Origin of the sequence: Nocardia sp. NPDC051990 (assembly GCF_040680755.1) — a bacterium.
Lineage (GTDB): Bacteria > Actinomycetota > Actinomycetes > Mycobacteriales > Mycobacteriaceae > Nocardia.
This window is the reverse complement of sequence record NZ_JBFAXH010000008.1, coordinates 57,672-115,342: the sequence shown is the minus strand read 5'-3', so window position 1 is coordinate 115,342 and position 57,671 is coordinate 57,672. Positions and strand designations below refer to the sequence as shown.

At 65.9% G+C, this 57,671-nt stretch carries 46 protein-coding genes, 2 tRNA genes and 1 pseudogene (2 of these 49 cut by a window edge); 16 read left to right on the top strand and 33 right to left on the bottom strand.

The genetic code is table 11. The annotated features are described in order from the left end of the window. The 3 genes in view from AB0L63_RS17420 to AB0L63_RS17410 are tightly spaced (each overlapping or abutting the next) and all read right to left on the bottom strand, a layout consistent with a single transcriptional unit that may run on beyond the window. Positions 1-326 carry the 5' portion of an acyl carrier protein gene (locus tag AB0L63_RS17420; protein WP_364501346.1) on the bottom strand. It extends 13 nt beyond the left edge of the window, so 326 of the gene's 339 nt are visible here — the first part of the coding sequence; its start codon is at positions 324-326; its stop codon lies beyond the left edge, outside the window. After that, positions 323-3,724, bottom strand: a complete 3,402-nt coding sequence (locus AB0L63_RS17415) for an AMP-binding protein (RefSeq protein ID WP_364501343.1) — start codon at positions 3,722-3,724, stop codon at positions 323-325. Before AB0L63_RS17415 ends, AB0L63_RS17420 begins: the two co-directional genes overlap by 4 nt. Continuing rightward, on the bottom strand, positions 3,721-6,444 hold the full coding sequence (locus AB0L63_RS17410; RefSeq protein ID WP_364501340.1) for a phosphoenolpyruvate synthase: 2,724 nt from the start codon (positions 6,442-6,444) through the stop codon (positions 3,721-3,723). Before AB0L63_RS17410 ends, AB0L63_RS17415 begins: the two co-directional genes overlap by 4 nt. A gap of 252 nt (positions 6,445-6,696) precedes the next feature. Here AB0L63_RS17410 and AB0L63_RS17405 point away from each other — a divergent pair, with 252 nt between their 5' ends. The 3 genes from AB0L63_RS17405 to AB0L63_RS17395 all read left to right on the top strand — a co-directional run bounded on the left by AB0L63_RS17405 (position 6,697) and on the right by AB0L63_RS17395 (position 9,000). Then, positions 6,697-7,410, top strand: a complete 714-nt coding sequence (locus AB0L63_RS17405; RefSeq protein WP_364501337.1) for an ESX secretion-associated protein EspG — start codon at positions 6,697-6,699, stop codon at positions 7,408-7,410. 85 nt (positions 7,411-7,495) lie between these two features. Then, positions 7,496-7,870 (top strand): hypothetical protein, encoded by a 375-nt coding sequence (locus tag AB0L63_RS17400; RefSeq protein WP_364501334.1) that lies wholly within the window; start codon positions 7,496-7,498, stop codon positions 7,868-7,870. Continuing rightward, positions 7,867-9,000 (top strand): hypothetical protein, encoded by a 1,134-nt coding sequence (locus AB0L63_RS17395; RefSeq protein ID WP_364501331.1) that lies wholly within the window; start codon positions 7,867-7,869, stop codon positions 8,998-9,000. The genes AB0L63_RS17400 and AB0L63_RS17395 overlap by 4 nt, the downstream gene beginning before the upstream one ends. Here the strand turns inward: AB0L63_RS17395 and AB0L63_RS17390 are convergent. From AB0L63_RS17390 to AB0L63_RS17320, 15 genes are all read right to left on the bottom strand, one after another. Next, entirely contained in the window at positions 8,997-10,232 is a 1,236-nt protein-coding gene (locus tag AB0L63_RS17390) for an MFS transporter (RefSeq protein ID WP_364501328.1), read from the bottom strand. The two genes, AB0L63_RS17395 and AB0L63_RS17390, sit on opposite strands and share 4 nt — an antisense overlap. Next, complete coding sequence (locus tag AB0L63_RS17385; RefSeq protein ID WP_364501325.1) at positions 10,225-12,006, bottom strand: HEXXH motif domain-containing protein; 1,782 nt, start codon at positions 12,004-12,006, stop codon at positions 10,225-10,227. Before AB0L63_RS17385 ends, AB0L63_RS17390 begins: the two co-directional genes overlap by 8 nt. A gap of 4 nt (positions 12,007-12,010) precedes the next feature. After that, positions 12,011-13,198, bottom strand: a complete 1,188-nt coding sequence (locus tag AB0L63_RS17380) for an FxsB family cyclophane-forming radical SAM/SPASM peptide maturase (protein ID WP_364501874.1) — start codon at positions 13,196-13,198, stop codon at positions 12,011-12,013. Between the two features lie 120 nt (positions 13,199-13,318). Then, the gene (locus tag AB0L63_RS17375; RefSeq protein ID WP_364501323.1) at positions 13,319-13,600 is read right to left on the bottom strand and encodes a hypothetical protein; all 282 of its coding nucleotides are present in this window, start codon (positions 13,598-13,600) and stop codon (positions 13,319-13,321) included. Between the two features lie 267 nt (positions 13,601-13,867). Beyond that, on the bottom strand, positions 13,868-14,995 hold the full coding sequence (proB, locus tag AB0L63_RS17370; RefSeq protein ID WP_364501320.1) for a glutamate 5-kinase: 1,128 nt from the start codon (positions 14,993-14,995) through the stop codon (positions 13,868-13,870). 216 nt (positions 14,996-15,211) lie between these two features. After that, positions 15,212-16,666 carry a GTPase ObgE gene (obgE, locus tag AB0L63_RS17365; RefSeq protein ID WP_364501317.1) on the bottom strand — a complete coding sequence of 485 codons (1,455 nt, stop codon included), beginning with the start codon at positions 16,664-16,666 and terminating at the stop codon, positions 15,212-15,214. Positions 16,667-16,819: 153 nt separating this feature from the next. Continuing rightward, positions 16,820-17,086: a 50S ribosomal protein L27 gene (rpmA, locus tag AB0L63_RS17360; protein ID WP_364501315.1), complete on the bottom strand. Its 267-nt coding sequence runs from the start codon at positions 17,084-17,086 to the stop codon at positions 16,820-16,822. Positions 17,087-17,126: 40 nt separating this feature from the next. Then, on the bottom strand, positions 17,127-17,438 hold the full coding sequence (rplU, locus tag AB0L63_RS17355) for a 50S ribosomal protein L21 (RefSeq protein WP_040687720.1): 312 nt from the start codon (positions 17,436-17,438) through the stop codon (positions 17,127-17,129). A gap of 304 nt (positions 17,439-17,742) precedes the next feature. Beyond that, a complete protein-coding gene (locus AB0L63_RS17350) occupies positions 17,743-20,844 on the bottom strand; it encodes a translation initiation factor IF-2 N-terminal domain-containing protein (RefSeq protein WP_364501312.1) in 3,102 nt (1,033 codons plus the stop codon). A gap of 561 nt (positions 20,845-21,405) precedes the next feature. Then, complete coding sequence (ndk, locus tag AB0L63_RS17345) at positions 21,406-21,822, bottom strand: nucleoside-diphosphate kinase (protein ID WP_364501309.1); 417 nt, start codon at positions 21,820-21,822, stop codon at positions 21,406-21,408. 45 nt (positions 21,823-21,867) lie between these two features. Beyond that, entirely contained in the window at positions 21,868-22,209 is a 342-nt protein-coding gene (locus tag AB0L63_RS17340) for a DUF4233 domain-containing protein (protein WP_364501871.1), read from the bottom strand. A 187-nt stretch (positions 22,210-22,396) separates the two neighbouring features. Beyond that, positions 22,397-23,767, bottom strand: a complete 1,371-nt coding sequence (locus AB0L63_RS17335) for a folylpolyglutamate synthase/dihydrofolate synthase family protein (protein ID WP_364501869.1) — start codon at positions 23,765-23,767, stop codon at positions 22,397-22,399. 86 nt (positions 23,768-23,853) lie between these two features. Further along, entirely contained in the window at positions 23,854-26,532 is a 2,679-nt protein-coding gene (locus AB0L63_RS17330; protein ID WP_364501306.1) for a valine--tRNA ligase, read from the bottom strand. 554 nt (positions 26,533-27,086) lie between these two features. Continuing rightward, positions 27,087-28,043, bottom strand: coding sequence for a YegS/Rv2252/BmrU family lipid kinase (locus tag AB0L63_RS17325; RefSeq protein ID WP_364501303.1), 957 nt, complete (start codon positions 28,041-28,043; stop codon positions 27,087-27,089). Beyond that, complete coding sequence (locus tag AB0L63_RS17320) at positions 28,040-29,617, bottom strand: FAD-binding oxidoreductase (protein ID WP_364501866.1); 1,578 nt, start codon at positions 29,615-29,617, stop codon at positions 28,040-28,042. The genes AB0L63_RS17325 and AB0L63_RS17320 overlap by 4 nt, the downstream gene beginning before the upstream one ends. A 185-nt stretch (positions 29,618-29,802) precedes the next feature. On the opposite strand from AB0L63_RS17320, the gene AB0L63_RS17315 reads away from it, so the two are divergent. After that, positions 29,803-30,411, top strand: coding sequence for a helix-turn-helix domain-containing protein (locus AB0L63_RS17315; RefSeq protein ID WP_364501300.1), 609 nt, complete (start codon positions 29,803-29,805; stop codon positions 30,409-30,411). 54 nt (positions 30,412-30,465) lie between these two features. After that, positions 30,466-32,019 carry a glycerol-3-phosphate dehydrogenase/oxidase gene (locus AB0L63_RS17310; protein ID WP_364501297.1) on the top strand — a complete coding sequence of 518 codons (1,554 nt, stop codon included), beginning with the start codon at positions 30,466-30,468 and terminating at the stop codon, positions 32,017-32,019. Here AB0L63_RS17310 and AB0L63_RS17305 read toward each other — a convergent pair. Further along, positions 32,016-32,543: a GNAT family N-acetyltransferase gene (locus tag AB0L63_RS17305; protein WP_364501294.1), complete on the bottom strand. Its 528-nt coding sequence runs from the start codon at positions 32,541-32,543 to the stop codon at positions 32,016-32,018. The genes AB0L63_RS17310 and AB0L63_RS17305 overlap by 4 nt on opposite strands. Positions 32,544-32,563: 20 nt before the next feature. Continuing rightward, positions 32,564-33,235, bottom strand: coding sequence for a TetR/AcrR family transcriptional regulator (locus tag AB0L63_RS17300; RefSeq protein ID WP_364501292.1), 672 nt, complete (start codon positions 33,233-33,235; stop codon positions 32,564-32,566). A 480-nt stretch (positions 33,236-33,715) separates the two neighbouring features. Between AB0L63_RS17300 and AB0L63_RS17295 the strand changes: the two genes are divergently transcribed. From AB0L63_RS17295 to AB0L63_RS17275, 5 genes are all read left to right on the top strand, one after another. After that, entirely contained in the window at positions 33,716-34,546 is an 831-nt protein-coding gene (locus AB0L63_RS17295) for an NAD(P)H-binding protein (protein WP_364501289.1), read from the top strand. A 222-nt stretch (positions 34,547-34,768) separates the two neighbouring features. Then, positions 34,769-36,514 (top strand): FHA domain-containing protein, encoded by a 1,746-nt coding sequence (locus tag AB0L63_RS17290; protein WP_364501286.1) that lies wholly within the window; start codon positions 34,769-34,771, stop codon positions 36,512-36,514. 193 nt (positions 36,515-36,707) lie between these two features. Beyond that, positions 36,708-39,017 (top strand): FdhF/YdeP family oxidoreductase, encoded by a 2,310-nt coding sequence (locus AB0L63_RS17285; protein ID WP_364501864.1) that lies wholly within the window; start codon positions 36,708-36,710, stop codon positions 39,015-39,017. Beyond that, the gene (fdhD, locus tag AB0L63_RS17280) at positions 39,014-39,847 is read left to right on the top strand and encodes a formate dehydrogenase accessory sulfurtransferase FdhD (RefSeq protein ID WP_364501284.1); all 834 of its coding nucleotides are present in this window, start codon (positions 39,014-39,016) and stop codon (positions 39,845-39,847) included. Before AB0L63_RS17285 ends, fdhD begins: the two co-directional genes overlap by 4 nt. Positions 39,848-39,914: 67 nt before the next feature. Further along, positions 39,915-40,448, top strand: coding sequence for a hypothetical protein (locus tag AB0L63_RS17275; RefSeq protein ID WP_364501281.1), 534 nt, complete (start codon positions 39,915-39,917; stop codon positions 40,446-40,448). A gap of 67 nt (positions 40,449-40,515) precedes the next feature. Here the strand turns inward: AB0L63_RS17275 and AB0L63_RS17270 are convergent, their stop codons facing one another. Beyond that, positions 40,516-40,926: an NUDIX domain-containing protein gene (locus tag AB0L63_RS17270; RefSeq protein ID WP_364501278.1), complete on the bottom strand. Its 411-nt coding sequence runs from the start codon at positions 40,924-40,926 to the stop codon at positions 40,516-40,518. 52 nt (positions 40,927-40,978) lie between these two features. Further along, positions 40,979-41,293 carry an integration host factor, actinobacterial type gene (mihF, locus tag AB0L63_RS17265; protein WP_364501275.1) on the bottom strand — a complete coding sequence of 105 codons (315 nt, stop codon included), beginning with the start codon at positions 41,291-41,293 and terminating at the stop codon, positions 40,979-40,981. 521 nt (positions 41,294-41,814) lie between these two features. Here mihF and AB0L63_RS17260 point away from each other — a divergent pair. Beyond that, complete coding sequence (locus AB0L63_RS17260; protein WP_364501272.1) at positions 41,815-42,192, top strand: nuclear transport factor 2 family protein; 378 nt, start codon at positions 41,815-41,817, stop codon at positions 42,190-42,192. A 176-nt stretch (positions 42,193-42,368) separates the two neighbouring features. Here the strand turns inward: AB0L63_RS17260 and AB0L63_RS17255 are convergent, their stop codons facing one another. The 6 genes from AB0L63_RS17255 to AB0L63_RS17230 all read right to left on the bottom strand — a co-directional run bounded on the left by AB0L63_RS17255 (position 42,369) and on the right by AB0L63_RS17230 (position 48,116). After that, complete coding sequence (locus tag AB0L63_RS17255; protein ID WP_364501268.1) at positions 42,369-42,701, bottom strand: hypothetical protein; 333 nt, start codon at positions 42,699-42,701, stop codon at positions 42,369-42,371. A 24-nt stretch (positions 42,702-42,725) separates the two neighbouring features. After that, positions 42,726-44,006 carry an ATP-dependent Clp protease ATP-binding subunit ClpX gene (gene clpX, locus AB0L63_RS17250; RefSeq protein ID WP_364501265.1) on the bottom strand — a complete coding sequence of 427 codons (1,281 nt, stop codon included), beginning with the start codon at positions 44,004-44,006 and terminating at the stop codon, positions 42,726-42,728. A gap of 426 nt (positions 44,007-44,432) precedes the next feature. Then, entirely contained in the window at positions 44,433-45,101 is a 669-nt protein-coding gene (locus tag AB0L63_RS17245; protein ID WP_364501262.1) for an ATP-dependent Clp protease proteolytic subunit, read from the bottom strand. A 45-nt stretch (positions 45,102-45,146) separates the two neighbouring features. Continuing rightward, positions 45,147-45,731, bottom strand: a complete 585-nt coding sequence (locus AB0L63_RS17240) for an ATP-dependent Clp protease proteolytic subunit (protein WP_364501861.1) — start codon at positions 45,729-45,731, stop codon at positions 45,147-45,149. A gap of 277 nt (positions 45,732-46,008) precedes the next feature. After that, positions 46,009-47,382 carry a trigger factor gene (gene tig / locus AB0L63_RS17235; RefSeq protein ID WP_364501259.1) on the bottom strand — a complete coding sequence of 458 codons (1,374 nt, stop codon included), beginning with the start codon at positions 47,380-47,382 and terminating at the stop codon, positions 46,009-46,011. Positions 47,383-47,534: 152 nt separating this feature from the next. Then, a complete protein-coding gene (locus tag AB0L63_RS17230; RefSeq protein WP_364501256.1) occupies positions 47,535-48,116 on the bottom strand; it encodes an FKBP-type peptidyl-prolyl cis-trans isomerase in 582 nt (193 codons plus the stop codon). A gap of 277 nt (positions 48,117-48,393) precedes the next feature. On the opposite strand from AB0L63_RS17230, the gene AB0L63_RS17225 reads away from it, so the two are divergent. Beyond that, complete coding sequence (locus AB0L63_RS17225; RefSeq protein WP_364501253.1) at positions 48,394-50,862, top strand: phosphoketolase family protein; 2,469 nt, start codon at positions 48,394-48,396, stop codon at positions 50,860-50,862. 22 nt (positions 50,863-50,884) lie between these two features. Next, positions 50,885-51,097: pseudogene (locus tag AB0L63_RS17220) on the top strand (hypothetical protein); the annotation flags it as partial. Positions 51,098-51,374: 277 nt separating this feature from the next. Here AB0L63_RS17220 and AB0L63_RS17215 read toward each other — a convergent pair. Then, positions 51,375-51,448, bottom strand: a tRNA-Pro gene (locus AB0L63_RS17215). 44 nt (positions 51,449-51,492) lie between these two features. Beyond that, positions 51,493-51,566, bottom strand: a tRNA-Gly gene (locus tag AB0L63_RS17210). A 525-nt stretch (positions 51,567-52,091) separates the two neighbouring features. Between AB0L63_RS17210 and AB0L63_RS17205 the strand changes: the two genes are divergently transcribed. Then, on the top strand, positions 52,092-53,045 hold the full coding sequence (locus AB0L63_RS17205) for a GGDEF domain-containing protein (RefSeq protein ID WP_364501250.1): 954 nt from the start codon (positions 52,092-52,094) through the stop codon (positions 53,043-53,045). Between the two features lie 106 nt (positions 53,046-53,151). Here AB0L63_RS17205 and AB0L63_RS17200 read toward each other — a convergent pair whose 3' ends face one another. After that, positions 53,152-53,967 carry a DNA-formamidopyrimidine glycosylase family protein gene (locus tag AB0L63_RS17200; protein ID WP_364501247.1) on the bottom strand — a complete coding sequence of 272 codons (816 nt, stop codon included), beginning with the start codon at positions 53,965-53,967 and terminating at the stop codon, positions 53,152-53,154. A 74-nt stretch (positions 53,968-54,041) separates the two neighbouring features. Beyond that, a complete protein-coding gene (locus AB0L63_RS17195; RefSeq protein ID WP_364501244.1) occupies positions 54,042-54,515 on the bottom strand; it encodes a ribose-5-phosphate isomerase in 474 nt (157 codons plus the stop codon). Positions 54,516-54,679: 164 nt separating this feature from the next. Here AB0L63_RS17195 and AB0L63_RS17190 point away from each other — a divergent pair, with 164 nt between their 5' ends. Further along, entirely contained in the window at positions 54,680-55,822 is a 1,143-nt protein-coding gene (locus AB0L63_RS17190; protein WP_364501242.1) for a M48 family metalloprotease, read from the top strand. 8 nt (positions 55,823-55,830) lie between these two features. Here the strand turns inward: AB0L63_RS17190 and AB0L63_RS17185 are convergent, their stop codons facing one another. After that, entirely contained in the window at positions 55,831-56,493 is a 663-nt protein-coding gene (locus AB0L63_RS17185) for a DsbA family protein (RefSeq protein ID WP_364501238.1), read from the bottom strand. Between the two features lie 161 nt (positions 56,494-56,654). Between AB0L63_RS17185 and AB0L63_RS17180 the strand changes: the two genes are divergently transcribed. Then, on the top strand, positions 56,655-57,671 hold the 5' portion of the coding sequence (locus AB0L63_RS17180; protein WP_364501235.1) for an FAD-dependent oxidoreductase. Its footprint extends 207 nt past the window's final position; the window shows 1,017 of its 1,224 coding nt (coding positions 1-1,017); its start codon is at positions 56,655-56,657; its stop codon lies beyond the right edge, outside the window.

Here is a 57,671-nt window from a genome sequence, read left to right as displayed (position 1 = left end):
CCGCCGGACGCTTCGGCCGCCGCTACAGTGCCCGAGATCAGGGCGATCACCGCATCGACCCGGCGCACACCCACCAGTTCCTCGGGCCGGTAGCGCGGCAGCGCGAACGCACGCTCCAGGACGACAGTGAGTTCCATCAAACGCAGCGAATCGAACCCGAGATCCTCCACGAGGCGGTGCTCGTCGGACAATTCGGCCGGCGGTTGCGGGGCCATCGCCAGGACGATCCGGCGCACCTTGTCGGCAGTCGTGATGTCGGCCACCGCGGGCCCACCCGGCACCAGGTCGCCACCATTCATCGAATGGCTGCTCGATGCTGCCCTCATGACTCTCCTTCCCGCAGATGCGGTTGTTGGCCACCGGAGGTCAGCAGATCGCGGGCCTCGTCCAGGGGCAGGTCGGTATTCAGGTACCCGGCGATGCGCAACCAGTCGTAACCGATCGCCAGCGTGCGCCGCCACTGCTCACGCGAATCGAAGGAAGCCGGGAATCCCGTTGTCGTCTCCGCCCCCGCCGCGATCCGCCGGACCAGTGTGACGAAATCGTCCAGCACCGCGAGGCTCGCGAGCGTATCACCGCCCGTATCGATTATCGCCGAGAAGCCGACCTGCCGTGCCGATTCCAGCTGCGTCAACAGATCGTCACGACGCACGGCGTGGTCCGGCAACAGCCGCCGCACAGTCTGCACGGGCGCCACATCGGCGGGCAGCGGGTGAGTCCCGAATGCGGACAACAGGACACGGACCGCCATGGCGATCAGCCGATGTGCGGCGATATCGGCGACCGCACCCTGGGAGTTCTTGACCGCGCCCGCCAGGTCCTCCCTGGCATTCTCCAAGACGACATTGGACCACACCAGATTCAATGCGCATTCGGTGAATCTGGTTGCGGGCAGGGGCGACAACGTCGCGATCACTTCGTCGCGCGTGGCACCGGTCAGGCCGAGGGCGGGCGCGGCCGCATAAGGCACCGGAGTGTACGGCTTGACCGGCTTGCACATGGCCAACGCCGGATCGATGAGGTCGCCACCGCGCCACTGCAATCCGACCAGACCGAGCCCGAGGAACTCGACCAGATTCTCGGCGATGTCATATTCGGCGCGGCCGAGGACATCGCGCAGCGAATGCCGGAACACCACCGAACGCCAAGCACGGGCCGCGCTGTCCGATAGTACGAAGACGTCGCGGTCGTCGCGGATCACATGGATGCGCCCGCCGATCGTCCAGGTGGTGACCCTTGGTCGGCGTGCGAAGAGGATCTGGTGCGGATCATCGGTGATCTCGGACACACCGAGCCTCGCGGCCAGCTCCCAAACCCGTTCCCACGCAACCTGCTCGGTCGGCCTGGTGAGCTCGCGATAGCGATCGATGAGCGCGTCGGTTCCGATGCGGTCGAGTTGGTGCGGTAGCCATTTGGTTTCCAGATAGCTTTCGCCCTTGCGGGCGGCCCAGCCCTTCATTGCCTGGAGCAGGCCGTCTCGGGCCCAGTCGGCGGCCTCGGCCTCGGCGTGCAGGGCCCGCAGCGCGACCGCGTAGCGCAGTGCCTGTGTCGCGCGCCGGACCCACCAGTCGGCCACCAGCGCCGTGAACCGCGAATGTGGCAGCAGTGCACGCAATTCCACGACATCCGGTGCCGCGGACCGGACCACGGTGGCACGCAGGAATCGCTGACACCGGTTGAGCAGATCCTCGTCGATCTCGTCCGAACCACTCGCCGCCAGCTCGAGCTGATTGCGCAGCTGCGCCTCGGACCGCGTCCGCACCTCCACGCGCCGACCATCGATGAACAACACCGTCGGCAGCGTCGGCAACTCCTCGTCACCGGGTGCGACTACCAGGAAATCGACATCGGATCCGGCATTGCCGAAGCCCTCTGCCAGCGAGCCCTCGAATAAAATGGTCGAATCTCGCGGTACCGCAACGCTTTCCAAGGATCGATCGAGCAACTGTCGTACTCGTTCGGCAGGCAGCGCAGGCTCGGGCACGGCATCGTCGGTCACCGGGCGGTCGGTCCGCGGTTCCGCTGCGGTGGCCGCGTCGGCCCCGTGCAACACCGCGCCCGCCAACGCACCGTCCGCGAACAGCTGCCACATATGCCGACGCCGCGGTTTACCGCTGGAGGTGCGGCGGATGGTGCCGCGCGGGCCGGTCACAATGGTCACCGTCTGCGCGGGCCCGAGTTCTCCGCGAATGATCCTGCGCGCCTCGGCAATCCACTCGCCCGGTGCCGATTCGGCGAACAGTGCGATGCCCTGGGCACCGGCCTCGGTGATCGCGACGGCGGCAAGTTTGCCCTTGGTAATTCCGGTTTCCTGGGCCACCCGGGATTCGATGTCCTCCATGAACACCGACCGCCCGCGCACCTTCAGGCTCGAGCCCATCCGGCCGAGTACGAAAACCTCACCGTTGTGCAGGAATCCGGCATCGCCAGTGAACAGCACCTTTTCGACGATCCGGGTGGAGGACCCGGTGGTGGGCTCGCCGGAGTAACCCAGCGCGACCGAATCCCCGACGACGATCATCTCGCCGAGAGTGCCGTCCGGCAGTTCTCGACCGTCTTCGTCGACCACTCGCACCGTCGATTCGGGCGTCGAGTAGCCGAGTCCGGTGATCCACCCGGACCCCTCGACGCGGTGGGTGTCGTCGAGCAATTCCTCGGCCAGAATCGTAATCGGTTGGCCGAAGCGCAGACTGGGATTGTCCAGCCGCAGCGCGGTGATGGGCCGGTTGCGCGCGGAGGAGGTGACCATCAGCGTCGCCTCGGCCAGACCGTAGGCGAGAGTGTACGCAGAGGTCGAAAACCCTTGTCGGCCCGCGAGATCGGCGAAGGACTGCAGATCGGCCAGCTCGACCGGCTCGGAACCGACGGCCAGCGTACGCCAGCCGGACAGATCAAGCTCCGCGATCTCCTCCGGCGCGACCCGATGCGCGACATAACCGAGTGCGAACGACGGCGACGGAGTGTGCTGTGCGTGCGACATGGCGCGCAGCCAGCGCGCCGGATCGCGGACGAACTGGTCCGGGCGCATCAGATACAGCTCGCCCTGATTGGTCACGGTGGTGAGGAATGCGCCGACCAGGCCCATGTCGTGATAGAGCGGCAGCCAGGAAACCATGGTTTCGCCCGGCCGCCAGTCGATCAGCGTCGAAATCATCGCGATGTTGTTGGCCAGGTTGTGCCAGCTGACCCGCACCCCACGCGGCGTCCCGGTCGACCCGGAGGTGAATTGCAGCAGCGCACATTCGTCGGGCACGCCGAATTCGCGCTCCACCGGCGCGGGACCGAGATTCGCGGCATCGATCACCAGTGGCTCATCGGTACGGCCGGCCGCCTCCGCCGCTTGGCGCACCAACTGCTCGAACTCGATCGAGGTGACCATCAGTCGCGGCCGGGCTTGCTCCAGAATTGCCGCGATATGCGCGATGATCTGGTCGAGGTCGCCGAACATCGGCGGCGCGACCGGGGTGAAGACCCCACCGCAGGCCCACACCGCGTAAAAGGCTGCCGCACAAGGAAATCCGGTCGGCATGATGACACATACGCCATCGCCGCTGCCCATACCGTTTTCGCGCATGCGCGCCGCGATCGCCCAGGTCAGCTCCGCGAGCTCGGAATAGCTGCGGTACTCCCAGCCGTCGGCCTCGTCGGCAAAGTGGATTCCGGCGTCGGGCGCCGGATCGGCAAGCCAATTTCGTACTGCAGCAACGTCTTCACCAGGCTTCATTCCGCCGGATCTCCTCCCGAAAGCACAGTAACGGTACCGTTCGTGCCATCGACCCGTATACCCATACCGGAACGTATTCTTTTGGTCAGGTCCTTGACTTGAACCACCGTCGGTACTCCCAGCTCCCGTGCCACGATCGCGACATGGGTGAGGGGGCTGCCGCGCTCGATGACCAGCGCCGATGCCGAGGGCAGTGCGGCGACCCAACCGGGATCGGTGCGGTATGCCACCAGAATGCCGCCAGCCACATCGCGTGGCTCGTCGACGACCACCGCGGCGCCTTCGACGATTCCGGATGCCGACGGCGTGCCGGGTAGCACGGTGCCGACGGTCGCGGCCGGGGTGTCGGTGACCGGCACCCAGCCCTGACGCGCGAGTTCGGCGCGCCCGAATGTCGGCCCAGAGGTGATGAAGCGGGCCGGGGCGACCAACTCGGCGTCCCTGGCGCGCTGCGCTTTCCGTGCGGCGACCAGACCGCCGAGACCGCCCGTATCGGCGCCCTCGTAGCAGCCGCGCAACTCCTGGACGGTCAGTGCGAAGACGTCGTCGAATTCGTCGATGACACCACGCGCGACCAGATCCCGGCCCATGACCCGGATCATCCGCTTGACCATGCCGAAGGCCCTGGTGCGGCAGAACCGCAGCCGCTCTCGATGCGCCGCGCACCGATTCACCTTGCCGCGCAGGCGTTCATAGATCCGCCGCCGGAAGCCGTGCAACTCTGCGTCGAGGTACTCATCGGCCTCCGCACCGCGGCTGTGCTGCGCCGCCTCGCCGACCCGGCCGATCGCGCTGCGCAGCATGATGAACAGGCTCGCGGGATCCTCACGCAGATCCGGGGTTTCCAGTTTCAGCTCGTCCAGGCTGCGGTAGCCGTAGCGATCGATGTAATCGTCGATCCGGCCGAGAAAATCGGTGCGGTCGCGCAGCGCATCGTAAATCTGTTCCGGCGCGGTCGAATTGATCAACGACACCAGTTCGGGATCGCGGCGAGCGAACTGCGCCAGCTCGGTCATCGCGCGCGCCGGTTCGGCGGATTCGACATCGGCACCGGGACCGACGACGGCATACAGGAACCACTCCGGCGCCTTCGGCAACAGCAGTTTGGTCAGCAGATACATCAGACCGGTGCAGGTCAACAGGATCGCATCCAGGACCATCAGCGGACCCCAGCGCTCGACCAGATCGCGATCGACCTTGCGATAGGCCGCATAGGCCTGTTCGCCGGTCAGCGTCGCGTAATCGAGCGCATCATATTCGTCGTAGACGCGATAGAAGTCGGTCATGAAGCGCTCGACCATATCGTCGATACCGAACAGCCGCCGCACATAGGTCACCGTGGTAATCGCCCGCGACCGCAGCCGGGCCAGCGGCGTACGGAAGATGAATGGGCGCAGGGTTTTCGCAACCTCATCGGGCAGCGGTTCATCGACACCGAGCGCCGCCTCCAACACTTTCCGGTTCAACGGATACCCGGGTGCGATGCCCACCATCCGGTACCAGTGCAGCAGGTTGTAGTAGACCCGGCCGTGAAAGTAGCCGAGTAGCACCGGAGTCCAGCGATCGGTCTGGCGCAGTTGCTCGGCGGGCACCCGCAGCGACTTCGCGTAACCGTGATATACGCGGCCGTAGATGTCAGCGGCGGTCGTGTAGGTCAGCGGGGAGGTGATACCGCTGAAACTCTCGATGATGTTGGAGTTGTCCCAGATTCGCTCGTCGCCGTCGGCGAGCACCTCACCGGCGCCTCGCAGTACCGCGGCGCGTACCGCGCTGTCGGTGACCGCCGTGGTGATCGGCCGCGACTGCAGGAACCAGAGGCCGTCGGCATCTATGGCCCACTCGATGTCCTGTGGCGCACCGAAATCGGCCTCCAGCTTGCGTCCCCACTCCACTAACTCGGCCAGTTCGGCATCGGCGAGCACGGCACGCTCGCGGCGCTGCTGCTCGACCTCGAGCACCGCACAGCCCTGCTCCCCCGCGGGTGCATAGCTGCGATCCTTGTCCCCCACAGTCGTTTCCAGCACCGTGCCGGAGGATTTGTCGACCACAACCGAATCGGCGTCCACCGCACCCGAAACCAGTCCCTCGCCGAGCCCGTACACCGCGCTCACGATCAATTCGTCTGCGGCACCGCTGATCGGGTTCGCGGTGAACATCACCCCGCTGGCCTGCGCAACGATGAGACGTTGCAGGACAACGGCTATGGCATCGGTGCGCGGCAGGCCGTGTGCAAAGGCATAGCGGATGGACCGTTCCGAGAAGGCCGAAGCCCAGCAGTCGCGCACGCGCGCCGCGACCGCATCCACGCCGTTGACATTGAGGAACGAGTCGAACTGGCCCGCGTAGGACTGGCCGGGACCGTCCTCGACGACGGCTGACGATCGAACCGCGATCGCACCCGTGCCGACGCGGCCGTAAGCATCGGCGATCAGGTCGAGAATCGGCTGCGGCAGTGGCGCATTGCTGATCGCCGCGCGTAATTCCGCACCAGCGGCCAGCGCCGAATCCAAGTCGTCCGATGACGTGACATCCATCACATCAGCGGCCGCATCGTCACCCATGGCGGTCTCGCTGAGGAACCGGTTGAAGACATCGGTGCCGACCACTACCCAGTCGGGGACGCGGAAGCCACCATTGTGCAAGGTGTACAACCCACGTGCTTTACCCCCGGCCAGCGCGGCGAATGTCGCCGAGTCGGTCCACGGTCCAAGTACCTGCAAAGCTTCTCTCCCATCACCCCCGTTCACCGCACCGGAGCGGGCGCTCCGGCGCAACGAGGCGGAGCAAAGCGGAAGGGGTTGTTTGGATATATCCGACTTTTGCTTTCGACGTTAGCCCGCAATCCTGTGGTACCGCTTGCCGCAGACGTGGTTCGAACGCTTCGAGGCATCAGTAAGCTGGCCCTTTCGAGCGACCTGCAAGCAGTCGCCAGCGGGAGCCCGGACGTTCGTGGTTGTGAGGAGTAATTCGGCGTGAGTTGGACCTTCACCCCGGACGAGTTCGCCCATATCTGGCGCGAGACCGAAGTGGATCGTCACCCGTATCCGCTGCGCATTCTCGAGACGCCGCGCACCGAGGCCGAGGCCGACACATTGCGCGCACAGCTGGACGAGCGATTACCGCTGCGCAGTGATCCGGACCTGTCGGCGTGCCTGCGGATCTTGGCCGCACCGCAGACCAGGATCGTGGCGATCGGCGGCGGACATGGTCCCGGCAGCGAAATCCGATTACTGGCCTGTGCGATCTACGATCGCGCCGTCCTGGCTATCCAGGAACCCGGTTCCGGCCCGGATTTCGGTGGGCGCGTACGACTTTCGATCGGGCTCAGCGCCAAGCTCGGCACTCGGATCGCCGCATTGCTGCCCACGGTCCCGGCCGGACACGAACCCGCGCGGGCGGCATCCGCCGATGCGATCCGCGACGACGAGACGGTGGTCGTATCGCAGCGGACGGTGCCGGCGATTCGGCGGCTGCTGCTGAAGCCGCACACCGCCGAGGGGCATATCCGGATCGAGGGTCGGCTGGACCATTCGTCACCGCAGCCGCCGATCCACTACACCTGGATCGATGTCAAGGGCGACGGGCGCTACCTGATCAAGGCGGGCGATACCGTGCACATCGTGCCGGCCTCGGCCGGACAACTCGCGACGCAGCTGCAGAAACGCATTCCCGCGCCGGCCCGATAGTTCGCACCGACCGGAACTATTTCATCCGGAGGCATGGGTAACGGTTAGTCTGAGGCGAACCGACCGATCCCCGGGGGTGTGGTGCATGACGATCGAGAGCAGCCGAACCGATATCGCCCGCTTCAAACAGCAGGCACAGGCGGGCACCATCAAGTTCGATCCAGACGCTGCGCGACGTTGCGCCGAAATGTACGACAACCAGGCCGACCGGCTCATCCATCTACGCCAGCGCCTTGAATCGGTGGGCGAGCTGGATGGCTTCGGTGGATTCACCTCCGCACACCAGTTGCAGGCCGGATTCGCGCACAAGGCCCGCGACGCCGCCACCCTGCTCGACCACTACATCGAAGCCGCCTACCGCATGAAGGAAGCGTTCCTGATCAGCGGCGGGCTGTTCGAGGAGGCCGACGCCGCGAACGCCGCAGCGCTGCAGGCTATCGAGACGCGGGTGCCACGATGAGCGCCGGATCGCAGAGTGATTTCGATCCCGATTACATCAACTCGATGGAGCATTTCGAGTCGATGAAACATGAGGAGATCTACGCCAAGACCCAGCAGATCGATGCCGCGCGGATCCTCAACGCATCGGTCACGTGGCTGGAAGTTGCAGGGACGCTGGCCAGTTCGTTTCCGCTGACCCGAGCCGGCTCGGATCGGGTGATGAATTCGATAGCCTGGGAGGGCGCCGCCGCCGAAGCCGCATATGCGAGTGCCCGCAGCTACGCCGACTCCGTCGATGAACTCGCCGCGATCATGGGACAGGTCGGCGCCCGCCTCAGCGCGGTGGCCGCAGCGGCGGAAACGGTGAAGATCGCCGTGGTGCCACCGGGCAATTCGGGCCCGATCGGCACCATCGCCCGACTGCTCGAAGCCGCCAATGTGATCAACGCACAGATGGCGGAAGAGGCGCTGCGCCAAGAAGCCGTCCTCGCCATGAACATGATCTACAAACCCGCCTACCACATGGCAGGCACCGCCGTTCCCGCCCTGCCCGAGCCACCACCCCTTCCCGGCGCACCTGCTCCGTCTCCCTCCCGACAGCCGCGCTCACCGCAGTTCGAATATCCGACACCCGAAGCCCCGCAACAGGATCAGCAACCCACGCCCGGCACTCCAGCACCTTCCACCCCGGAATCCCGAGCGGCACAACCAACTCCGCCGCCCTCGACGCCGGGCCCCCAAGCAGCACAGCCGACCCCGACACCGGAATCGCAAGCACCACAGCCAACCCCAGCGCCGCAACCGGTCCCGAACCAACAGCCGACACCCACCCCGGCACCGCCCACCCAGCAGGCACCCTCACCAGAGCCGCAGTCCCCCGCACCCGCACCGCCGTCCCAGCAGGCACCATCCTCAACGCAGGAGACCCACCCCCTTCCCCCCGCACCCCCGACCCCACAGACGCCTGCGCCCACACCACAACCGCAGGCTCCCGCCCCTGCGCCTCCTGCTTCCGGCCCGTCCGCACCCCTCCCCGACCCAGCCGGTCAACCCGGCATCACCGGCCCCATCCCGGAACAAGCCCAGCAACCCCCGTCTACCACCAATCAGCCGGGCGTCATCCCCACGCCGGAGAGCAGCCAGCGCTAGCGCGCGGAAACCGGAGCTGGGGTCGCGGACCGGTGCGCAACGATGCTGGTGCCCGCGCAGATGGCCAGGGCGAGCATCGCAGCCAACGCGGCCCATCGGGTCACCATGATGCCGAGGGTGGACAGCAGATAGCCGGCGCCGAGTGCACCGAGCGCGACGGCGGCGTTCCAGAACAAGCCCATGGCCGCGACCGCGCGACCGAGGATCTGCTCGGGGATGACTTCGACCCGGTATACGGTCAATGCCACATTGCTGACGACGCCGATCCCGCCGATCCCCGCCCAGCAGGCGGCGAACACAAAAGGATTGGTGCTCAACGCAATTGGTACCAGTAGCGCGGTCCACACCCAGAGCGCAGCCCGATAGACAAGTCGGATCGGAAACCGGGCGATCAGCCGGGTAGCGCCGGCGGCACCGAGAATGCCGCCGAGACCCGCCGACCCGAGGACCAGCCCGATGATCCATGCGGAGTACCCGCTTCCCGCCAGCTCGACCATGATCAGGAGCAGCACCACCTGGATAACGGCATTCGACGCGGCGATCATCGCCGTCGAGGCCCGAAGGAATCGATCAGACCACACCGTGCGCAATCCGTCCGCAATACTTCGAGCCGTCGAATGCCGGGTTGGCCGGTCAGCTGCCGACGGCGTGCCCGAGACCTGCCGGATCAGCATCAGTGTGATGAGGCAGACCAAATATGACACCGCGTTGGCCACGAAGGGTAGCCAACGCGCGACGCCATACACGGCGGCACCAGCCGCCCGACCGAAAAGAGATGCGATCGGCTGTTCGGCCTCCAGGAAGGAGAACGCGGCGGGCCGATGTTCGGGCGCCACTACATCACGCACGGCCGCCAACTCACTCACATCGACGAAGACGGATACGCAACCCTCGACGAACGCCGCGGCGACGGCAATCACTACGAGGCCTGGCAATCGCGCGTAGATCGCCGAGGCAACCAGCCCGGTCGCAGCCAACCCGACCAGCTGGCAGCGCACCAGGATCCGGATTCGGTCGCCGTAGTCGGCGACGATTCCGGCCGGAATCTGGAAGATCAAGCTCGGCGCGGCTATGGCGAAGCCGACCCATCCGGCAGCCGCTGGGGAATCAGTCAGCGTGAGCACCAGCAGTGGATAGGCGATCCGGACACCATGGAAGCCCAACTTCGAGAACGCGTGACCTGACCACAGCAACAGAAAGTTCCGGTTGGCACGCAGTCCAGCGCTAGCCATTGATGCCCGACAACCAGTCGATCAGCTCGACCACCTCGACCGCGTCGGATTCCGAGCGCAATGCCTGATAGAGCCGTGCCACGACTTCGGCCCGCACACTCAGGATGCGAAAGTCGATATCGGGGTTCAGTTTCGGCAGCGTCAGTGCCAGCCCCGCCCACAGTTGCGGCCGCAGCGGATCCGAACGCAGTTGCTCCAGATACAACGCTGCCGCAAGCGGAAAGTCTTGCGCGAGGTAGGCCTTGTCACCAACGGGCTGATCCTCGATCGACAGCGCCGCGGCCGCGACGCTGTCGATCTCCTTCAGCTGAACCGAAAGATGCAGGCGCCGATGGCTATCAGGTATCGAGTCCTGATCGACCGGACTCGACGGCGCCAGCGCTTCGGGCCGCGCCGCCCTGGCCCGCCACCGAGCCGCCAACTCAGCGATATCCGCCGCCGCGGGCAGCAGGTTGCGCACCTGCCAGAAGGTGTGGTGTGCTACGGAGATCTCGGAGGCGGCGAGCCCAGCCGCATCGGGCAGCTCTTCGACCGCCCAGTCGGCTATGCCATCGCGCAATGTCCGCATCAAGTGTTCCCCTGTTGCGGTGAGCAATCCGGATCCCATCGCCTGTTCGATCGCGCCCGCTACCTGGACGCGCCACAATGCGAATTCGACATGCGACTGCATAGAACCGTGGCATTCGGCGCTGCGATGTACGCGCCAGAAATCGGTGACACCGAAGAAGGCATAGATCCCGTGCGCCAAACCCATGATGGGACGTGGGTCGTCACGCCACGGCGCATAGAAGCGACAGGACGGGTCCTGGTCGAACAGGAGGATCTGATCGATCAGCAGGTTGAACTTCGTGTGCTGGATCTCATGGATCATGGTCAGCGCCAGCTGACAGGAGTCGGCAGGTGCCGTGGTGTAGACGCAGCCGACACCATTGAACGAGGTGTGGCTGGTACTGGCCGCACGCGGCCGCGCGGTCAACGGCGCCACGATGCGCAGGCAGCTGCGCATCGGAATCAGATATCGCTCGAAGTCACGGCGCAGCAGAGCCCAGGCGTCAGCGAAGTCCCGCTGCCACAATTCCACCTGGCCTGCCGTGAGTCGCGGCGGCACCGGCTGATCTTTGGCCAGATCGCGAAACGGATCAAGGTCGTCCAGGAACGTAGTACGTTCACCTGCTTCGCCGCGCACCTTTCGCAACGGCAGCCAGTCCGGGTCAGCTTCGTAGTCCTGGCTCGGCACGAGGACACTCGTGCCGGACTGCGTGAAACCGATGGAGCCGTCGCTGGTCCAGCTCAATTCGCAGTGGCCGCAGAAGTCGGCGGGCCCGAGCCGCGCCATGCCGATCCCCGGCAGCATCACGATACCGTTGCGAACGACGACTCGCATCGAGCCGTCCGGCAGACATGCGATGCCACCGGCGGCAGCGAGCCAGCCCAGGTAGCCGCAATCCGCCCACAGCGGCGTCGACGAATCATCGTCGGCGTATATGCGACCGAGAACGTGGGCGAGCCACGGTCCGAGGTGCGGGTACGCCAGCAGATCCGCGGTCTCGGCGGGATGGGTGCGCTGTAGCTCAGCGAGAGCCTGATAGGCCGCATGCAATCCGGCGCCATCGCTGACCTCGGGCCGCGCCGTGGCTTCGGCAACGAGTGTGCGCAGCAGGATCATTCGCGTGGTCAGCATTCCGCTCACCAGCGTCGCGAGCGCCGTTTCGGTGCCGTATCCCGAACTCAAAGCGATAGCGGCATCATCTATTCCGGTCACCGTCGTGGACATATCCCTACTCCTGTCGCCCGAGCGTGGCGGTGTCGACGTCGGATAAGAGGCGCGACCCGATGTGCCGGATCAATGCTGTCAAATCGGCGCAGTACACCGAGGGGTTGCGGAATCCGTTATCCGCGCGGTATCGGTGGACGTAGTGACCGCCGCCACAAATGGTGTGTATCGAGCAACTGCGACACATCGGACTCAACGCGTCGACCCCGATCTGACGCGCCACCATGGATGGTTCCCACAACGCCGCATCGAGCGGATTGTCTTGCTTGGAACGGGACAGCTTGGTAGCGCCCGCGAAGGCCGACTTCAGTTCGTCGACCTGTTCCAGAGTTCCGTCCGTTTCGATTACTGCCAGTCGAACGGGTTCGAGGCCAACCGATTCCGACGCCGCCCGCCCACCGAGCAATAACGCGATAATGCTCTCGAAGAGCCGCACCCCGGTCTCTACCTCGGGCGCCTGGTACCAACGATCGAAGATCGCGACCAACCAGTCGGCATAGGGCGTGGCACCATCTCCGACGGCCAGGTTCGGGGGCATAGTCGCCCAGTTGCCATGCGGTAGAAGGAAATCGACCGCAGGCGGATCGAATGCCAAGAGCGCTTGATACGTCCGGACCGGGTCGTTATCGATATCGATCGTGCACAGCAGGCCGGCAAACAGCCGCGCCCTTCGATCCGGCGGCGCCAACTGCCCCAGGCCCGCCACCACCCGGCTATAACTGCCCTCGCCGCGCCGGTCCCGGCGATGCCGGTCCTGACCGCTCTCATCCCCGTCGATACTGACGCCGATCCGAATATTCCACCGGTCACAGATGTCGACGAATTCCTCGTCGAGCAGCACTCCATTGGTCTGTATGCCCAGCCGCACTTCGGTTATCGGCTCCAACAGCGCACGCGCGGTGCGTGCGAATTCCGCGAGATTCCGATGACCGACCATCAGTGGTTCACCACCGTGCAACACGAGGTCCACCCTGGGCAGGTCGAATCGGCGTGCGTGATCACCGATCATGCGGCAGGCGTCGGCGAACACTTTATGACTCATTGTCTTCGGCTGATCACGCCAACTCTGATCGGCCATCTCGTAGATATAGCAATAGTCACAAGCTAAATTACATCGGCTGTGAATCTTGATGACGAATTCCGCGAAAGGCTGCGGCTGCCACCCGGATTTTCGCAGCTGCTCGACATCCAACCCCGACGCAGGCCACAATTCTTCGCGCCGGGACAGCTCCAAGGGCACCGAACCCATATTTCACTTCCTTGGCCGGGCTGGGCACACGTGCGACGGTTCGCGTCGCACGTGTGCACCCGACTAGTTATCCGGGTTGATAAACGACCGGAAGGCCATACTCGAAGAGTCGCCGTCCTTATGCCGCTCGATCGCCGCCCGCAGCGCCGGGCTCGCGGCCTCGGTCAACTGTTCCGGCTTCAGATCCGCAAGGTCTGCAAGATTGCCCATGACAAATCCTCCTTCGTTCTCGCCTTTCGCGCAGCACAGATTCACCCCATAAAAGGACAAATGAAAAGTAAAGGTATCCCCGATACCGGGCGCAGCGAGAACAATCTTCCAGGGGCCGACTATTTGCGAACCCAACGACGAATACTACTGCAGCACAACGCATCGCGCACGGTTCAGCCATTCCCCATTTATGGGAAAAATGTCGAGCGGTCTCTTTCCGCATACTTTCTTCGTGCGCGGGCCACCGGCCGACGAAAGACCAGAAATTCGGGTCGCCAGATGGCAAACTACCGTTGCCGGCCGCAAGGGCTCTCTCGCCGGAGAGATGGTCACCGCGCGGATACCGGAATTCCGGCGGACGCTCCGATCTGGTGCCGACACGACCGATGGCGCGCTGCAGGCTCAGACCTTGACCAGGTCGTCGGCGTGGATAACCGGGCGCTGCATGGTGTCCGGGAGTTCGGTGGTGGAGCGGCCGAGCATGCCGGAGAGTTCGGTGCTGTCGTATTCGACTACGCCGCGGGCGACTATGCAGTTGTCGGGGGCGATGAGATCGACTACGTCGCCACCGTGGAAGCGGCCGCGCACGCCGGTGATGCCCGCGGCGAGGAGGGAGCGTCGGCGATGGGCGACGGCTTGAACGGCACCCTCATCGATGAGGATGGCGCCACGGCTGTCGGCGGCGTGGCGTACCCAGAATTTACGGGCGGAGAGGCGGACCGGGCGGGCGGCGAAGGCGGTGCCGACGGTGCCCGCGCTGAGCGCGATATCGGCCTCGGTGGCCGCGGCAAGCAACACGGGGACACCCGCGTCGGCGGCCAACCGGGCCGCGGAGAGTTTCGAGGCCATGCCGCCGGTGCCGAGTGCGCCGCCACTGCCCGCGATGACGCCGTCGAGATCGGCGCTACTGCGGACCTCGGGAATGAAGTTGGCGGCCCCCTTGCGCGGATCGCCGTCATAAAGGCCCTCGACATCGGAGAGCAGCACCAGCGCGTCCGCGCCGACCAGATGGGCGACCAGTGCGGCGAGCCGGTCATTATCGCCGAATCGAATCTCTTCCGTTGCGACGGTGTCGTTTTCGTTCACCACAGCGACCGCACCGAGCGAGCGCAACCGATCCAGGGTGCGCTGCGCATTGCGGTGATGTTCCCGACGCGAGAAGTCGTCGGCGCTCAACAGCACCTGCCCGACCGTGCGCCCGAACCGCGCGAACGAGGTGCCCCACGCATGCGCCAAGGCCAGCTGACCGACGCTGGCCGCGGCCTGCTTGGTGGCCAGATCCCTTGGGCGACTTGTCAATCCGAGCGGCGCGATACCGGCACCGATCGCACCGGAGGACACCACGACCACATCGGATCCGGCCCGCATCCGCGCCTCCACCGCATCGGCGAGCCGATCCAATCGCGCCATATCCAGCCCACCCTTAAGGCTGGTCAGCGCCGAAGACCCGATCTTCACCACCACACTGCGCGCCGAAGCGATCGCAGTCCTGGCCTCACTCAGCCCGGACTGCGACACCACTCCAGCCATCCCCGAACTCACCTGCATCGCAACCGAACTCCCTGAACCGCAAAAGAACTCGTCGTACCCACCAGGCCAACCGAATCCGCCGGGCGCAACACTGCGCCCCTAACGCACTGGCCGCCACCGAATTCCGACACTCGCCGAATGGGCGACCCGAACCGCAGCGCTCGCCGTAACGGCGTGCCAGCCCCCGGCGCACACCACACGCCCGCGGTTCGCACGTTATTCCTCGTCGTCCTTGACCAGACCGCGGCGCACTCGGGACGCGTGTTTACGTTCGGCGGCGCTGATTCGGTCGTTCTGCTCTAGTCGAATATCGGTCCCGCGACCAGTTGGGACCATATCCACACCCGCGGAGATCTGCGGCTCCCAATCGAAGGTGACATCGCCGATGGTGACCGGTGCACCGGGCTCCGCGCCCTGCTTCACCAGCTCGTCTTCGACTCCGAGGCGAGCCAGGCGGTCGGCGAGGTAGCCGACGGCTTCGTCGTTGTCGAACTGGGTCTGACGCACCCAGCGCTCCGGCTGTGGCCCGCGCACGATGAAGCCACCCGGCTCCTCGGGATCGGCGATCACACTGAAGCCGGTCTCGTTCACCGCGATCGGGCGGATCACCGGACGCTTCGGCGCGGCCTTCGGATGCGCGGTCCGATACTGCTCGACCATCTCGGCGAGCGCAAAGGTCAAGGGGCGCAGGCCCGCTCGGCTCACCGCCGAAATCTCGAAAACCGGCCAGCCCCGGGCGGTGAATTCGGAGGTGACCATCTGCGCCAACTCGGCAGCATCGGGCACATCGACTTTGTTCAGGATCACCACGCGCGGCCGATCGGCCAGATCACCGAGCCCGGTATCGGCATCCAAAGCCGGTTTGTAGGCGGCGAGTTCGGCCTCGAGCGCATCGACATCGGAAACCGGATCACGTCCCGGCTCCAGCGTCGCACAGTCCACAACGTGTGCGAGCACCGCACAGCGCTCCAGATGCCGCAGGAAATCCAGCCCGAGACCACGTCCCTCACTCGCGCCCGGAATCAGCCCGGGGACATCGGCGATGGTGAAGGTGGTGTCACCGCTGGAGACCACACCGAGATTGGGCACCAGCGTGGTGAACGGATAGTCCGCGACCTTCGGCTTGGCGGCCGAAAGCACCGACACCAGCGAGGACTTACCCGCCGACGGGAACCCGACCAGCCCCACATCGGCAACGGACTTCAGCTCGAGGACGAGATCGCCCTCCTCACCATCCTCACCGAGCAGCGCGAAACCGGGCGCCTTGCGGGCCCTCGAGGCCAGCGCGGCGTTACCGAGTCCGCCGCGTCCGCCACGGGCCACGATGAACTTATTGCCCGCACCGACCAGATCGACGAGCACCTTACCGTCGTCGTCCAGCACCACGGTCCCGTCGGGCACCTTCAGCACCAGGTCGGTGCCCTGCTTACCGTCGCGGTTACTGCCCTCGCCCGGTTTGCCGTTGCTCGCCTTGGCGTGCGGATGGAAGTGGAAGTCAAGCAGAGTGTGCACATTCGAGTCGACCTCGAGGATCACATCCCCGCCGCGTCCGCCATTACCGCCGTCCGGACCGCCGAGCGGCATGAACTTCTCGCGGCGCACGGAGGCGCAGCCGTGACCACCCTTGCCCGCACGCACGTGCAATACGACACGGTCGATGAATTTGGACATGTCCGAATCATCCTCCTCGGTGGTAGCCGTCGACTGCTTGCAGGTCGCTCGAGTAAACCTGCTCTATGGGAACGCGATCCTTCGAGAACGCGAAAAGCGGGCCAGGGAAATGCACCCTGACCCGCTCAGCTGTTTCGGATTGGCTAGAGGCGGTCAGGCCTCGGCCGGCTCCGGAACGACGATGTTGACGGTCTTGCGGCCACGCTTGGTGCCGAATTCGACCTTGCCCGCAGCCAGGGCGAACAGGGTGTCGTCGCCGCCACGGCCGACAAGCACGCCGGGGTGGAAGTGCGTGCCGCGCTGGCGAACCAGGATCTCGCCCGCCGAAACGGCCTGGCCACCGAAACGCTTGACGCCGAGTCGCTGGGCATTCGAGTCGCGACCGTTGCGCGAGCTGGATGCACCCTTCTTATGTGCCATTTCTGAACTCCTGTGAAGTAATTCGAGAAAGCGCGGAGGCTTACTTGATGCCGGTGACCTTGAGGACCGTCAGCGGCTGACGGTGACCCTGGCGCTTGTGGTAGCCGGTCTTGTTCTTGAACTTGTGGATGCGGATCTTCGGGCCCTTGGTGTGCTCGACGACCTCGGCGGCCACGGAGACCTTGGCCAACTTGTCCGCATCGGTGGTCAGCTCGGCGCCGTTCACCACGAGAACCGGGGCCAGCGCCACGGACGAACCCGGCGCACCCTCGATCTTCTCGACCTTCACCAGGTCACCGACCGCGACCTTGTACTGCTTTCCGCCGGTCTTGACGATCGCGTACGTTGCCATCGGTCGGCTGCCCTTCTTCCTGTCATGTGCGCGGCTCGTGCTCGCGCGGCTGCCTGCTCCCGCACGGATGACTCCGTGCTGGAAACCACAGCACTCTGGTCTGATAGTCACCGCCGCCTCAGCAACCTGATGGCTCTCGGCTTCGAGCCGAGTCACGAACACAGCGCAGATAAGCGCTGTCGCCGGGCAGCGACTGTCCAAGATTACAGGACGGGTACCACCCCGACCAAACCGGTGCCGCGAAAGGCGGGGCCCCCGTCGCGGAATGCGGCGGGGGCCCCGGGTTCGGATCCGATTATGGCAATCAGTTCGCGTCGTCCACCGGCGGTCCGGCCGGACGACCGACGGCCCGGCGGCGCGGCTTGCGCGTCGGCACCACGACCGGCACATCCGCCGTGTAGTCCACCACGGGCCCTGCGGACGCCTGATCCGCCGTCGACAGCACGAAGACCGCACTGGTGCTGTCGGCGGCCGGTGCGGCGGCCGAACGCGCCACGCGACGTCTGCGGCCGGTCGTACGGGGCGCCACGGATTCGGGAACACCGTTGGCTGCGGCAGGTGCCTCCGATGGCACAACCGGCACTACGGCGGGCACCGCGGGTTCATCGGCCACCGAGCTCGAAATCCGAGCACCGACCGGTGCCAGGACCTCCTCGGCTGCGGGCTCGATGGCCTCCTCGGCCACCGCTTCCGCCGCCGCGACCTCCTCGGCGACCGCCGCAACGGACTCGGCAACTACGACCTCCTCGACCGGAGCCGCATCGGTCGCCGCGACGACATCGGTATCGACCGCTGCGGCTTCCGCAACCACCTCGATGTCCGCGACATCGTCCGCGTGCGCATCCTCGGCGTGCGCCGCCTCCTCCGATTGATGCGCCGCCATCGCCAACGCCACCGGATGCGCCCGCTTGACCGCGATCTCCGCCTCGTCCTCGACAGCATGCCCGGTGCCATTGGTCGCCGCCGGCGCGCTCGCCGCCGCGCCCTTGTCCCGGCCACGGCGCCGCCGCGACCCGGTCTCCCGGCCACCGCGCGCACCGTCCTCGGCGCCCGCCAGCTCCACCGGATAGGTGTGCACGACGATGCCTCGACCGTGGCAGTGCTCACAGGTCGTCGAGAACGCCTCGACCAGCCCCGTGCCCAGCTTCTTGCGGGTCATCTGCACCAAGCCGAGCGAGGTCACCTCGGAGACCTGATGGCGGGTGCGGTCGCGGCCCAATGCCTCGGTCAGCCTGCGCAGCACCAGATCCCGGTTCGACTCCAGCACCATATCGATGAAGTCGACGACGATCATGCCGCCGATATCGCGCAGCCGCATCTGGCGCACGATCTCCTCGGCCGCCTCCAGATTGTTCCTGGTGACCGTCTCTTCCAGATTGCTGCCACCGGCACCGGTGAACTTGCCGGTATTGACGTCGATGACGGTCATCGCCTCGGTCCGATCGATCACCAGGGTCCCGCCCGAGGGCAGCCACACCTTGCGATCGAGCGCTTTGGCGAGCTGCTCATCGATCCGATAGGTCTCGAAGACATCGACACCGTTGTTCTCGTGCCGGGAGACTCGGGCGAGCATATCCGGCGCAACCGTGCGGATGTAGTTCTCGACGGTGCTCCAGGACCGCTCACCCTCGATGACCAGCTTGGAGAAGTCCTCGTTGAACAGGTCACGGATGACCTTGACCAACAGGTCCGGCTCTTCGTACAGCGTCTTGGGAGTGTTGTTGTCCTTGGCCTCGGCGGCCTTCTCGATGGTGCGCCAAGTCGCCTGCAACCGTTCGACGTCGCGAGCCAGCTCGGTCTCGCTGACGCCCTCGGACGCGGTGCGGATGATCACCCCGGCGTCGGCGGGCACGATATCGCGCAGGATCTCCTTGAGTCGCTTGCGCTCGGTATCGGGCAGCTTGCGGCTGATACCGGTGGACGAACCGCCCGGTACGTACACCAGGAAGCGTCCGGCCAGGCTGATCTGGGTGGTCAGCCGCGCGCCCTTGTGCCCGACCGGATCCTTGGAGACCTGGACCAGCACCTGATCGCCAGGTTTGAGCGCTTGCTCGATCTTGCGCTCCTTACCGCCGAGACCGGCGGCCTCCCAGTTCACCTCACCGGCGTAGAGCACACCGTTGCGGCCGCGGCCGATATCGACGAATGCCGCCTCCATCGAGGGCAGCACATTCTGCACCTTGCCGAGATAGACATTGCCGACCATCGATGCGGAGCCGGTATTGGTGACGAAGTGCTCGACCAGGATGTTGTCCTCGAGCACCGCGACCTGGGTCGCGGTCGGGTGATCCGTAAAGCTCTTTTCGCGCACGACCATGACCCGGTCCACTGCCTCACGGCGGGCCAGGAACTCCGACTCGGTCAGGATCGGTGGGCGACGGCGACCGGCCTCTCGACCGTCACGCCTGCGCTGCCGCTTGGCCTCGAGCCGGGTGGAGCCGGTGATGCCCTGCACCTCGTCGACGGTGGTGCGGCTGCGGCTCTTATTGCGCGGCTCACGCTCGTGCACGACGGTATTCGGCGGGTCGTCATCGGAGACACCCTCGCTCTCGGCGCCCTCCCCCGCCACCTTGCGGCGACGGCGGCGCCGGCGACGGCGGCTCGAACCCTCCGGCACACCCGATTCCTCGTCCTCGGTCTCGGTGTCGTCGCTGGGCTCGGCTTCGGCCTCGCTCTTGGCAGCGTGCTCCGCGGACCGCTCGTCCTCGGCGGCCTCCTCCGCGGCTTCGCTTTCGTCACCCTCGGATTCGGAGTCGGTGTGCTGTTCACCCCGACCACGTCCGCGACCACGACGGCCCCGCCGCCGACGGCGCGGCTGATCCGCATCGTCCTGCTGTTCGCTCGACTCGTCCTCGGTGGTTTCGGTCTCTTCCTCGACGGTCTCGACCGTGGCTTCCTCGGCGCGACGGTGATCGCGCTCGGCCCGACGCTGCCGACGCGCCTCCTCGGCGGCCGCGGCGTCCGGCGGCAGGAACAGCGGTGCGGCGACCTCGAAGACAACCGGCGTCGCGATATGCGGCTCCTGCGGAACCGGTGGGGTGAACAGCTGCGTCGGCTGGTGGGCGACGGGCTGCTCACTTGCGGAGAAGATGGGGCCCGGCTCGGGCTGAACGGCGAGCGGCTCCGGCGCGACGACGACCGGATCGGACGCGGCTGGCTCTTGGAGGACGGCCGCGGGAGCCTCGGCCTCGGATTCCACCGTGCCGAGCGCGTCGCGGACCGTTTCCGCTACCGCTCGATCGACATTCGATTGCGCACTACGTGCGTCGGCACCCAACTCGGCGAGCTTGGCCAGGATGCGTTTGCTGGTTACCCCCAGCCGCTTGGCAAGCGCGTGAACTCGGATTCGCTCCGGCAATTGTTCGGCATCCTGTGATGTTGTTGTCAGCGGCTCTTGATCGGCCACGAAGTCTCCTCGGGTCCCCGGGCGCGTCCCTCCTGGCAGGAGTGACGCGGCCGACGCGGGGGCACTGTCCGTCCACCTCACGCGGTTGGCGCGAGGTCAATTGGTCTCGCCCCGCATGCCCGGTTAACACCCATGGTTTTCGTCGGTCGGGCTAACTGGTCACGCGGCGCCTGGCTGTTGGCTGAACTCCACGGCGCGAGCGCTCCTCCAGCGTGCCGACGCGAACCTCCGGCCCCAGCAACGGGCCAGCTGTCGGTGGCAGCGATGATCGGCATCGAACCGCAGCGTCATCCGGTTACCATCCGACACCGATCGTCCGCGTACCTGCGCGAACAGTCGATATCGTCAGCAACCACTGCCAGTATCCCACACAGTGCGGCGACGCCTCGCCATCGCCGCACGAGTTCACCCCACTGACACGAGGCCCCGTCCCGCGGCGACGCAGACAATGTCACCGGTTCGCGCAGCTCACGCCCATCACCTCACGGACGCGAGGATCCCGTGTCGCGCCGCCGCCGACGCTGTTATCGGCTCGCGCAGTCCACGCGTAAGGCCCGTGGATCAGGCGGGGAACTCGGGAAACCAGAGCGCGATTTCCCGCTTGGCCGATTCCGGCGAATCGGAGCCATGCACCAGGTTCTCCTGGGTCTGCAGCGCGAGGTCGCCGCGAATGCTGCCGGGGACGGCCTTCTCGACCGGATCGGTACCGCCGGCGATCTGGCGGAACGCCGCAATGGCGCGTGGACCCTCCAGGATCGCCGCGACGACGGGGCCGGAGGTGATGAACTCGATCAAGGAACCGAAAAACGGCTTCTCGGCATGTTCGGCGTAGTGGCCGCGCGCCAACTCGTCGGATACCTGCTTCAGCTCCAGGGCGGCGATCTTCAGCCCCTTGCGCTCGATCCGGGCCAGCACCTCACCGACGAGGCCACGGGCCACACCGTCCGGCTTGATGAGTACCAACGTCTGCTCAGTCACGGCGCACAGCCTAATGGGCGACACCCCCGGTTACCGAACCGGCGGCTAAGAAGAGCCCTGACGGCGTTGACTGGGCAGCAGGCCCAGTTCCATCCGGCGCTTGACATCGGCACGCAGCACCAGGATGAAGCCCCAGACGACGCCGAAGAAGACGCCCATGACACCGATGGACAGGTGCACGAAGACGCCGAGGATCAGCAGGACCTGGAGGGCCAGATTGAACGGGATCGCCCACGGGCGACGTTGCAGTCCAGCACCGAGGATCATCACCAGCGCGAGGATGACCAGGTAACTACCGGAGAACCAGCCGATACCGCCGCCAACGGAGGCGACCACGGGCAGCGCGAGCAGCACCGTGATCGCCTCCAGGATCAGCGTGCCCGCCATGACACCGCGCAGACCCTTCCACGGGTCGGTGGCGGGCGGAGGGACCTGCGGTGCGCCGTCGAACCGCTCGGGCTCGGCGGCGTCGCCGGTTGACTCGGTCACGCTGTCTCCTTACTCACGCTGTGCCTATTGCGGCATTCGCGGGGCCCTCCGTGGTTACGCGCGCTGCCTCCTCCGGGCCTGACGCTCACGCCGGATCCTTCCCGAACAGTGCCCGCGCCGCCCCAGCCGTGACGACCGACCCGGTCACCACGACGCCCGCACCGGAAACCATCTCGCCCGCATCGCCGACCTCCTCGGCAATGGCAATGGCGGTTTCCAGCGCATCGGGCAGGGTCTCGGCGGTGACCACCCGCTCGTCGCCGAAGCGCTGCACGGCGAGGTCGGCGAGGCGTTCGATATCCATCGACCGCGGCGACCCGTTGTTGGTGACGACGATCTCGTCGAAAACCGGCTCCAACGCGTCCAGCATGCCGGCCACATCTTTATCGCCGAGCACTGCGACGACACCGACCAGCTTGCGGAAGTCGAATTCCGCGGTCAGCGTCGCGGCCAGCGCCCGTGCACCCGCCGGATTGTGCGCGGCGTCGATGAAGATGGTCGGGGCATTGCGCATGCGCTCCATCCGGCCGGGGCTGGTGACGCTCGCGAAACCAGCACGCACCGCCTCGATATCGAGCTGCCGATCCGCGCCCGCACCGAAGAACGCCTCGACCGCGGCGAGTGCGAGCACCGCATTGCGGGCCTGATGCTCACCGTGCAGCGGCAGGAAGATCTCGTCGTAAACCCCGCCGAGGCCCTGCAATTCGAGCTGTTGGCCACCGACCGCGATCTGGCGGGCCAGTACCCGAAACTCCGAACCCTCGCGCGCCACCGCGGCATCGACATCGACAGCCCGGCGCAGCAGCACATCCATGGCCTCGGGTTCCTGCTCCGCGATGATCACGACGGTATCGCGCGGCACCAGGCTCTCCGGGGCACGTTTGATGATCCCGGCCTTCTCCCCCGCGATGGACGCGAGATCGTCGCCGAGGAAATCGGTGTGATCCAGACCGATCGGTGTGATCACCGCGACCTGTCCGCCGATGACATTGGTCGCGTCCCAACGGCCGCCCATCCCGGTCTCGACGATCGCGACATCCACCGGCGCCTCCGCGAAGGCGGCATAGGCCATGCCGGTGAGCACCTCGAACTTGCTCATGGCCGGACCATCCGCGGCGGCGGACTGCATATCGATCATTTCGATGTAGGGCAGCAGTTCGCGGTAGGTCTCCACATACTTGGCCGGGGTGATCGGCACGTTATCGATGCTGATCCGCTCGGTGGCCAACTGCAGATGCGGGCTGGTGATCCGGCCGGTGCGCCGGTGCAGTGCGGTCAGCAGCGCATCGATCATGCGGGTCACCGAGGTCTTGCCATTGGTGCCCGCGATGTGGATGGCCGGATAGCTCTGCTGGGGTGAGCCGAGCAGATCCATCAGCGTCGCGATGCGGGTGAGCGACGGCTCGATCTTGGTCTCCGGCCAGCGCCGGTCCAATTCCGCCTCTACCAACGCCATTTCGGCCAGATCCACCGGAGACGGCCCGGACCCGAGCCGGGGCTTCGGATGCTCGTCGTCGGCGTACTGTGGCTCCGGTTCGGCGTTCATTTGTCGCTCAATTCCGCGAGCCGGGCACCGATGCGCGCGACCTCGGCCTCGGCGACATCGCGACGTCCCTTGATCTTGTCGACCACCTGATCCGGCGCCTTGGCCAGGAATGCCTCGTTACCGAGTTTGGCTGTGGTGGTTGCCAATTCCTTCTCGGCCGCGGTGAGGTCCTTCTCCAGACGACGGCGTTCGGCGACCAGGTCCACGGCGCCGGAGGTGTCGAGCTCGACCGTCACGGTGGCCCCGCTCAGGCGCACCTCGACCGAGGCGGTCGCGGCGAATTCGGCGCCGGGCTCGGTGAGCCGGGCCAGGTTGGTCACCGAATCGTGCAGTTCGGTCAGACCGGCGGCGTCCAGGCCGATCAACGTGGCCGCCACCTTCTGCTTATCGGCCAGCCCCTGATCGCTGCGGAAGCGACGGATCTCGGTGATCAACCGCTGCGTATCCGAAATCCGTTGTGCAGCGGTGCCATCCGTGGCCACACCGGTAGCCTGTGGCCAGCTGGCGATGACGACGGATTCGCCATCGGTCAACGCCCGCCACAGCGATTCGGTGACGAACGGGATGACCGGATGCAGCAGTCGCAGCACCGCATCGAGCACATTGCCGAGCACAATGCTGGTCGACTCGGCGCGCGAACCATCGGCGGCGAACTGCACCTTGGACAGTTCCAGATACCAATCGCACAGTTCGTCCCAGGCGAAGTGGTACAGCGCCTCGCACGCCTTACCGAATTCGTAGGCGTCGAAGGCCGAATCCACCTCGGCACGAACCTGTTCGAGCCGATCGATGATCCAGCGGTCGGCATCGGTCAGTGCGGCGCGATCGGGCAGCGCGCCCAGCTGCGCGCCGTTCATGAGCGCGAACTTGGTGGCATTGAACAGCTTCGTCACAAAGCTGCGCGAGGCGAGGGCATGCGATTCGCCGACCGAGAGGTCACCACCGGGCTGCGCACCCCGCGCCAGGGTGAAGCGCAGCGCGTCCGCTCCGTAGGAGTTGATCCAGTCCAGCGGGTCGATGCCATTACCGCGCGATTTGGACATCTTCTTGCCATATTGATCGCGAATCAGGCCATGCAGGAACACATCCTTGAACGGCACCTGCTTCGCACCGCCCTTACCCGCGGTGAGCACATGATCGTCGGAGACGAACGTGCCGAACATCATCATCCGGGCCACCCAGAAGAACAAGATGTCGTAGCCGGTGACGAGCACACTTGTCGGATAGAACTTCTGGAGCTCCTCGGTCGAATCCGGCCAGCCCATGGTGGAGAACGGCCACAGGCCGGAGGAGAACCAGGTGTCGAGCACATCCGGGTCCTGCACCCAGCCCTCGGGCGCGGTCTCGTCCGGACCGACACAGACCACCTCACCGTCGGGGCCGTACCAGATCGGGATGCGGTGACCCCACCACAGCTGCCGCGAGATGCACCAGTCGTGCATATTGTCGACCCATTCGAACCAGCGCGGCTCCTGGCTGGTCGGGTGAATCACGGTGTCGCCATTGCGAACCGCGTCGCCAGCGGCCTTGGCCAGCGAGTCCACCTTGACCCACCACTGCATGGAAAGCCGCGGTTCGATCGCCTCGCCACTGCGCTCGGAATGCCCCACACTGTGCAGGTACGGCCGCTTCTCGGCGGCGATCCGGCCCTCCCCGGCGAGCCGCTCGCGCACCTTGACCCGCGCCTCGAACCGATCCATACCGTCGAATTCGGTTCCGGTGCCGGTGATCCGGCCGCGCTCGTCCATGATGCTCGGCATCGGCAGGTTGTGCCGCAGGCCCATCTCGAAGTCATTGGGGTCGTGCGCGGGCGTGATCTTCACCGCGCCGGTACCGAATTCGGGATCGACGTAATCATCGGCGATGATCGGGATCCGGCGTCCGGTGATCGGATGCTCGATGGTGCTGCCGATCAGATCCTTGTACCGCGGATCCTCCGGATGCACCGCTACCGCGGTATCGCCGAGCATGGTCTCCACCCGGGTGGTGGCCACGATCACATGCGGCTCATCGTCTTTGAGCGAGCCATAGCGCAGCGACACCAGCTCGCCCTCGACATCGTCGAATTTGACCTCGATATCGGAGATGGCGGTGCGCAGTTCCGGCGACCAGTTGACCAGGCGCTCGGCCCGGTAGATCAGGCCCGCGTCATAGAGGCGCTTGAACATGGTCTGCACGGCCCGCGAGAGCCCGTCGTCCATGGTGAAGCGGTCGCGATTCCAGTCGACGCCGTCACCGAGCGCGCGCATCTGCCACTGGATCTGTCCACCGGATTCCCGCTTCCAGTCCCAGACCTTGTCGATGAACAGTTCGCGGCCGAAATCTTCCTTGGTCTTGCCGTCGACCGCGAGCTGCTTCTCCACGATGGTCTGGGTGGCGATGCCCGCGTGGTCCATGCCCGGCAGCCACAGCACCTCGTACCCCTGCATGCGCTTGCGGCGCGAGAGGGTGTCCATCAGGGTGTGATCGAGCGCGTGGCCCATATGCAGGCTGCCGGTGACGTTCGGCGGGGGCAGCACGATCGAGTAGCCGGGCTTGTCGCTGGCGGTATCGGCGGCGAAGTAACCGGCCGCTACCCAGCCCTCGTACAGCTCGGCCTCCACCTCGCTGGGAACCCAGCTCTTGGGGAGGGCATCGGCACGATTACGCGGGTTGTCAGGGGCTGCGCTGGTCACCCCGGCATTCTAGTGGTGGTACCGCTGAGCTCCTAAAAGAGCGTCGCAGAACTCTGTCGGCGCCCTGCGGCCGACTGCCTATCCGGGGCACCACCTCGGGTCCGGGAGCCCCGAGCGCGAGCCCCGGTGACAGATGTCCCTGGACTGGAAGGCGCTGGGCCGCAGCCCGGATGAAGCGGACACAGAGTTGCGCAGTCTCTTCGTGCGCAAAGAGGACATCCGAAGGGATGGTCCTGGAAAGGCAGAATGGTTTCCAGACACGGTGTCAAAGGGCCAGTGCATTGGAAAAGAAGGCGGAGTCTTCGGTGGATGAGGGACACCGAAGACTCCGCCTACACGTGGAGCTTACCGCCGAAACGAGCCCCAGCCCGGAATCCACAACTAATTCTCAGCTTCTTGAAGGGGTTCTCAACACGGTCGCCGGAACACACCTTTCCCGCGCCTGACGGCGCGTCTGCCGCCCGCACACCGCGGACGTGGCGCCGCCCCCGGATGCTCGACCGAACCATCATCGACCAGCTACGCCGGGCCGGTTTCGCGGCTCGACGGTGAGGTCACGGGACCAGTACGGTAAGCGCGCTCGGGATCGCGCGGAGGGTGACGGGGAGAGTGCCCGCCGGTTCGCCGTCGGCGGTGGCGGGCGCGCCGGGAGCGGTGAGCGTCACCTGGGCGACGCGATACTGCTTGGATTTCGGGTGATCGATGCGCTTACCCGCCGACAGAGCGGGCAGCAGGCGGAGCATGTCCAGGCGTGAAACCGCGCCTACGACAGTCAGATCAAGTAGTCCGTCATCCATGACCGCGTCCGGGCAGACCAGCATGCCGCCGCCGTAGGTGCGGGTATTGCCGATGGCCACCATGACGGCATCGGTGTCGATGACGGCGTCGGCGTCGGGATTGTCGAGTGCGCCGGGCGCGACACCGGACAGCTCGATCCGGTACGGCACGGTGAAGCGGCCGGAAATCTCGGCCAGTGCGGCGAAGGTGTAGCGCAGTGGCCCCTTGGGCCAGCGCATATCGTTGGCGCGCAAGGTGACTCGCGCATCGAATCCGGTACCGGTGACGGTGGCGAACCACTTGAGCGTGCATCCGGGCGCGGGTGATTCGATGCGGCCGAGGTCGATGGTGCGGGTGCGGCCACCGAGGATCAGGTCCGCGGCCGCGACGGGATCGTCGGTGGGCACCCCGATTTCGCGTGCGAGATCGTTGCCGGTGCCCGCGGGGATCAGGCCGAGTGGCACGCCGGTCTGCGCGATGGCTTCCAGCACGACATTCATCAATCCGTCGCCGCCGATGCAGACCACCGCATCCGGCTTGGCGCTGCCGGTGATCGAATCCCGCACCTGACGTACGGATTCGGCGGCCGATGGCGCGCACACCTCGGTGACCTCCACACCATGTGCGCCGAAGCGCGCCAGCGCGGCCGCGGCCACCTCATGCCCTCTGCCGACACCGGACTGCGGGTTGGTCACCACGGTGATCGCGCGCACCGGACGCGAATCCGATGTCACGGGACCAGCTTTCCCGGGTTGAGGATGCCAGCGGGGTCCACTTCCCGCTTCACCGCGCGCAGTACGCGCACGCCCAGCTCACCGATCTCGTTCGGCATCCAAGGGCGATGGTCGGTGCCGACCGCGTGATGGTGGGTGATAGTGGCGCCCGCGGCCACGATCGAGTCACCGACCGCACCTTTCGCGATGCGCCACTGGGTGATCGGATCGTCCAGCTGCTTGGCGATGACGGTGAAGTACAGCGACGCTCCGGTCGGATAGGTGTGCGAGATGTGGCACATCACCAGCGGCGGGGTCCCCTGCCGGGCGAGCGAATCCGTCAGTGCCGCAGTCACCCTCGCCTTGAGCGCGGCGAGATTCGACCAGGTGGTCGCGGTTTCCAGGGTTTCGCACAGCACACCGAGATCGAGCAGCGCATCGCGCATATAAGGTGCGGCGAAACGCCCGTGCTCCCATTCCTGGGCCGGGGTCTGTCCCAGCGCGGTCCCGCCCGCCGCCGCGAGCAATGCGCCCGCCTCGGCACTACGGGCCGCGACATGCGCCGCGGTGCCTTCGAAGGTGGTGATGGCCAGACAACCGGCCACCGCCTCGCCGCCGATATCGGCGGAGCGCGCCAGGTTGACACCGCTCTCCACCTCGTCGGACAACCGCAGCACCGTAGGCGCGGCACCGGCCTGCACCACCGAACGCAGTGCGGCGGCGCCGGTTTCGAAGTCCGGAAACGACCAGGCCTGGTAGCCGATGGTTTCCGGCACCGGATGCACCCGCAGCGTGACCTCGGTGATCACACCGAGCGCACCCTCCGATCCGACGAACAGTTCACGCAGGTCCGGGCCCGCGGCCGAGGCGGGTGCCCGGCCGAGTTCCATGGTGCCGCTGGGTGTCGCGATCTTGAGGTGCTGGACCATGTCGTCGAAGCGACCGTAGCCCGCCGATGCCTGCCCGGAGGACCGGGTCGCGGCGAATCCGCCGATACTGGCGAATTCGAAGCTCTGCGGGAAGTGGCCGAGCGAAAGTCGATGGGCGGCGAGGAGTTCCTCGGCCTTGGGGCCGGCGAGTCCCGCGCCGAGCGTGGCGGTGCCGCTGACCGGATCGATCTCCGAAATTCCGTCCAGGCGGCGCAGATCCAGCGCGATAACGCTATCGAATCGACCGCGGACCGGATCGACGCCGCCCACCACACTGGTACCGCCGCCGAAAGGTACGACCGCGATGGCATTCTCGGCGCAGTAGCCGAGCACGGCGAGTACCTGCTCGTGATCGGCGGGGAAGGCGACGGCATCGGGGGCGTCTTGTGGACCATCGGCGCGACGGCGCAGCAGGTCGGGGGTGCTCTTACCGCCCGCGTGTAGCAGACGATCGTGGTGGTCGACCGAAATGCCGCCCACGCCGACCACCGCGACCAACCCGTCCCGTTGAGTCGGCGTCAGTGTCGACTCGCGTAGCGGCACATCGCCCTCATCGCGGCGCGCCACCGGGTCACCGGACACTCCGAATACCTGCGTCAACAGGTTCCGAATCGCAGCCGAGAGCGGCTTGTGTCCCGCGGGGATGCCCCAGGCGTCCCAAACCATACTCGCCGCGCACGTCGGCGCGCCCGGGTTTGCGGCGGACGCCTCGGCCTCGGACGGTCCGATTTCGTCGGTGTACTGCTGCCTGTCGACCATGCGTTACAGTTTGACATAGACTGTCAAGCAGTAACGATCAGGCATCCATTTTCCGGCACTTCGGTGCCGCCGATACCCGGTGGTGATATCCGATGACCTCCGCAGCATCCGCCCCCGATGACGCGCTCTCGGCCACCGATCTCGCGATCCTCGATGCGGCCAGAGCCTGCGTGGAGGAATTCGGGGTGCGTCGCACCACACTCACCGAGGTGGCCCGCCGCGCCGGAGTCAGCAGGCCGACCGTCTACCGGCGCTGGCCCGACACCGGATCGCTGGTTGCCGAATTGCTGGTGCGCGAACTGCGCGCGATCGTCGCCGACACCATGCCGACGTCGGGCGATGCGCGCACCCGGCTGGTCGAGGGCGTGGTCGCGGGTGCGGCAACGATTCGCTCGAATCCGTTGTTCGGCAAGATTTTCCGTACCGATACCGATCTGATGCTCACCTATGTGTTCGGGCGCCTCGGCCGCAACCAGCGCGCGCTGATCGAGCTGTTCAGTGTGAGCATCAGGGAAGGCCACCGGGACGGCACCATTCGCGCCGGTGATCCCGCGCAGATGGCGACAATGCTGCTACTCATCGCGCAGTCGGCGGTGCAGTCGGCCGGTACGGTCGCGCCGCTGCTGGCCGGGTCGGCGCTGGATACCGAGTTGACCCGCGCGATCGACGGCTACCTGGCCCCCGTCGAGAAGGCGCGATGACAACCACCGAAAACCTCGGCACCGGCGATCCGTCTACCATCGAAAGGGATTGTAATGACTGCGAATTCGGCTGATGCTCAAGGAAATTCCGCGCTGAATGCCGGACGCCGCAACCGTGAGCTGCAATGGCTCGGCGACGGCGGCGACATCGATGTGCTGGTGATCGGCGGCGGTGTGACCGGGGCTGGTGCCGCACTCGACGCCGCGGCGCGCGGACTGCGAACCGTGCTGGTGGAGCGCCACGATCTGGCCTTCGGCACGAGCAGGTGGAGTTCGAAGCTGGTGCACGGCGGGCTCCGGTATCTGGCCAGCGGGCAGGTCGGTATCGCACATGAGAGCGCGGTCGAACGCGGAATTCTGATCACCACCACCGCACCACATCTCGTTCGTCCGCTGCCGCAGCTCGTGCCGCTGCTTCCGGAAATCGGCATCGCACAACGGACTTTGATCCGCGCGGGCTTCGTCGCCGGGGACGTACTTCGCCGTAGTGCGGGCACTTCGCCTGCGACACTGCCGCGCTCGCGTCGGGTCGCCAGCGCCGAGGCGCTGCGATTGGCGCCGACTGTGCGCCGCGACGGGCTGCGTGGCGGCCTGCAGGCCTGGGATGGACAGCTGGTGGACGACGCGCGGCTGGTAGTCGCGCTGGCCCGCACCGCGGCCGCACACGGCGCGACGATCCTCACTCGGGTGGAAGCCCTTGACGTGACCGGAGATTCGGCCACCCTGCGCGACACCCTGACCGGCGACACCATGTCCATCCGAACTCGCACCGTCATCAATGCCACCGGTGTCTGGGCCGATCAAGTCGACACGAGCATCGAATTGCGCCCGAGCCGCGGCACCCACCTGGTCTTCGATGCCGAATCATTCGGCGGACTGACCGCTTCGCTGACCGTCCCCGTCCCCGGCAGCACCAGCCGTTTCGTCTTCGCCTTTCCCGCCGCACACGGCCGGGTCTACCTCGGTCTCACCGATGAGGACGCCCCCGGTCCGGTTCCCGACGAACCGAAGCCCACCGCGGCCGAAATCGATTTCCTCCTCGACACCATCAATACCGCACTCCGAGAGCCTTTGACCCGCAGCGATATTCGCGGCAGCTATGCCGGACTGCGCCCGCTGCTGCGGACGGCCGATAACAGCACCGCCGATATCTCCCGCCGCCACGCGGTCCTACATTCCCCCGCCGGCGTCATCACCATTGTCGGCGGCAAACTCACCACCTACCGCCGCATGGCCGAGGATGCTGTCGATGCGGCGATCACGCACGGCAAGCTCACCGCTGGGCCGTGCCGAACCAAGCGACTTCCGTTGGTGGGCGCGGTCTCCGGCGCCGCTCGCGACCGGATCACCGCCCCGACCGTACTGGTCGAGCGCTACGGCAGCGAGTCCGCGGCCGTACTCGAGCTGACGAACCGCAATCCCGCCCTCGCCGAACGGGTCGCGCCCGGAATCGACGTCACCGCAGCCGAATTCGCCTTCGCGATCACGCATGAAGGCGCCCTCGACACCGACGATCTGCTGGACCGCCGCACCCGGATCGGTCTCGTTCCAGCCGACCGGGCGGCCGCCATGCCCGCCGCGGCGGCCGCCTTCGCACAGCAGCATTAGTCCAGTTGCCAGGCGTCGAGTTCGGCTCGCATGGCGGCGCGTGGCCAGAGGTCTAAGCCGTGCGTGGCCTCGGCGGACCGGATTTCGCGTAGTTCCGCGGTCTCCTCGGCGGGCTCCAGAAAGCGGAAGCCGAGGCGTTCGTAGTACGGGCCGTTCCAGGCCACATCGATGAAGGTGGTCAACGTGATCGCCTGCAGCCCTTGGGCTTTCGCCCAACGCACGGCATGGTCGATGAGCCGCTTGCCGATCCGCTTGCCCGCGTGATCGGGATCCACCGAGACCTGGTCGATATGAGCGTTGCCGTCGACGATGCCGAGGATCAGATAGCCGATCGGACGACCGGCGTCATCGGGGAAGATCCAGGCGCGGCCCGCCTGCTGGAATTCCCGGAGCATATCCAGTGACGGCGGATCGTCATCGGCAACGGCCATCATGCCGATGTCGGCGAATGGTTTGCCCGCCACACGCTCGATATCTTGCAATATCGGCAGGTCGTCCTCGACCGCCGGTCGAATCATCCGCATGAACGATTCTCCCACGCCATTCATTCGACCGGAGTCGCCAGGATGCCGTTGACCAGCGCACGCAGCGCCCAGCGGGACCGATCGTCGCCGCCGCCCGCCAGCATCTGTTCGCGCATGGCCGCCAGCGTCGGATACCGGTCGGCGGGTAGTTCGGCGAAGTGCCGGGCGACCTCGGCGACGTAGTCCTGCTCATTGGTGCCCATGGTGTTGTGCGCGCTCTGCTCCACGGCCTGTGCGGCTATGTGCAGGTAGATCAGGTCGACGGCCCAGGAATTGGTCTGCGGGTCCACTCCGCCCTCGGCCAGCAGGGCAAGTAGCCGCTCCACGATCAGCAGGGCGTTCGGGCTCGTCGGTATCGAGCCGAGTGCGACCAGGGCGAGCCCCTCATGTTTGGACATCGCGTCGACGGTCGTCTCGACCAGTCTCGTGAGGCGGTCGCGCCAGGTATCGCCCATCGGCTCGGGCACCGTGCCGAGCATGTGGTCGAGCATGGCGGCCATCAGATCGTCACGGTTGGCGACGTAGACGTAGAGCGAGGCCGCGCCGGTATCGAGGTCCTGCGCGACGCGGCGCATGGTGAGGGCGGCCAAACCGTCGCGATCGAGGACGCGCAGACCGGTTTCGATGATGACCTCACGGCTGAGGGGCGCCTTCGCCGGACGGGCCCGCCGGCTGACGGGTGCGGCACTCATGACGGCGCCTCGCTCTCCGTCATCACCGCTGAGGCGGCTGTGTCGATGATTCGCTCGCTCATATTCGGGAGCATACGCCCCAACGAACACCGTTTGACACGAACGCCGTTCGTCTCATATGGTCCACTGACCGAACGACGTTCGTAACGATCGACGTTCGCTTCCCTTCCTTCTCAAGAGCTGGACATGACAACCCCCACACACGAGCTAGCCCGTCGCCGGACACCAAGGCCAGCGCCCGAATCTGGGCCAGTGGCAGCGGATCCCTTTCCGCAGTACAGCAACTCGCCAACGCGATCGGCGCAGCCGCCGTCACGACGGTGTACTTCCACACAGTCGGCTCCGGCGAGGCACACGCACTGACGGTCAGCCTGGTGCTCGTCGTGGCCGTCACGTTGATCAGCCTCGGACCGGTGTGGCTGCTACCACGCCATGCTCACGCCGAGCAGCACTGAATCACCTTCCACCCAAGGACTTCTCATGATTCTCATCACCGGAGGCCGGGGCGCGGTCGCCACCGATCTCATTTCCCTGCTGCGCGCCGACGGCCACGCCGTCCGCGTCGGCTCCGGCCGCCCTGAGCAGCTTCCCGCGGAAGTTCCCGCCGTCGCCTGCGACCTGCGGAACCCGGCCACCTTCGCTCCCGCACTCGACGGCATCACCTCGGTGTTCCTGTATGCCGAGCCCGCGTGCAGCACAGAATTCGTCTCCGCCGCAACGGAAGCCGGAGTCGAACACATCGTGTTGCTTTCCTCGTCCGCAGTGCTCGATCCGGCCGCGGCCACCAATCCGGTCGCAAAGTCCCACCTCGACGCCGAGCTCGGACTCGCCGGTGCGCCGGTGATCGTCTCCATGCTGCGTCCCGGCGCCTTCGCGGGCAATGCCCGCGGCTGGTCGTTCGCGATCAAGGCTGATCGTCCCGTCAGCCTCCCCTACCCCAATGCCTACGCCGATCCAATCCACGAACTCGACATCGCCGAATGCGCCCATGCGCTACTGACCAAACCGGACCACCGTGGTGGTGCCTACACCCTCACCGGTCCGCAGACGTTGACGTTCACCGCGCAGATCGACCTGATCACCAAGATCACCGGCCGCACCGCAACCATCGCCCACGTCACCCCCGACGCGTGGAAACAGGAGATGGCCGAATTCATCCCGGCCCACTACGCAGACGGACTCCTCGATTACTGGCGCCGCTGCGACGGCGTACCCACCCCGATCACCGACACCGTCACCACCCTGACCGCCCACCCCGCCCGCCCCTTCACCACCTGGCTCGAAGACCACGCGTCCGAGTTCACCGGCTGACCCCGGCTCGCCTGGTCACGCAGCGTCGTCGCACACTGGTGTGCTCGCTCGCAGAAGACAGCACCGGCGCGAGGAGCAGTTGATTCGCAGCGTCGAGTGATCCACGACACTCATCGATCGAGGGCGCGGAAGGATCACCGCGTTTGCGCGCTAGCGGTCGGGTTTCGGGCGCCCGGCCCACTCTATGCTGGACGCCGGTAGTGGTCCGGGAAGGAGGCTCGGGTGCGGAATGACCCGTCGACCGTGGGGATCGCGCCGGGCGATGGTCTGATCGCACGCTTCGGTGCGGTTGTCGTGTATCTCGCGAGCGAAACCCCTTCCACGGACCGGATACTCGGCGCGATCGAGGCCGTGGCGGATGCGCGGTATCCCGGGGCAGCGATCGCACAGCGGCTGGCCGCGGTGGTTTTCGGCGGCAATTCCGAGCCGTCACCGTTCGGCGTTATCGCACCGACCGCCGACGGCACCGTCATCCTGCTGCGCGGACAGGTCAGCGCGGAGATCCAGGGCGCAGAAGGAACCCGGCGGCTCTCCGGAGCCCGCGCATTCACCTGGGTGGACGAAATCGTGCAAGAACCGGTGCGGCGGATCGCGGTTGGCGCGGATACCGCCTTCCCGATCCACGAACTGCCACGCACCGACCTGCGCGCCGGCATCATCCCCGGCAACGGTTTCGTCCTCCGCATAGCTGCCCGCCGCATCGGAAAATCCACAGCCACCCGAGCCCGCACCACCGGCACCCCCGCCCCCGCCGCCGAACCCCAATCCACCGCTGCGGCCGGATCGGAAGCCCGCAACGAGGCGACCGCAAAATCCGAGCCCATCCCGACCGGCCAACGCGTCGGCACGCCCCGACCCGCCGGATCGGCACCAGCCGAAGGCTGCACCCAAGGCGCAGGTTTCGCACGCGAAGCTGAATCCGCCCGCCCGACGGGATCCGTTCGAGAACCTTCCGCACAGTCGACCGACCCCAGCGAGCCCACCGAGAAGGGGCGCTCGGCCAGCGAGATGCACCCTCCCGGGTCTTCGCAGCGATCCGCCGCACACGGACCGACCGCGAAGGCAGAACCGACCGGATCGATACACACCGGCCGAACCCAGCAGCGATCCGCCGCCGACGCCCGACCCACCGAAGAGGCCGGACCCCCGGAAACGACGCACTCCGGACGATCCCCGCAACAATCCATCGCCGACTCCGCCGAACCGATCGAAAAGGCAGGATCGACCGACGCTGGCCGGTCCACACCGGGATCGCCGGCGCGGGCCGTGGGATTCGACGAGTCGACCGATAAGGTCGGGCCCGCGGGATCGCCGGCAGTTGCCCGGCCGGGCGCCACATCGTCGGAAGCGCGGGCGAGTGGTTCGGCACCGTCCGGTGGGTCCGGGCAGGCAAGTGCGCCGGAGGAGATCGGTACCCAGGCCATGTCCGCCCAGGAACGGGCGGAGGCCGCTGGCACGCAGGCGGAGGTGGCAGTGCGGCCGGAACCGATTGCACTGCACAAAATTCCGGCATTGCACGGGCTGCGACCGCGGCCACTGCGACCGATTGGCAGCGCGAACAACACGGAGAACTCGGGGGCGGGGCAGCCCGTCGGCACGCTGGTTCTCGCGGATGGTACCGCCTATCCGCTCGACCGACCGTACGTCGTCGGCCGCAGCCCGGCGATGGACGAGACGGTACGTGCGGCCACCGCCACACCCCTCGCTGTCCCGCGCGACCGCCACGTCTCGCGGGTGCACGCCTACGTCTCGGTCGACCGCGGCAAGGTCTACGTCCGCGACGCCGCGACCCCCGCAGGCACCTTCATCGCCGCCCCCGGCGCCGACGAATGGACCCGCATCGGCACCACCCCCACCGAACTGCACCCCGGTTGGAGCCTGCGCATCGGCCAACGCATCCTCACCTACCGCACCGACGACGGCCCGAAGCACCCAACCCGAGCCACCAGCAAACGCCGACGCCCCTGATCAGCTCGCACCGACGGCCAACATGTGGGGGAGAACCCAAGCGTCACCGACGAAACTCCGCATCGCGGAGGGCGGCGAACAGTCCATCCGGACGAGCATCGATCCGCTCCGGGAGGCACAGGAGCCGACGACTCCGGGATCGGGACAAAGGGTGGTCCGCGACAAAATTCCTGGGGAGAGGACAATGTCCAGCATGCACCGCAATGGGCCGACACAGGACATCGACGAGTCCGCATTGACCGTGACCCAGCCCAAGGAGCAGGCCGCGGGCGTGACGGCCGTGGCCGTCGGCCTCAAACGCGGGGTCGAGGAGATGGGGGTGCTGCGCACCGCGCGCACGCTGGCCCGCGTCAACCAGGTGCACGGCTTCGACTGCCCCGGCTGCGCCTGGCCCGAGCCGACGGGGCATCGCCGCCCGGCCGAGTTCTGTGAGAACGGCGCCAAGGCCGTCGCCGAGGAGGCGACGCTGCGCACCGTCACCCCCGAATTCTTCGCTCAGCACTCGATCGAGGAACTGGCCAGCAAATCCGGTTACTGGCTCGGCCAGCAGGGCCGCCTCACCCATCCGATGGTGCTGCGCCCCGACGCGACCCATTACACGCCCATCGAGTGGGATGACGCCTACCGGCTCATTGTCGAGCACCTGCGGGCGTTGAACTCCCCCGACGAGGCCCTGTTCTACACCTCGGGCCGCACCGCAAACGAGACCGCATTCCTCTACCAATTGCTGGTCCGCAGCTTCGGCACGAACAATCTGCCGGACTGTTCGAATATGTGCCACGAATCCTCCGGCGCCGCACTGACCAGTTCCATCGGCATCGGCAAGGGTTCGGTCTCGATCGACGACTTCGGCAAGGCCGATCTGATCATTGTCGCGGGCCAGAATCCGGGCACCAATCATCCGCGCATGCTCAGCGCGCTGGCGGACGCGAAGGCACATGGCGCCAAGGTCATCGCGGTCAACCCGCTGCCGGAGACCGGACTGCTCGGCTTCCGCGACCCGCAGACGGTCAAAGGTTTCACCAGTGGTGTCGCCATCGCCGACGACTTCCTGCAGATCCGGCTCAGCGGCGATATGGCGCTGTTCCAGGGCTTGGGCAAACTGCTGTTCGAGGCCGAGGACCGCGCGCCGGGGACGGTGGTCGACCGCGAGTTCGTCGATGCGCATTGTGCTGGCTTCGTCGAATACGAAAAGAATATGCGCGCGGTCGATCTCGCCACGGTGCGAGCGGCAACGGGACTTACCGACGACGATTTGCACCGCACCGCAACACTTTTGGCCGAATCGAAGAACGTCATCATCTGCTGGGCTATGGGCCTGACCCAGCAAAAGCACGGCGTCGCCACCATCGAGGAGGCGACCAATCTGCTGCTGTTGCGCGGCATGATCGGCAAGCCCGGTGCAGGCGTATGCCCGGTGCGCGGCCACTCCAATGTGCAGGGTGACCGCACCATGGGCATCTGGGAACAGATGCCCGACACCTTCCTGGACGCACTCGACCGCGAATTCGGCATCACCAGCCCGCGCGAACACGGTTACGACACTGTTGCTGCCATCCGTGCCATGCGTGCGGGTGCGGCACGGGTGTTCTTCGGCATGGGCGGCAATTTCGTCTCCGCCACCCCGGATACCGAGGTAACCGAGGCCGCGCTGCGCAGTTGCGCGCTGACCGTGCACGTCTCTACCAAACTCAACCGCAGCCACGTCGTGCACGGCGCGACCGCACTCATCCTGCCCACCCTCGGCCGTACCGATCTCGACCTGCAGAACGGCACCAAACAGCAGGTGTCGGTGGAGGATTCGATGTCGATGGTGCACCTGTCCACTGGTCGGCTGAAGCCGGTCAGCGAGCACCTGCGCAGCGAAGTCGCCATTGTCTGCGAACTCGCGCGGACACTGTTCGGCGCCGATCACCCGGTGCCGTGGGCGCAGTACCAGCAGGACTACGACAAGATCCGCGATGCGATTGCCCGTGTCGTGCCCGGCTGCGCCGACTACAACAAGCGGGTGCGTGACCGCAACGGCTTCGTACTGCCGCATCCGCCGCGCGACTCCCGCGAATTCCGCACCGCCACCGGCAAAGCCAACTTCGCGGTGAACGAATTGACCTGGGTACCGGTCCCCGAAGGCCGGTTGATCCTGCAGACCTTGCGCAGCCACGACCAGTACAACACCACCATCTACGGCTTGGATGATCGCTACCGCGGCGTGCACGGCGGCCGCAAGGTGATTCTGATGAATATCGACGACATCACCGAATTCGGTTTCGTGGACGGCGATCTGGTGGATCTGATCTCCGAATGGACCGACGGCACCGAACGCACAGTGACCGGCTTCCGTATCGTCGAATATTCGACCCCGCGCGGCAATGCCGCCGCCTACTATCCCGAGACCAATCCCCTGGTTCCGCTGGATCACGTTGCGGCACGGTCGAATACGCCTGTGTCCAAGGCGGTGACCATCCGGGTGGAGCCGCATGTCCATGTGGGGCAGCCATCGTGAGTAGAGTGACCGCACGCCGCAAGACGCACCGCATCTCCCCCAACGGCGTGATCGAGCGGCCGGATTCCGTTGCGGTAGAAGAACCGTTGGAGCTGCGCATCGACGGTCAATCGCTCACCGTCACGATGCGCACGCCGGGCAGTGATATCGAGCTGGTGCACGGATTTCTCCTGGGCGAGGGCATCATTCAAGCCGCCGAGGATGTGGTGAGCGCCCGTTACTGCGCGGGTACCGACGAGAACGGCCAGAACACCTACAACGTCCTCGATGTCCGCTTGCGCACCCCGATCCCGGTGCATGGTCGCAACTTTCTCACCACCGGCGCATGCGGTCTCTGCGGTAAGACCGCACTCGACGAGGTCCGCACCCGCACCAGATTCCCGCTGCCGACCACCTCGATCACCGTCGACACCGAAATCCTCGCCGTCATGCCGGACCGGTTACGCACCCGCCAAACGGTTTTCGATGCCACTGGCGGTCTGCATGCGGCGGGACTGTTCACCTCCGACGGCACCGCACTCGCCGTACGCGAGGATATCGGCCGACACAACGCCGTCGACAAGGTGCTCGGCTGGGCCGTTCTCGAAAACCGGATCCCCGCAAACGATCTCGTGCTCATCGTCAGTGGCCGGGCCTCCTTCGAACTCGTCCAGAAGGCCGTGATGGCGGGCATCCCGATGCTCGGCGCCGTCTCGGCGCCCAGCTCATTGGCCATCGATCTGGCCGCCGAAGCCGGCCTCACCCTGGCCGGCTTCTTGCGCGGCGACACCATGAACATCTATTCCCGCCCCGACCGGCTGACCATCACCGACGAGGTCGCAGCCTATTGATCGTGACCTGAGGTCCGACTTACGGTTGCAGCACCAGATCCTGGTTCGGCGACGAACGGAGAGACCGATGCGGATCACGGTAGATGGCACATCCGGCGGGCTACGCGTGCGGATGCGGTTCGAACAGCAGCGCAATCGCTGGCTCGCGGTGCGAATCATATTGGGGGTATTGGCATTTCAGGGCGCGGTAGTCGGACTGTGGGCGGTCTTCGCGCCGCACTCCTGGTACACCAGTTTTCCGGGTTTCGGCATGCAGTGGATCTGCGCGGACGGCCCGTACAACCATCATCTGGCCTCCGATGTCGGCTCGTTCTTCCTGGCGCTGACCGCGGTGACACTGGCCGCGCTATTGCTCGGCGGCAGCGCACTTGCTCAGGTTGCGGGCCTCGGCTGGCTGGTCTTCGGCCTTCCGCACCTGATCTATCACGCCTTCCACAAACCCGCCGACATGGGCGGTGCCAGCTTCACCCTCAGCGTCATCGGCGCGACGCTGATCGTCGCCCTCGGCCTGGCCCTGATCCTGGTCACCCCGCGCGGACCGCAGTTGCGCGATCCCGACCCCATCACCTTCCGCCTTCCCCGCCGCCGTACGACCAGGTAGACGCCCGCCCGAAACAGCAACGCCCCACAGCATGCTGTGGGGCGTTTTCCGTGCGAAGTGGGCGCGTTCAGGACGCGTGCCAACCGCCGACCTCGGTCAAATGATGGAGGGCTCGGACCACGGCCGGCGCACACAGGTGTCCGTCGTCCGGCCCGAGCCACGCCATTTCGGCGATCTCCGCCGCCGGAGCCGGCGTGCCGTGACCAGGTGCGTGGAAGCAGTGCATCTCGACCAACGTTCCGGGACGCCCGTGGGCGGGGGCCGTGATGGTTACCACGGGCGTTATCCGGTGCGCCTCCAATTCGACGCCAACTTCCTCGCGAACCTCCCGCACGAGCGCCCCCGCCAAGGTTTCTCCGGGTTCGGGCTTGCCGCCCGGCAGATAGAAGGCGTCGCGTCCCTCGGTCCGAACCGCGAGCAAGCGGCCGTTCTCGACGCACAGCCACGCCACCGACGTGAGCATTCGTTCCGCGATCATGGTCCGACTGACCCCTTCGAGCGACCTGCAAGCAATCGCTACGGACGACGTGTCAGTCCTTCAGCGCTTCGAGCAACGCCGCCCGCTGGCGGGCGCCGAGTCCACCGATGCGGCGGTCCTCGGGAATTTCCGCCTGATCCATCAGCTTGGCGGCCTTGACCGGTCCGACACCGGGCAGCGCCTTGATCACGGCAGCGACCTTGGTCTTCTTGACCAAGTCGTCGCTGTCCGCCTTCTTCAACAGGTCGGCGACCGATACCTGGCCGGCCTTCACCTTGCCGATCAGTTCGGAGCGCGCCTTGCGGACCGCAGCCGCCTTGGCCAACGCCTCAGTGCGCTGTTCCGCGGTCATGGTAGGCAGTGCCATGTCTCCTCCGCTTTCACTCGTCACTCGAACATCGAACATCTGGTTGACCGGACCGAGTAAACAGCACGACGACCACCACACTAGCTCGACACACCGGGTTCGACCAGCGGGAAATAGCGACAAGTTTTCTGACCGCCTCCCATTCCACCGGACGACAGACTCATGCGGACCAGCGAAAAGGACAAAAGGAATCCAATCATCAACCTGCCACGCACTAAAAAGAGGCGGTGGCGGCGATAACACATGGCGAGGGAATGACGACACCCTAAGCAGGACCCACAAGTGCGTGACCGCAGGTTCAACGGCGAACCAGGAGTCAATGGCGATTCCGAGTCGATCGGCAACCTCAGCGATGCGGAATCCGACCGTCACCGTATCCCACACCACTAGCGCCCAACAAGATAACCGAGGGGCATTCTGCGCCGGTACGTCTGCCCCGCCCAATGGAATTCCATACCACCTGATCACCGGACACCGCTACGCTCCGAACTAGAACACGTTTCAATTCGGGAGAGGTTTCCATGGCAGCCAAGATCCGCGATGTGATCGAGCAGTACGTCAAGTTGGTCGGTTCCGGCCCGACCGAGGCGATCGTCGACCTCTACGCACCCGATGCGGTGGTGCAGGATCCGATGGGCACCGAACCCAAGCGCGGCCATGACGCGATTCGCGAGTTCTACGAGGTGCTCGGGAACCTCGATCGGGAAACGGAGCTGCACGCGGATTCGATTCGTATCGCGGGCAACCACGCCGCCTTCATGTTCACCCTCGTGACCAAGTTCGGCGATCAGCGTTTGATCCTCTCGCCCATCGATGTGATGGACTTCGACGACGAGGGCAAGATCATCGCCATGCGCGCCTACTGGGGCCAGGACGATATGCGCAACGAAGCGCCCTGACTGCACACAGACCGCAGGCGCGGTAGCCGAATTCGACTGCCGCAACCGCGTTTTCGACTACCAGGCGCTCGTGCGAGCCGCCGCGAGCGGTGTGGCCCGCGCGACCGCGGCGAGGCTCCGGGATGATGTCGATGACCACGGCATGCACCCAAAGCGGCGGCCCGATACCCACCGGGCTACTCCGAGCGAGATCGCCGCAGCATCGCGTAACAGCAGTGCCAACCTCCGATCTGCCGTGTGAAGACGTTCACCTCCCGTGTGAAGACATTCACCAGCTCCCACCCGAAATGCTCATCCAGCCACTCGACACAGGTCGTCACCAGCGCCAGAATCCCCTGGTGATCGGGGTGCGCCAGTTCTGCGGGCGTTGTGAATCCCCCGGAGGTCGCAGCATAAACCACTAGATACTTGCGCTGGTACGTGCGCATATCGACGGTGCCGTTGAGAATCGCGGCGGCATCCAGCAGCGTGCCCGGGCCAGCCGGAAACAACGCAGGTTGCGGTTGCATTCGTCTGACCCGTTTGCCTGATGATTACGCCGACTTCTCCCGGCGCTCGGCGCGCTGCGCCTTGCGGGGCACGATGGTCGGCAGCACATTGTCGTTGACGGTGTCGGCGTTCACGACCACCTTGGCGACGTCGTCGCGGCTGGGGATGTCGAACATCGCCAGCTGCAGGACCTCCTCCATGATGGCGCGCAGACCACGGGCACCGGTGCCGCGCAGGATCGCCTGATCGGCGATCGCCTCCAGCGCGTCCTCGGTGAATTCCAGGTCGACGCCGTCCATCTCGAACAGCCGTACGTACTGCTTCACCAGTGCGTTCTTCGGCTCGGAGAGGATCTTGACCAACGAATCCTTGTCCAGGTTCGTCACCGAGGCGACGACCGGGAGACGGCCGATGAATTCCGGGATCAGACCGAATTTGATCAGATCCTCGGGCATCACCTCGGCGAAGTGGTCATCGGTATCGATATCGGCCTTGGAACGCACCTCGGCGCCGAAGCCGATGCCGCGGTGACCAGTGCGATCGGAGATGATCTTCTCCAGCCCCGCGAACGCACCCGCGACGATGAAAAGCACGTTGGTGGTGTCGATCTGGATGAATTCCTGGTGCGGATGCTTACGCCCACCCTGCGGCGGCACACTCGCCTGGGTACCCTCCAGGATCTTCAGCAGCGCCTGCTGCACACCCTCACCGGAGACATCACGGGTGATCGACGGATTCTCGCTCTTGCGGGCGATCTTGTCGACCTCATCGATGTAGATGATTCCGGTTTCGGCACGCTTGACGTCGTAGTCCGCGGCCTGGATCAGCTTCAGCAGGATGTTCTCGACATCCTCACCGACGTATCCGGCCTCGGTCAGCGCCGTCGCGTCGGCGATGGCGAACGGGACATTGAGCATTTTGGCCAGCGTCTGCGCCAGGTAGGTCTTGCCGCAGCCGGTGGGACCGAGCATGAGGATATTGGACTTCGCCAATTCGACGCTCTCGCCGCGGCTGTCGCGGCCCTTGTCGCCCGCCTGGATGCGCTTGTAGTGGTTGTAGACGGCGACCGCGAGGGTGCGCTTGGCGGTGTCCTGCCCGATCACATAGTTCTCCAGGAAGTCCCGGATCTCGGCAGGTTTCGGCAGCTCATCGAGTTTGACCTCGCTGGACTCGGCCAGCTCTTCCTCGATGATCTCGTTGCATAGATCGATGCACTCGTCGCAGATGTACACCCCTGGTCCCGCAATGAGCTTCTTGACCTGCTTCTGACTCTTTCCGCAGAACGAGCATTTCAGCAGATCGCCGCCGTCTCCGATGCGCGCCATCTCGTGGGTCCCTACTTCCTTGTCCGCGTGCAACCGTCTATCCAGGTTGCCAGCAATCCGCCACCCTCGGGTGTAACCACCAACACCTCGAGCGATTCCGACGGTTCGAGCACTGCCGTCAACCGGGAGCTAAGGTCCCTAGCTTGACCGTACCCGGTGTGCGCGACGGAGGTCGACAACTCGAGCATGTTTCTCGCAAGGGGTTGTCCGAGTTCTTACCACTTCAAACACGTCGACCCCGATCGACGGCCATCCGACACGCCTGGCCGCCCGCCTCGGAAATCCTTCCGCCCGGCACCCTTCCGGCCGATCGGATTCCCTCGAGCAGTCCGGCCGGGCCACATGCCGAGCGGCATATGTCCCGGCCGGATTTTCCTGACATAGAGCAACTTACGAGCGATCAGCGCCGCGTCCAGCGCGGCCGCCCTACTTCTGGGCGCTGAGCTTGCGGTAATCGAAGACGGTATCGATGATCCCGTACTCCTTGGCCTCCTCGGCCGTCAGGATCTTGTCGCGGTCGGTGTCCTTGCGGACGGTGTCCGCATCCTTACCGGTGTGGCGCGCCAGCGTGGTCTCCATCAGGCGACGCATGCGCTCGATCTCCGCGGCCTGGATCTCCAGGTCCGAAACCTGCCCCTGGATGCCACCCTCCAGCGACGGCTGGTGAATCAGCACGCGGGCGTTGGGCAGGCAGGCGCGCTTGCCGGGAGTACCGGCGGCGAGCAGCACGGCGGCGGCGGAAGCGGCCTGACCCAGGCAGACGGTGGCCACATCGGCACGCACGTACTGCATGGTGTCGTAGATCGCCATCAGCGAGGTGAACGAACCACCGGGCGAGTTGATGTACATGGTGATGTCGCGATCGGGGTCGAGCGACTCCAGCACCAGCAGCTGCGCCATGATGTCGTTCGCCGAGGCGTCGTCGACCTGCACGCCGAGGAAGATGATGCGCTCCTCGAACAGCTTGTTGTACGGGTTGGACTCCTTGACACCGAAGCTCGAGTGCTCGATGAACGAGGGCAGGATGTAGCGCGACTGCGGGCTCGCCGGGGCGGTGCCGCCGAGGCCGGCGCGCGGGTCGAACTGATTGGCCATCTTCGTCTCCAAAGTCTGGGTGGGTGAGCGATCTGCGGCGCGGGCTTACTTCGCGCCGTTCGCCTGGGCCGCGTGGCTGATCACGTGGTCGATGAAGCCGTACTCCTTGGCCGCCGTCGCCGTGAACCAGCGGTCGCGGTCGGCGTCGGCGGTCACCTGCTCGATGGACCTACCGGTGTGCAGCGCCTGCAGCTCGTTCAGCTCCCGCTTGGTGTGTGCGAACTGTTCGGCCATGATCGCGATATCGGCCGCGGAACCACCGATACCCGCCGACGGCTGGTGCATCATGATGCGCGCATGCGGCAGGGCGTACCGCTTGCCCTTGGTGCCTGCGGTGAGCAGGAACTGGCCCATCGAGGCGGCCAGGCCCATGCCGTAGGTGGCGATATCGCACTCGGAGAACTGCATCGTGTCGTAGATGGCCATACCCGCGGTGACCGAACCACCGGGCGAGTTGATGTAGAGCTCGATGTCCTTGGTCGGATCCTCCGCCGACAGCAGCAGGATCTGCGCGCACACCTTGTTGGCGATATCGTCGTCGACCTGGGTGCCGAGGAAGATGATGCGCGAACGCAGCAGGCGCTCGTATACCGAATCACTGAGGTTGAGACCAGCAGTGGGGGAGCTCATGACGACCCCTGCCTTGTTCATTGTCACGGATACCTGCCTTCTCTTCTCACCGGCTCTGATTGCTACACAGCCATCACTGGTTCGCTATCACAAACATTAACGAAGCCGGGCGGCACCGAACTCCCGGTACCGCCCGTCTTCGCTCACAGCGCAATCTCGCTGACGCTCGATTGCGCTGCGCGCGAGCGCGCACTGTGTTTTCGGTTCACTCGCTACGCTCGCTCACGGCGCAATCACCCAACCACACGGCATTCGATCACGCTGTTCTTCCATGGAATTATTCGGCGCTCGCTGCGGCGGTCTCTTCGGCGCCCTCCGGCTCGGAACCCTCAGGGGCACCGAACATTTCGGCGGTGTCCACGGCGTTGCCGTCGGAGTCGGTGACCTTCACCTTGCCGACCACACCGGCCAGCGCCTTACCGCGACGCACATCCGCGAAGACCGCGCCGAGCTGGCCCGCCTGCTGCACCTGCTGGATGAACTGCTCGGGCGAGAGGCCGTAGCGCTGCGCCTGGAACAGGATCCGCTCGGTCAGCTCCTCCTGGCCGACCTGGGTGTTGTCCGCCTCGGCGATGGCGTCCAGCAGCAGCTGGGTCTTCACCGACTTCTCGGCGGACTCCTTGGTGTCCTTGTCGAACTCCTCGCGACTGGAGCCCTCGGCCTCGAGCGCCTCGGCCAGCTTGGCCTCGTCGTGGTCGAAGCCGTGCACGGCATCGTGCAGCACGGCATCGATCTCTGCCTGCACGACGGCCTCGGGCAGCGGCACCTCGACCTGCTCCAGCAGGGTCTCGAGCACCTTGTCGCGGATCTGACCGGCCTGCTCGACCTTCTTGACCCGCTCGACCCGGTTGCGCAGGTCTTCCTTCAGCTCGTCGAGGGTGTCGAATTCGCTGGCCAGCTGGGCGAAGTCGTCATCGGCCGCGGGCAGCTCGCGCTCCTTGACCGAGCGCACCGCGACGGTGATGACCGCCTCCTTGCCCGCGTGCTCACCGGCGACCAGGGTCGAGGTGAACTCCTTGGACTCGTCGACCGACAGGCCGATGAGCGCCTCGTCCAGACCCTCGATCAGCTGGCCGGAGCCGACCTCGTGCGACAGGCCGGTGGTGGCCGCCTCGGGCACGTCCTCGCCGTCGACGGTGGCCGACAGGTCGATGGAGACGAAGTCGGCGTTCTGGACCGGACGCTCGACACCGGTCAGGGTGCCGAAGCGCTGGCGCAGCGACTGCAGCTGCTCCTCGATGTCCTCGTCACCGATGGTGAACGAGTCGACGGTCACCTCGATGCCATCGTAGGCGGGCAGGGTGATCTCCGGACGCACGTCGACCTCGGCCGTGAACGCCAGTTCCTGGCCGTCCTCGATCTTGGTGATCTCGATCTCGGGCTGGCCGATGACCTTGACCTCGGAGGTGGTGACGGCCTCGCTGTAGCGGCCGGGCAACGCATCGTTGACGACCTGCTCGAGGATCGCGCCGCGACCCAGGCGGGCCTCGATGAGCTTGGCCGGGGCCTTGCCCGGACGGAAGCCGGGGATGCGAACCTGGTTGGCCAGCGCCTTGTAGGCCTTGTCGAAGTCCGGCTTCAGCTCTTCGAAAGGCACCTCGACGTTGATCCGGACCCGGGTCGGGCTCAGCTGCTCGACGGTGCTCTTCACGGACATGCTCCTTGTTCGTTGGTTCTGGTCGACTTGCTGGGGTAGTCACGAGCAAAAACGCCGCACGGCTCAACGTGCGTATCTCGACCAGGTTAGTTGACTCGTCGCGGCGGGCTGCAGGCAGCACCACCGCCGACGACCCGGCGCCGCGTTTACTTGCCGACGGCGACCGCGTCGGTGACGAAGACCAGCGTTTCGTTGGGCTTGATGCCATTGCCGCCCTCGCCGTAACCGAGGTTCGGCGGAATGATCAGCAGCCGCCGCGCACCAGCCTGCACGCCGACCAACCCCTGCTCCCAACCCGGAATGACCTGTCCGGCACCGAGGGTCAGCTGGAAGGGCTTGCCGCGGTCGAACGAGCTGTCCAGCTTCTTCTTATCCGACCAGGTGATCAGCGTGTAGTTCATGGTGAGCGGCTGACCAGCGACCGCGCCGGGCCCGCTGCCGGGGACCAGATCCTTGACGACCAGCTGGGTCGGCGGGGTGCAGGTGTCCGGGATGGTGATCTTCGGCGTCGCACCGAAGCCGCCGACCACCACGATGTCGTCGGCGGTGCATTCGGCGCCGGTGTTCTGCGCGGGCAGCTGGCCGAAAGTGGGCTGCGCCGATGCCGCAGCGGCGGCCGACGACGTGGTGGCGGCCGAGCCCTTGTGGTCGTCCGAGCCACAGGCGGCCAGCGCGAATGTCGCCGCGGCGATGGTGCCGATTCCGATGATCCTGCGCAGTGTTTGCATGCGGCGGACCATAATGCACCGCGACTCGCCTCGACCGAGCCGCCCGTCGGCAATGCGGCGACACACGGCACCGGATCACATGACATCCGGCACCAGACGGAGCCGCCACCGGCGCGGGATCGTGAGAACCGATTTCGGCGTGGCACGGCCTGGGTAGGCTGACGGTGAATTCTCCATCCGGCGTTATCGATCGACGCCGGCAACCGTGCAGGACCCGGTGACAGGCGGTTCCCTCGAGGTGCTGCTTCCGAAGCCCGAGTGTGAGGAGGGTCGACGCATGACGCAGATGGCCGGCGCCGAGGGCGATACCTCGGCCGACAATGTCGAAAGCAGTGGTGGTGCGACCGTCGCACCGCGGCCGTATCGGCTCGCGCAGGCGCCGGGCCCGCTCGATCCCGCAGAACTGGAAGGGCTCGATGCGTGGTGGCGGGCCGCGAACTATCTGGCGGTAGGCCAGATCTATCTGATGAGCAATCCGCTGCTGCGCGAACCGCTGCGGGCCGAACACATCAAGCCACGGCTGCTCGGGCATTTCGGCACCGTGCCCGGCCTGAATCTGGTTTGGGTGCACGCGAATCGGGCGATCCGCCAGCGCGATCTGAACGCGGTCTTCGTGGCCGGGCCCGGACACGGCGGGCCGGGACCGAATGCCTGCGCGTGGCTGGAGGGGACGTACTCCGAGCTGTACAGCCATGTGCCACAGGACGAGACCGGGATGGGCGCGCTGTTCGCACAATTCTCCTTCCCGGGCGGAGTGCCGAGTCACTGTGCGCCGGAGACGCCGGGTTCATTCCACGAGGGCGGTGAACTCGGCTATTCGCTGCTGCATGCGTTCGGCGCGGCGCTGGACAATCCGGATCTGACGGTGTTCTGCGTGGTCGGCGACGGTGAGGCGGAGACCGGGCCACTGGCCACCAGCTGGCACGCCAATAAATTCCTCAACCCGGTGCGCGACGGTGCGGTGCTGCCGATTCTCGCGTTGAATCAGTACAAGATCGCCAACCCGACCATCCTGGCGCGCATTCCGGAATCCGAATTGCTCACGCTGCTACGCGGATACGGCTACGAGCCGATAGTCGTCGCGGGTAGCGACCCCGCGATCGTGCACCAGGAGATGGCGATTGCCGTGGACACCGCCCTGGATCGCATCGCGGAGATCCAGCGGCGCGCACACGCTGGGACCGACGGGGCGCGCCCGAGCTGGCCGATGATCGTGCTGCGCACACCGAAGGGGTGGACCTGCCCGCCAGTGGTCGACGGCGATCCGGTCGAGGGCACCTTCCGAGCGCATCAGGTGCCGTTGTCGGCCGCGCGTACCGATGACGTGCACCGGGCGGTGCTCGAACAGTGGTTGCGGTCCTATCGGCCGGAACAGCTCTTCGATGAGTCGGGCCGGCCGGTGGCGACGCTGCTCGACCTGGTGCCCGCTGGCGATCGGCGGCTGAGCGCGAATCCGATCGCCAACGGGGGCATGCTCGTTCAAGATCTGCGGTTGCCCGATTGGCGTTCCTACGGCATCGAGGTCCGCAAACCGGGTGCGACCCAGCACGAGGCGACCCGGGTGCTCGGCGCCTGGCTGCGCGATGTCACCACGCGCAATCCGGACAACTTCCTGACCTTCGCACCCGACGAATTGGTCAGCAATCGGCTGCAGGACATTCTGCAGGTCACCGGACGTGATTGGCAGGCCGAGATCGGTGAATTCGATGTGGATCTCGACCGCAGCGGACGAGTGATCGAGGTGCTGTCCGAGCATATGTGCCAGGGCCTGCTCGAGGGCTACCTGCTGACCGGCAGGCACGGCGTGTTCACCTGCTACGAGGCATTCATCCACATCATCGATGCGATGTTCAACCAGCACGCCAAATGGCTGGACGCGAGTGCGGCGGTACCGTGGCGGCGCCCCATCGCAAGCCTGAATTACCTACTGTCATCACATGTTTGGCGACAGGACCACAATGGCTTCACCCACCAGGATCCCGGATTCCTCGATGTGGTGCTGAACAAGAAGCCATCGATCGTGCGGGTGTATCTGCCGCCGGACGCGAATACGCTGCTGTCGACCTACGATCACTGCCTGCGTTCCCGGCACTACGTCAATGTGGTGGTTGCCGGGAAACAGCTGCAGCCGGACTGGCTTTCGGTTTCCGATGCCGCGGTGCACTGCGCACGCGGTGCCGGGATCTGGGAGTGGGCTGGGCAGAACGACGATCCGGGCACCACGCCCGATGTCGTGCTCGCCTGCGCCGGCGACGTGCCGACATTGGAAACACTCGCGGCGGCGGCGATTCTGCGTGCGCGGCTGCCCCAGTTGCGGCTGCGGGTGGTGAATGTGGTCGACCTGATGCGACTGCAGCCATCCGACCAACATCCCCATGGCCTGTCCGACAGCGAATTCGACACGCTGTTCACCCGGGACCGTCCGGTGATCTTCGCATTCCACGGCTACCCGTGGCTGATCCACCGACTCACCTACCGGCGCACCAACCACAGCGAGCTGCACGTGCGTGGATACATGGAAAAGGGCACCACGACAACACCTTTCGACATGGTGATGCTCAATGATCTGGACCGGTACCACTTGGTAATGGATGTGATCGACCGGGTTGCGACCTTGCGGGAGAAGGCGGCGGGGCTGCGGCAGGAGATGGTCGATGCCCGCTGGCATGCCCGCGCGTGGACTCGCGAATACGGCGAAGACATTCCGGCGGTAGCGAACTGGACCTGGCCGAGCCTCAGTCTCTGATAGTGCCGCGAAACTTCCTCGCCTGCGGTGTGCAGCTCGGCGACGATCGCAAGATGCTGTTGACGATCACCCGCGCACCGCTGGAGGGCGCGGCTGGCCCGCGACCGATCTGGTCTTCTTGCTGCACAAGAACCCGGACCGGGTGCAGGCGTTCGAGCAGTCCTACGGCACCGCGCATGTAGCGTATCCGAAGGCCACTGCGGCGCGCTGTACGGCGGCGCTGCTACTGGAAATGGATCCGATGATCTGCTCGAACATCGCGAGAAGTGCTGGGGCATTCGGTTTTTTGCCATCGAGTCGAAACACACCGTCGCCGTTCCAGCGGTTGTCAAGGGACGCGGCGCACGCGCCAACAATCGAGGACTGTCGACTCTGGTGTAGCCCTACGTGTTGCCTACCAGAACTGCACCGAGGTGCTGAACCCGCACAAGCCGACGCACGAAACCGTGTCGCGCAGTCGATTCCCGGCCGGTCGGCGAGGCTCGAAAATGGCCTCCGACCCGCCAACTCTGTCGGGGTGACAGGATTTGAACCTGCGACCCTCCGCTCCCAAAGCGGATGCGCTACCAAGCTGCGCTACACCCCGTGGCCTCGCGGCGGAAGACGGCGCCGACGAGGATGAATCCTGCGTGGAGCGGGTGACGGGAATCGAACCCGCACCATCAGCTTGGAAGGCTGAGGTTCTACCATTGAACTACACCCGCAGGCATACGACATCTATGGGATCGCCACGATGTCGCGTGCGAACCGACTGTACCGAATCGGGAGTCGGAAACGCCAATCAGCCCCCGTCGAACCGGTCAACAGGGCCGTTGCCGTGGAGACGCGGCCACAACCCCGGGCGCCAACGGTAGCCCATTACTATCAACGATCGCGTCGAGTCGCCGCTCGAGCCGGAAACCGCCCCTTTTCGGCGTGCTGTCGGCGTGTCGGTCCGCGACTTCCCGGCGAACAGAATTGATGTGTAACGCCGGCGGTGCGGCAGCGATGTCATACCCGATCGCCATTCGCGAGGTACCGATAACTCGTTATAAAACGGCGTTTTTCAGTGCCGAGTGGCTTGCTAGGATCCTTTTTGCCGGACGGGGGGTATCTGGAAAGGGGGCGGTGAGCGTGCACCGAGCGAGGTGGACCCAACCGCGTAGCAGTGGGAACGATCGGGGTGGCGCCGGCACCTGCGTGGGAACAGGGCACCCAGGTACCGACATCACCCGTGGCGGGTGAGTGCGATGTCTGCGGAGATCGAGCCACCGGTGGCGCGGATGGCAGGCGCGTGGGCGTGTGCGGTCTGCGCGGAACCGGGATCACACGCGTCACCACAACAGTTGCAGCCGGTACTGGTCGAGATCATCGAGCGGCTGCTGTTGTTGGCCAGGTCCGAGCCCTTTCCGGTGCCCGAGGCGCGGACATTGGGGGCGCGACTGGTCGAGGCGCCGTTCGAACGGACCAGAATGCTGGCCCAGGCCACCCGCTGGCTGCTCAGCTTCCCGGCGGGGACGCCCGGGTCGCTGGTCGCCACGCGCTGGCCGCTGGTCGCCAGTCAGGCCATCGACAGCTATGCCCAGGCACTGCAGGAGCGGGCGCTGGCCCAGCAGGAGCAGCACATTTCGGCCGCGGTGTCGTTGCGGGTGCAAGAGATCGCCGCGCTACAGCATCGGCTGCGGCACGAGGCCACCCATGACGCGCTCACCGATCTGGCGAACCGGACGCTGCTACAGGACAAGGTGCGGCTGATGACGGCCGACCCGAACCGCGGCGTCGGCCTGCTGCTGATCGACCTGGACCGGTTCAAGCAGATCAACGACAACTACGGACACGCCGTCGGCGACGAGGTGCTCGTCGAACTGGCCCGCAGGCTGCGCGAGATCTGCCCGCCGGATACGATCATCTGCCGCTATGGCGGTGACGAATTCGTGCTCGCCACCAACCCGCTGGACAACACCCTCGGCGAAATCGCGCAGCGCATCGTGGCCGCGCTGCGGGATCCGGTGTGGTCGACGGCTGGTCCGGTGCCGGTCTCGGCCAGTGTCGGCACCGCCTACTGTGCACCGGGCGACTCCTGCGATTTCACCGATCTGTTGCGCCGCGCCGATCGCGCGATGTATTCGGCGAAGACCGCGGGCGGGCGCCGCTTCGCCCTCGCCGACTCCGATAAACCCGAAATCAAGGCCGTCGCAGGCTGATCTGGCATCGGCCGGTCTCCGCACACCGCGTCGGTGTGGGCGACCAACTGGTCGGTCCGGCCAGCCGACCGGCCAGCGCTGACATCGATCGCCGCACGCGGCAGGTTCAGCTGGCCTGACAGGTGGAGCACCAGAAGAGGTTTCGCCCCTCCAGCACGCTGTGCGCGACGGGTGTGCCACAGAGGCGGCAGGGCGCGCCGGGGCGGCGGTAGACGTAGGTGCGTGGGCGGTCGGCCGCGTAGGACGGTTCGCCGTGGTCGTGTTCGGGCCGGACGACGACCATCTTGCCGACCCGTACGCCCACCCGCATCAGCGCGACCAGATCGGTCCACATCGCGTGCCATTCGTCGGCGGTCAGCATCGTACCCGGTCGCTGTGGCGAAATGCCGTGCCGGAATAACAGTTCCGCGCGATACACATTGCCGACACCGGCGAGCACCTGCTGATCCATCAGCAGGGCGCCGATCGGTCTGCGCGAGCGGTGGATTCGCCGCCAAGCCCGTTCGGGATCGGCGCCACGCCGCAGCGGATCCGGGCCGAGTCGCTCGGTCAGCGCCGTTACCTCGGCGCGGGTGTACACCTCGCACGCGGTCGGGCCGCGTAAATCGGTGCCGTACAGGCGATCATCGGCCGACGCGTCGCCGACGACTCGCATCCGCACCTGTCCGACCGGCTCCCCCATCGGCAGCGGCACCTCGGTGAACACCCCGTACAGCCCGAGGTGCACGTGGACAACCAGACCCGACTCGTAGTGGTGCAGTAGGTGTTTGCCCCACGCCTCCGCGCGCGTCAGCACCTGTCCATCGACTCGCGCGGCACCGGAGGTGAACTTGCCCTGTGGACTGGAGACGCGCACCACTCCCCCGGCAAAGCGTCGTTGATGCAGCCGCGCGAGCCGATGCAGCGTATGGCCCTCAGGCATCGCAGGTCGAGGTCCTCTCCGGTCCGCTGTCTCGCCTTGGCTTGCAAGACAGCGGATTTCGCCAATGGTGTGCGTCAGTAGGCCGGAACAGCCGGGGGCACACCGGTCTTCTCGTACTCGGCCAGGATGTCGATGCGGCGCTGGTGGCGCGGCTCCTCGGACCATGTGGTCGAGACGAACGCATCCACGATCGCCAGCGCCTCTTCGGTGGAGTGCATGCGGCCGCCGATGCCGATCAGCTGGGCATTGTTGTGCTCGCGGGCCAGTTGGGCGGTCTCCACGCTCCAGGCCAGGGCGCAGCGGGCGCCGGGCACCTTGTTCGCGGCGATCTGCTCACCGTTGCCGCTGCCGCCGAAGACCAGCCCGAGGCTGCCCGGATCGGCGACGGTACGGCGGGCCGCCTCGATGCAAAAGGCGGGGTAGTCGTCGAGTGCGTCGTATTCGAGGGCGCCGCAGTCGACGACCTCGTGGCCCGCCTGCTCCAGATGGGCCTTGACGTGATTCTTCAGTTCGAAACCGGCATGGTCGGCACCCAGATATACGCGCATGGCTGCGATTGTGTCAGGCGTGTTTCGCGGTGCCGCGAGAGGGCCGCGCAGCCACCATTAACACTGTTAGCCGCCGCGGCGAATCGACAGATGTGCCAGCGCGGTGTGCAATCACGCCAACGGCACCCGAACCTCGTCCCCGGTAAATGAATAGAGTTCTTCGCATGCAGCCGCACGACTCTCAGCCGCCCCAACAGGCGGGCGGACCCGCCGATCCCTATCCCGCGCTGGGCGGATGGGCGCAGGCTCAGGACGCGACCGCCACACCGAATGAACCACCCGGGTACCCGTCGTCGCCCCAGTACCCCGCAGCGCCGTATCCCGGAATCCCCACACCCCAGTACGGACCAACGCCCTATGAATACGGAGTTACTCCGGTCCCGCCCGGTACGCCCCCGCAGCGACAGCCGCGCGGACTGTCACCATTCGGCATGCCCGCGCGGCACCCGTGGGAAATTCCACTGCTGGTCGTCGTCTGTGTGATCACCATGTTCGCGATGCTGATCGCGCTGGCGGTGTGCATCGATCTCGTCCTGGGGCAGAAGCAGCCGAGTATCTACGTGATCATCTTGGTCTTCGCGCCGATCGTGGTCTGGTTCCTACGCGGTATGAACTACGCGACCATGCGGGTCAACGGCGTCAAAATGTCGCCGACCCAGTTTCCGGAGGGCTATCAACTGGTGGTCGAGGCGGCCGCCCGATTCGGGCTGGCCAAGGTGCCAGACGCCTACGTAGTGCTCGGCAACGGCCAGATCAACGCCTTCGCCTCCGGTCACGGGTTCCGGCGCTTTGTCGCGGTGTACAGCGATCTGTTCGAAATCGGCGGCGCCGCACGCGAACCCGATGCCCTCGCCTTCATCATCGGTCACGAAGTCGGACATATCGCGGCCGGGCACACCTCGTACTGGCGTCAGCTCGGCATGTTCGTTGCGCCGTCACTGCCGATCATCGGTAGCTCGCTGATCCGGTCCCAGGAGTACACCGCCGACAATCACGGCTACTGCAACCGACATGTCGGGGCATCGAGCGCCATGGGCACCCTCGCCGCGGGCAAATACTTGAACAAACTGGTCGGCTTCGACGAAATGGCTGATCGGGCCGCGGTCGAAAAGGGCTTTTTCATCTGGATCACCAACGCCATGTCCACACATCCGGTGTTGACCTGGCGGATGTGGGCACTGCGCGATCGCAGCAGGCACGGCAGGCTGTTCTTGCGGCCGACCCGACCGGCCGGTGCGCTGCCGGCCGGTCGGTACCCGAGCAGCTACGGCGAGGTTCCGGCGTTGCCGCCGAAACCCGTGCCGTAGCTCCGCGGTCAGTCGAAGGCCGGGTCCTCGGTCCTGGTCCGCTTCAATTCGAAGAAGTGCGGGTAGTCGGCCAGCGTGACCGCCGCGTCCCACAGTTTCCCGGCCTCCTCGCCGCGCGGTATCCGCGACAGCACCGGACCAAAGAAGGCCGTGCCGTTGATATGGATGGTCGGGGTGCCGACATCCGGACCGACCTTGTCCATGCCCGCGTTATGGCTCTTGCGCAGCGCCTCGTCGAATTCGGTGCTCTCGGCGGCCGCGGCGAGTTCGGCGGGCAGGCCGACCTCGGCGAGCGAATCCGCGATCACCGCGGCGAGGGATTCCTTACGGGAGTCGCGCTCGTACTCCTCGCGCCGGTTGTGGATGCGGGTGCCCATCGCGGTGTAGAGCGGGGAGAGCACCTTGTCACCGTGCTCCTGCGCGGCGGCGATGGCGACCCGAACCGGACCCCAGCCGGTGGCGAGCAGTTCCTCGTACTGCGGGGGCAGCCCCTCCTTGCCCTCGTTCAGCACCGACAGGCTCATCACGTGGAAACGGGCCTCGATATCGCGGACCTGCTCGACCTCGAGGATCCAGCGGGAGGTGATCCAACACCAAGGGCATAGCGGGTCGAACCAGAAATCGGCAACGTTCTTGGTGGTCGTCTCGCTCACAGACCTGTTCCTTTCCATCGCACGCTCGTATCGCGCGGATTCACCGCGCCACTATTGGTGGCCAACCACGCGGGCGCACGATTCGTTCCCGGACCGCACGCCGATTCTCCGAAAGGCGGCCCCGGGTCCCAGTAGGGTTGACACGCAGGCGTCCGGTTCCCTCCGAAAAGGAGTCCGTTATGACCTCTGATCAGTGTTTCGTCATCGTCGGCGGCGGGCTGGCCGCGGCCAAACTGGCGGAAGCACTGCGCGACAACGATTTCGCCGGAACCGTGACGCTGATCAGCGCCGAGGACTACCTACCCTATGAGCGACCACCGCTGTCCAAGGAACATCTGGCCGGGAAGAAATCGCTCGAGGAATTCACCGTCGATCCGGGCCAGTGGTACCGCGATCACCACATCGATGTCCGGCTCGGCACCGAGGTCGGCGCGATCGATCCGAGCGCGAAAACTGTGACGCTGCCGGATGGTTCGACGCTCGGCTACGACAAGCTCGCACTCGCCACCGGCTCGACACCGCGCCGCCTGCCGATTCCGGGCATGGACGCGCGCGGGGTGTACACGCTGCGCACCATCGGCGATTCCGACAGCCTGATCGAGCTGTTCGGCTCGGCCCGGCGGCTGGTCATCATCGGGGCGGGTTGGATCGGGCTGGAGGTCGCCTCGGCCGCACGCGCCGCCCAGGTCGAGGTCACCATTGTCGAATCGGCCGAACTGCCGCTGTTGGCGGCACTCGGACCCGAGATGGGTCGGGTCTTCGCGGATCTGCACCGCGACCACGGCGTGGATCTGCGATTCCGCGCGCGGGTCGAGGCGATCACCACCCATCACGTGGAGACGGATCTGGCGACCGGTGTCCGGCTCGCCGACGGCACCGTTATCGAGGGCGATGCGGTCCTCGTCGCGATCGGCGCCCGGCCGAATATCGAACTGGCCGCGGACGCGGGGTTGGCGATCGACGGTGGCGTACTCGTCGACGCGAGCCTGACCACCAGCGACCCGAATATCGTTGCGGTCGGCGATATCGCCAACGAACAGCATCCACGGCTCGGGCGTCGAATTCGGGTGGAGCACTGGGCAAATGCGCTCAACCAGCCCGCCGTCGCGGCGCAGACCATGCTCGGCAAATCGGCCTCCTACGACCGCCTGCCCTACTTCTTCACCGACCAATACGACCTGGGCATGGAGTACACC

Excerpts from the sequence above, each read along its gene's own strand:
- AB0L63_RS17260 (WP_364501272.1), top strand. The coding sequence starts at position 41,815 with ATGGCAGCCAAGATCCGCGATGTGATCGAGCAGTACGTCAAGTTGGTC.
- AB0L63_RS17385 (WP_364501325.1), bottom strand. The coding sequence starts at position 12,006 with ATGTCCACGACGGTGACCGGAATAGATGATGCCGCTATCGCTTTGAGT.
- AB0L63_RS17315 (WP_364501300.1), top strand. The coding sequence starts at position 29,803 with ATGACCTCCGCAGCATCCGCCCCCGATGACGCGCTCTCGGCCACCGAT.
- proB (WP_364501320.1), bottom strand. The coding sequence starts at position 14,995 with ATGGCTGGAGTGGTGTCGCAGTCCGGGCTGAGTGAGGCCAGGACTGCG.
- AB0L63_RS17300 (WP_364501292.1), bottom strand. The coding sequence starts at position 33,235 with ATGAGTGCCGCACCCGTCAGCCGGCGGGCCCGTCCGGCGAAGGCGCCC.
- AB0L63_RS17320 (WP_364501866.1), bottom strand. The coding sequence starts at position 29,617 with ATGGTTTGGGACGCCTGGGGCATCCCCGCGGGACACAAGCCGCTCTCG.
- AB0L63_RS17200 (WP_364501247.1), bottom strand. The coding sequence starts at position 53,967 with ATGCCTGAGGGCCATACGCTGCATCGGCTCGCGCGGCTGCATCAACGA.
- AB0L63_RS17395 (WP_364501331.1), top strand. The coding sequence starts at position 7,867 with ATGAGCGCCGGATCGCAGAGTGATTTCGATCCCGATTACATCAACTCG.
- rpmA (WP_364501315.1), bottom strand. The coding sequence starts at position 17,086 with ATGGCACATAAGAAGGGTGCATCCAGCTCGCGCAACGGTCGCGACTCG.
- AB0L63_RS17185 (WP_364501238.1), bottom strand. The coding sequence starts at position 56,493 with ATGGAAAGGAACAGGTCTGTGAGCGAGACGACCACCAAGAACGTTGCC.
- AB0L63_RS17340 (WP_364501871.1), bottom strand. The coding sequence starts at position 22,209 with ATGGCGGGCACGCTGATCCTGGAGGCGATCACGGTGCTGCTCGCGCTG.
- AB0L63_RS17390 (WP_364501328.1), bottom strand. The coding sequence starts at position 10,232 with ATGGCTAGCGCTGGACTGCGTGCCAACCGGAACTTTCTGTTGCTGTGG.
- AB0L63_RS17415 (WP_364501343.1), bottom strand. The coding sequence starts at position 3,724 with ATGAAGCCTGGTGAAGACGTTGCTGCAGTACGAAATTGGCTTGCCGAT.
- AB0L63_RS17275 (WP_364501281.1), top strand. The coding sequence starts at position 39,915 with ATGCGGATCACGGTAGATGGCACATCCGGCGGGCTACGCGTGCGGATG.
- AB0L63_RS17295 (WP_364501289.1), top strand. The coding sequence starts at position 33,716 with ATGATTCTCATCACCGGAGGCCGGGGCGCGGTCGCCACCGATCTCATT.
- AB0L63_RS17255 (WP_364501268.1), bottom strand. The coding sequence starts at position 42,701 with ATGCAACCGCAACCTGCGTTGTTTCCGGCTGGCCCGGGCACGCTGCTG.
- AB0L63_RS17230 (WP_364501256.1), bottom strand. The coding sequence starts at position 48,116 with ATGCAAACACTGCGCAGGATCATCGGAATCGGCACCATCGCCGCGGCG.
- rplU (WP_040687720.1), bottom strand. The coding sequence starts at position 17,438 with ATGGCAACGTACGCGATCGTCAAGACCGGCGGAAAGCAGTACAAGGTC.
- AB0L63_RS17245 (WP_364501262.1), bottom strand. The coding sequence starts at position 45,101 with ATGGCCAATCAGTTCGACCCGCGCGCCGGCCTCGGCGGCACCGCCCCG.
- AB0L63_RS17400 (WP_364501334.1), top strand. The coding sequence starts at position 7,496 with ATGACGATCGAGAGCAGCCGAACCGATATCGCCCGCTTCAAACAGCAG.
- AB0L63_RS17285 (WP_364501864.1), top strand. The coding sequence starts at position 36,708 with ATGCACCGCAATGGGCCGACACAGGACATCGACGAGTCCGCATTGACC.
- AB0L63_RS17270 (WP_364501278.1), bottom strand. The coding sequence starts at position 40,926 with ATGATCGCGGAACGAATGCTCACGTCGGTGGCGTGGCTGTGCGTCGAG.
- AB0L63_RS17240 (WP_364501861.1), bottom strand. The coding sequence starts at position 45,731 with ATGAGCTCCCCCACTGCTGGTCTCAACCTCAGTGATTCGGTATACGAG.
- clpX (WP_364501265.1), bottom strand. The coding sequence starts at position 44,006 with ATGGCGCGCATCGGAGACGGCGGCGATCTGCTGAAATGCTCGTTCTGC.
- mihF (WP_364501275.1), bottom strand. The coding sequence starts at position 41,293 with ATGGCACTGCCTACCATGACCGCGGAACAGCGCACTGAGGCGTTGGCC.
- AB0L63_RS17195 (WP_364501244.1), bottom strand. The coding sequence starts at position 54,515 with ATGCGCGTATATCTGGGTGCCGACCATGCCGGTTTCGAACTGAAGAAT.
- AB0L63_RS17335 (WP_364501869.1), bottom strand. The coding sequence starts at position 23,767 with ATGGCGTTGGTAGAGGCGGAATTGGACCGGCGCTGGCCGGAGACCAAG.
- AB0L63_RS17190 (WP_364501242.1), top strand. The coding sequence starts at position 54,680 with ATGCAGCCGCACGACTCTCAGCCGCCCCAACAGGCGGGCGGACCCGCC.
- AB0L63_RS17310 (WP_364501297.1), top strand. The coding sequence starts at position 30,466 with ATGACTGCGAATTCGGCTGATGCTCAAGGAAATTCCGCGCTGAATGCC.
- AB0L63_RS17205 (WP_364501250.1), top strand. The coding sequence starts at position 52,092 with ATGTCTGCGGAGATCGAGCCACCGGTGGCGCGGATGGCAGGCGCGTGG.
- AB0L63_RS17225 (WP_364501253.1), top strand. The coding sequence starts at position 48,394 with ATGACGCAGATGGCCGGCGCCGAGGGCGATACCTCGGCCGACAATGTC.
- AB0L63_RS17305 (WP_364501294.1), bottom strand. The coding sequence starts at position 32,543 with ATGCGGATGATTCGACCGGCGGTCGAGGACGACCTGCCGATATTGCAA.
- obgE (WP_364501317.1), bottom strand. The coding sequence starts at position 16,666 with ATGTCCAAATTCATCGACCGTGTCGTATTGCACGTGCGTGCGGGCAAG.